Source organism: Sorangium sp. KYC3313, from assembly GCF_052075895.1.
GTDB lineage: Bacteria > Myxococcota_A > Polyangia > Polyangiales > Polyangiaceae > Sorangium > Sorangium cellulosum_B.
The window spans coordinates 286,500-344,170 of record NZ_CP197255.1; the positions used below are offsets into that span (position 1 = coordinate 286,500).

44 protein-coding genes (2 of these 44 cut by a window edge) are annotated in these 57,671 nt (G+C 71.7%); 30 read left to right on the forward strand and 14 right to left on the reverse strand.

Going from position 1 to position 57,671, the window contains the following annotated elements; translation table 11 throughout:
- Positions 1–1,702 carry the 3' portion of a UvrD-helicase domain-containing protein gene (locus ACSRUE_RS01145; RefSeq protein ID WP_441289409.1) on the forward strand. The gene continues 2,060 nt to the left of window position 1, outside the view, so 1,702 of the gene's 3,762 nt are visible here — the last part of the coding sequence; the start codon falls outside the window, past its left edge; its stop codon occupies positions 1,700–1,702.
- A gap of 76 nt (positions 1,703–1,778) precedes the next feature.
- The gene (locus ACSRUE_RS01150) at positions 1,779–2,405 is read left to right on the forward strand and encodes a Uma2 family endonuclease (RefSeq protein WP_441289410.1); all 627 of its coding nucleotides are present in this window, start codon (positions 1,779–1,781) and stop codon (positions 2,403–2,405) included.
- Between the two features lie 10 nt (positions 2,406–2,415).
- Here ACSRUE_RS01150 and ACSRUE_RS01155 read toward each other — a convergent pair whose 3' ends face one another.
- From ACSRUE_RS01155 to ACSRUE_RS01165, 3 genes are all read right to left on the reverse strand, one after another.
- Complete coding sequence (locus tag ACSRUE_RS01155; RefSeq protein WP_441289411.1) at positions 2,416–3,102, reverse strand: hypothetical protein; 687 nt, start codon at positions 3,100–3,102, stop codon at positions 2,416–2,418.
- Between the two features lie 648 nt (positions 3,103–3,750).
- Positions 3,751–4,278, reverse strand: coding sequence for a hypothetical protein (locus tag ACSRUE_RS01160; protein WP_441289412.1), 528 nt, complete (start codon positions 4,276–4,278; stop codon positions 3,751–3,753).
- A gap of 185 nt (positions 4,279–4,463) precedes the next feature.
- Positions 4,464–4,775, reverse strand: coding sequence for a hypothetical protein (locus ACSRUE_RS01165; protein WP_012232709.1), 312 nt, complete (start codon positions 4,773–4,775; stop codon positions 4,464–4,466).
- A 488-nt stretch (positions 4,776–5,263) separates the two neighbouring features.
- On the opposite strand from ACSRUE_RS01165, the gene ACSRUE_RS01170 reads away from it, so the two are divergent.
- Together ACSRUE_RS01170 and ACSRUE_RS01175 are read left to right on the forward strand one after the other, a co-directional pair.
- The gene (locus ACSRUE_RS01170; protein WP_437743586.1) at positions 5,264–6,265 is read left to right on the forward strand and encodes an N-acetylornithine carbamoyltransferase; all 1,002 of its coding nucleotides are present in this window, start codon (positions 5,264–5,266) and stop codon (positions 6,263–6,265) included.
- A 5-nt stretch (positions 6,266–6,270) separates the two neighbouring features.
- Entirely contained in the window at positions 6,271–7,605 is a 1,335-nt protein-coding gene (locus ACSRUE_RS01175; RefSeq protein WP_437762258.1) for an acetylglutamate kinase, read from the forward strand.
- 46 nt (positions 7,606–7,651) lie between these two features.
- Here ACSRUE_RS01175 and ACSRUE_RS01180 read toward each other — a convergent pair whose 3' ends face one another.
- Positions 7,652–8,479 carry a GNAT family N-acetyltransferase gene (locus ACSRUE_RS01180; protein ID WP_441289413.1) on the reverse strand — a complete coding sequence of 276 codons (828 nt, stop codon included), beginning with the start codon at positions 8,477–8,479 and terminating at the stop codon, positions 7,652–7,654.
- Positions 8,480–8,648: 169 nt separating this feature from the next.
- A complete protein-coding gene (locus tag ACSRUE_RS01185; protein ID WP_441289414.1) occupies positions 8,649–9,260 on the reverse strand; it encodes a superoxide dismutase in 612 nt (203 codons plus the stop codon).
- A 366-nt stretch (positions 9,261–9,626) separates the two neighbouring features.
- On the opposite strand from ACSRUE_RS01185, the gene ACSRUE_RS01190 reads away from it, so the two are divergent.
- The 3 genes from ACSRUE_RS01190 to ACSRUE_RS01200 all read left to right on the forward strand — a co-directional run bounded on the left by ACSRUE_RS01190 (position 9,627) and on the right by ACSRUE_RS01200 (position 16,783).
- Positions 9,627–11,453, forward strand: a complete 1,827-nt coding sequence (locus ACSRUE_RS01190; RefSeq protein ID WP_441289415.1) for an OmpA family protein — start codon at positions 9,627–9,629, stop codon at positions 11,451–11,453.
- 13 nt (positions 11,454–11,466) lie between these two features.
- Positions 11,467–15,726: a hypothetical protein gene (locus ACSRUE_RS01195; RefSeq protein ID WP_441289416.1), complete on the forward strand. Its 4,260-nt coding sequence runs from the start codon at positions 11,467–11,469 to the stop codon at positions 15,724–15,726.
- A 190-nt stretch (positions 15,727–15,916) separates the two neighbouring features.
- Positions 15,917–16,783, forward strand: a complete 867-nt coding sequence (locus tag ACSRUE_RS01200; protein WP_441289417.1) for an Hsp33 family molecular chaperone HslO — start codon at positions 15,917–15,919, stop codon at positions 16,781–16,783.
- A 50-nt stretch (positions 16,784–16,833) separates the two neighbouring features.
- On the opposite strand, the gene ACSRUE_RS01205 is transcribed toward ACSRUE_RS01200, so the two are convergent.
- Positions 16,834–17,469, reverse strand: a complete 636-nt coding sequence (locus ACSRUE_RS01205) for a TetR/AcrR family transcriptional regulator (protein ID WP_441289418.1) — start codon at positions 17,467–17,469, stop codon at positions 16,834–16,836.
- Between the two features lie 68 nt (positions 17,470–17,537).
- Positions 17,538–19,172 carry an FAD-dependent monooxygenase gene (locus tag ACSRUE_RS01210; protein ID WP_441289419.1) on the reverse strand — a complete coding sequence of 545 codons (1,635 nt, stop codon included), beginning with the start codon at positions 19,170–19,172 and terminating at the stop codon, positions 17,538–17,540.
- A gap of 460 nt (positions 19,173–19,632) precedes the next feature.
- Between ACSRUE_RS01210 and ACSRUE_RS01215 the strand changes: the two genes are divergently transcribed.
- On the forward strand, positions 19,633–20,097 hold the full coding sequence (locus ACSRUE_RS01215; RefSeq protein ID WP_049876125.1) for an SRPBCC family protein: 465 nt from the start codon (positions 19,633–19,635) through the stop codon (positions 20,095–20,097).
- Positions 20,098–20,393: 296 nt separating this feature from the next.
- Here the strand turns inward: ACSRUE_RS01215 and ACSRUE_RS01220 are convergent, their stop codons facing one another.
- Positions 20,394–20,648, reverse strand: coding sequence for a hypothetical protein (locus tag ACSRUE_RS01220; RefSeq protein ID WP_441289420.1), 255 nt, complete (start codon positions 20,646–20,648; stop codon positions 20,394–20,396).
- Positions 20,649–20,676: 28 nt separating this feature from the next.
- Between ACSRUE_RS01220 and ACSRUE_RS01225 the strand changes: the two genes are divergently transcribed.
- Positions 20,677–21,072, forward strand: coding sequence for a cellulose binding domain-containing protein (locus tag ACSRUE_RS01225; RefSeq protein WP_441289421.1), 396 nt, complete (start codon positions 20,677–20,679; stop codon positions 21,070–21,072).
- A gap of 474 nt (positions 21,073–21,546) precedes the next feature.
- Positions 21,547–22,683 (forward strand): PLP-dependent aminotransferase family protein, encoded by a 1,137-nt coding sequence (locus ACSRUE_RS01230; RefSeq protein ID WP_441289422.1) that lies wholly within the window; start codon positions 21,547–21,549, stop codon positions 22,681–22,683.
- A 168-nt stretch (positions 22,684–22,851) separates the two neighbouring features.
- Here the strand turns inward: ACSRUE_RS01230 and ACSRUE_RS01235 are convergent, their stop codons facing one another.
- A complete protein-coding gene (locus tag ACSRUE_RS01235) occupies positions 22,852–23,592 on the reverse strand; it encodes a hypothetical protein (RefSeq protein ID WP_441289423.1) in 741 nt (246 codons plus the stop codon).
- A gap of 217 nt (positions 23,593–23,809) precedes the next feature.
- Between ACSRUE_RS01235 and ACSRUE_RS01240 the strand changes: the two genes are divergently transcribed.
- From ACSRUE_RS01240 to ACSRUE_RS01265, 6 genes are all read left to right on the forward strand, one after another.
- Positions 23,810–24,484 carry a dienelactone hydrolase family protein gene (locus tag ACSRUE_RS01240; RefSeq protein ID WP_437859109.1) on the forward strand — a complete coding sequence of 225 codons (675 nt, stop codon included), beginning with the start codon at positions 23,810–23,812 and terminating at the stop codon, positions 24,482–24,484.
- Positions 24,485–24,584: 100 nt separating this feature from the next.
- Positions 24,585–25,940, forward strand: a complete 1,356-nt coding sequence (locus ACSRUE_RS01245; RefSeq protein WP_441289424.1) for a cyclic nucleotide-binding domain-containing protein — start codon at positions 24,585–24,587, stop codon at positions 25,938–25,940.
- A 275-nt stretch (positions 25,941–26,215) separates the two neighbouring features.
- The gene (locus ACSRUE_RS01250) at positions 26,216–27,733 is read left to right on the forward strand and encodes a protein kinase domain-containing protein (RefSeq protein WP_441289425.1); all 1,518 of its coding nucleotides are present in this window, start codon (positions 26,216–26,218) and stop codon (positions 27,731–27,733) included.
- A gap of 8 nt (positions 27,734–27,741) precedes the next feature.
- On the forward strand, positions 27,742–28,740 hold the full coding sequence (locus tag ACSRUE_RS01255) for a tetratricopeptide repeat protein (RefSeq protein WP_441289426.1): 999 nt from the start codon (positions 27,742–27,744) through the stop codon (positions 28,738–28,740).
- Positions 28,740–30,407: an SBBP repeat-containing protein gene (locus ACSRUE_RS01260; RefSeq protein ID WP_441289427.1), complete on the forward strand. Its 1,668-nt coding sequence runs from the start codon at positions 28,740–28,742 to the stop codon at positions 30,405–30,407. The genes ACSRUE_RS01255 and ACSRUE_RS01260 overlap by 1 nt, the downstream gene beginning before the upstream one ends.
- Before the next feature lie 484 nt (positions 30,408–30,891).
- Positions 30,892–31,518, forward strand: a complete 627-nt coding sequence (locus ACSRUE_RS01265) for a hypothetical protein (RefSeq protein ID WP_441289428.1) — start codon at positions 30,892–30,894, stop codon at positions 31,516–31,518.
- Between the two features lie 147 nt (positions 31,519–31,665).
- On the opposite strand, the gene ACSRUE_RS01270 is transcribed toward ACSRUE_RS01265, so the two are convergent.
- Positions 31,666–34,986, reverse strand: a complete 3,321-nt coding sequence (locus ACSRUE_RS01270; RefSeq protein ID WP_441289429.1) for a DUF4215 domain-containing protein — start codon at positions 34,984–34,986, stop codon at positions 31,666–31,668.
- 37 nt (positions 34,987–35,023) lie between these two features.
- Entirely contained in the window at positions 35,024–36,274 is a 1,251-nt protein-coding gene (locus ACSRUE_RS01275; protein ID WP_441289430.1) for a hypothetical protein, read from the reverse strand.
- A gap of 155 nt (positions 36,275–36,429) precedes the next feature.
- On the opposite strand from ACSRUE_RS01275, the gene ACSRUE_RS01280 reads away from it, so the two are divergent.
- From ACSRUE_RS01280 to ACSRUE_RS01295, 4 genes are all read left to right on the forward strand, one after another.
- Positions 36,430–38,127 carry a hypothetical protein gene (locus ACSRUE_RS01280; RefSeq protein WP_441289431.1) on the forward strand — a complete coding sequence of 566 codons (1,698 nt, stop codon included), beginning with the start codon at positions 36,430–36,432 and terminating at the stop codon, positions 38,125–38,127.
- A gap of 83 nt (positions 38,128–38,210) precedes the next feature.
- Positions 38,211–39,020 carry a hypothetical protein gene (locus ACSRUE_RS01285; RefSeq protein WP_441289432.1) on the forward strand — a complete coding sequence of 270 codons (810 nt, stop codon included), beginning with the start codon at positions 38,211–38,213 and terminating at the stop codon, positions 39,018–39,020.
- 200 nt (positions 39,021–39,220) lie between these two features.
- Positions 39,221–39,958 carry a hypothetical protein gene (locus ACSRUE_RS01290; protein ID WP_441289433.1) on the forward strand — a complete coding sequence of 246 codons (738 nt, stop codon included), beginning with the start codon at positions 39,221–39,223 and terminating at the stop codon, positions 39,956–39,958.
- Between the two features lie 146 nt (positions 39,959–40,104).
- Complete coding sequence (locus ACSRUE_RS01295; RefSeq protein ID WP_441289434.1) at positions 40,105–42,051, forward strand: CBS domain-containing protein; 1,947 nt, start codon at positions 40,105–40,107, stop codon at positions 42,049–42,051.
- 237 nt (positions 42,052–42,288) lie between these two features.
- On the opposite strand, the gene ACSRUE_RS01300 is transcribed toward ACSRUE_RS01295, so the two are convergent.
- On the reverse strand, positions 42,289–42,495 hold the full coding sequence (locus ACSRUE_RS01300) for a hypothetical protein (protein WP_437762282.1): 207 nt from the start codon (positions 42,493–42,495) through the stop codon (positions 42,289–42,291).
- Positions 42,492–42,704, reverse strand: a complete 213-nt coding sequence (locus tag ACSRUE_RS01305) for a hypothetical protein (RefSeq protein WP_437530776.1) — start codon at positions 42,702–42,704, stop codon at positions 42,492–42,494. Before ACSRUE_RS01305 ends, ACSRUE_RS01300 begins: the two co-directional genes overlap by 4 nt.
- A gap of 260 nt (positions 42,705–42,964) precedes the next feature.
- On the opposite strand from ACSRUE_RS01305, the gene fadI reads away from it, so the two are divergent.
- The 10 genes from fadI to ACSRUE_RS01355 all read left to right on the forward strand — a co-directional run bounded on the left by fadI (position 42,965) and on the right by ACSRUE_RS01355 (position 54,733).
- On the forward strand, positions 42,965–44,275 hold the full coding sequence (gene fadI, locus ACSRUE_RS01310; RefSeq protein ID WP_437762283.1) for an acetyl-CoA C-acyltransferase FadI: 1,311 nt from the start codon (positions 42,965–42,967) through the stop codon (positions 44,273–44,275).
- Positions 44,272–46,491, forward strand: a complete 2,220-nt coding sequence (fadJ, locus tag ACSRUE_RS01315) for a fatty acid oxidation complex subunit alpha FadJ (RefSeq protein WP_441289435.1) — start codon at positions 44,272–44,274, stop codon at positions 46,489–46,491. Before fadI ends, fadJ begins: the two co-directional genes overlap by 4 nt.
- Positions 46,492–46,770: 279 nt before the next feature.
- A complete protein-coding gene (locus ACSRUE_RS01320; protein ID WP_441289436.1) occupies positions 46,771–47,751 on the forward strand; it encodes an SDR family oxidoreductase in 981 nt (326 codons plus the stop codon).
- A gap of 214 nt (positions 47,752–47,965) precedes the next feature.
- On the forward strand, positions 47,966–48,475 hold the full coding sequence (locus ACSRUE_RS01325) for a GNAT family N-acetyltransferase (protein WP_441289437.1): 510 nt from the start codon (positions 47,966–47,968) through the stop codon (positions 48,473–48,475).
- A 12-nt stretch (positions 48,476–48,487) separates the two neighbouring features.
- The gene (locus ACSRUE_RS01330; RefSeq protein ID WP_441289438.1) at positions 48,488–49,267 is read left to right on the forward strand and encodes a lysophospholipid acyltransferase family protein; all 780 of its coding nucleotides are present in this window, start codon (positions 48,488–48,490) and stop codon (positions 49,265–49,267) included.
- Positions 49,268–49,275: 8 nt separating this feature from the next.
- Positions 49,276–50,262, forward strand: a complete 987-nt coding sequence (gene speB, locus ACSRUE_RS01335; protein WP_441289439.1) for an agmatinase — start codon at positions 49,276–49,278, stop codon at positions 50,260–50,262.
- Positions 50,263–50,364: 102 nt separating this feature from the next.
- Positions 50,365–51,357, forward strand: a complete 993-nt coding sequence (locus ACSRUE_RS01340) for a M14 family metallopeptidase (protein ID WP_441289440.1) — start codon at positions 50,365–50,367, stop codon at positions 51,355–51,357.
- A 126-nt stretch (positions 51,358–51,483) separates the two neighbouring features.
- Positions 51,484–52,902, forward strand: coding sequence for a serine/threonine-protein kinase (locus ACSRUE_RS01345; RefSeq protein ID WP_441289441.1), 1,419 nt, complete (start codon positions 51,484–51,486; stop codon positions 52,900–52,902).
- On the forward strand, positions 52,889–53,896 hold the full coding sequence (locus ACSRUE_RS01350; RefSeq protein ID WP_441289442.1) for a tetratricopeptide repeat protein: 1,008 nt from the start codon (positions 52,889–52,891) through the stop codon (positions 53,894–53,896). Before ACSRUE_RS01345 ends, ACSRUE_RS01350 begins: the two co-directional genes overlap by 14 nt.
- Before the next feature lie 129 nt (positions 53,897–54,025).
- Positions 54,026–54,733: a hypothetical protein gene (locus tag ACSRUE_RS01355; protein ID WP_441289443.1), complete on the forward strand. Its 708-nt coding sequence runs from the start codon at positions 54,026–54,028 to the stop codon at positions 54,731–54,733.
- A 199-nt stretch (positions 54,734–54,932) separates the two neighbouring features.
- On the opposite strand, the gene ACSRUE_RS01360 is transcribed toward ACSRUE_RS01355, so the two are convergent.
- Positions 54,933–57,671: the 3' portion of a PBP1A family penicillin-binding protein gene (locus ACSRUE_RS01360; RefSeq protein ID WP_441289444.1), read on the reverse strand. Its footprint extends 168 nt past the window's final position; 2,739 of the gene's 2,907 nt are visible here — the last part of the coding sequence; its start codon lies beyond the right edge, outside the window — the gene reads right to left on this strand; the stop codon is at positions 54,933–54,935.

Consider the following 57,671-nt stretch of genomic DNA (forward strand, 5'->3'; position numbering starts at 1 on the left):
GGTGGAGGGCGGGGCGCGGCCGCTCCGGGAGGTCGCGGAGGCGCTCGCGGTGCTCGGCAGGCTGCACCGCGAGCGCAACCGGCGGCCGATCGCGGACACCCTCGGCGGGCTCCTCGACGAGACGCGCGCGCACGCGGGCATCGCGATCTGGCCGACGGGGGAGCAAGCGCTCGCGAACGTGCTGCGGGTGATGGATCTCGGGCGGCGCTTCGAGGCGGCCGGCGCGACGTCGTTCCGCGCGTTCGTGGAGCGGCTCGAGCTCGACGCCGAGCGGGGTGAGGTCGCGGAAGCGCCGGTCGTCGAGGAGGGGACGGAGGGCGTGCGGATCATGACGGTGCACCGGGCCAAGGGGCTCGAGTTCCCGGTGGTGATCCTGGCGGATCCGGCGTCGCCGGCGGTGCACCAGCTCCCGTCGCGGCACGTGGATCCGGAGCTCGGCCTGTGGGCGGAGCCGATCGCCGGCTGCGTGCCCGCGGAGCTCGTCGAGCGCCGCGACGAGGTGCTGCGCCGCGATCGCGAGGAGGCGGTGCGGCTCGCGTACGTGGCGGCGACGCGCGCGCGCGAGCTCCTGGTGGTGCCCGCGGTGGGCGACGCGCGCCCGGGCGACGGCACGAGCGACGGCTGGCTCGACGTGCTGCACCCCGTACTCTACCCGGCGCCGCGCGAGCGGCGGAGCCCTCGGCGCTGCGACGATCTCGGCTGCCCTCCGTTCGGGACCGACACGGTGCTGGAGCGCCCGGCGCGGTGCGAGGCCGACGAGCGGGACGCGGTCGCGCCGGGGGAGCACGCGCCGATGGCGGGCTCGCACCGCGTCGTGTGGTGGGATCCTGGCGCGCTCGACCTGGATCGCGAGCCGGAGGCGGGGCTGCGGCAGCAGCGGATCCTGCAGGCGGACGCGAGCGGCGCCGGGGCGGGCGTGGCGGCGGTGAGCGCCGGACCAGCGGGCGCCGGGGTCCTCGGGAGCAGCGGGGCGACCGCGAGCGCCGTGCTGGCAGGAGAGCTCGGGCAGCGCGGGCACGAGGCATGGCAGGAGGCGCGGCGGCGGGCGATCGTGGACGGCTCGATGGCGGCGGTCCGCGTGAAGACGGCGACGGAGATCAGCCACGAGGCGGCGGAAGCGGTAGCGGCGGCGGCCGGAGCGGGGGCGGCTGCCGCGCAGCGGAGCGGCGGCGGGGCGGCGCGCGGGGAGAGGGCGGACGCGCTGCCGGTGATCTCGTTCGAGCAGACGGAGATCGCGCGCGAGGGCCGGCCCTACGGCAAGCGGTTCGGGACGCTGGTGCACGCGGTGCTGGCCGAGGTGGATCTCCGTGCGGGCGAGGACGAGGTGAGGACGGTGGCGGCGGCGCAGGCGCGGATGCTCGGGGCACCCGCCGAGGAGGTCGACGCGGCGGTCGCGGCGGCGGTCGCGGCGCTCGATCACCCGCTGCTCCGGCGCGCGGCGGTGAGCGCCGCGTGCGGGGCGTGCGAGCGGGAGACGCCGCTGCTCCTGCGGCTCGAGGACGGGACGATCGCCGAGGGCATCGTCGACCTCTCGTTCCGCGAGAGCGTCGGCGACGTGGGCGTCTGGACCGTGGTCGACTTCAAGACCGGCTCCGACGCGGGCACGGCGCACGCGGCGCAGGAGGCGCAGGTGCGCCTCTACGTGCAGGCGATCGCGGAGGCGACGGGCGAGAGGGCGAGAGGCGTGGTGCTCCGGGTGTGAGGGGCGCCGCCGGACGCGGAGGGAGGCCCGTGGGTGGCGCGTCGCAGGAAGCCCGTGCGGTGGTACGATGGGTGCCATGGGTTCGACAGCGACAGCGGAGATCCTCCGACCTGAGCTGATGACGCTGGAGCAGTGGGCCGACCTGGAGGAGGACCAGCCGGGTGAGCTCCTGGACGGTCGTCTCGTGGAGGAAGAGGCGCCGACGACGCTGCACGAAGCGGTGGTCAGCTGGCTGATCGAGGTGCTGCGCGGATGGGCCCGACCGCGGGGCGGCTGGGTGTTCGGCTCGGAGTACAAGCTCGGCATGTCGGCGCGGCGCGGGCGAAAGGCCGACGTGTGCATGTACGCCCCGGGCGCGCCTCTCCGCGGCCGCGATGCGCTCTCCCGGATCCCCCCGACCGTGGTGGTCGAGGTGCTCTCGCAACGGCCGCGCGACGTGCGGCGCGACCGGATGGAGAAGACCCTCGAGTACGCCCGCTTCGGGGTGCGCTGGTACTGGCTCGTGGATCCGGACGCGCAGCTCTTCGAGCTGTACGAGCTCGGCCCCGACGGGTACTACGTGCAGCGCTTGCCCGCCTCGGAAGGGAAGGTGCGCGTACCGGGGCTGGACGGGCTGGAGCTCGATCTGGATGCGCTGTGGGCCGAGGTGGCGCCGCTCCTGGACGACGACGCGCCGAAGCGGGACGAGAGCGGCGACAGGTGAGCCGGGGGCCTCAGGCCGGCGCTGCCGCGGGCGCCTCGGCCGGCTTCGCCCTGGAGCGCCGCTTCTTCGGCGCCTGGACGGCTCCGAGCGGCGCGAACACGGCCTTGTAGGTGCCTTCGTCCTCGTCCCAGGCGGCCGCGGCGTGCTTCCTCAGCTTCCGGAGCGCCTTGGACCACTCGGGCAGGAGGGCGTCCCGCTCCGCGAGCGCCTTCGCGAAGGCGGCCTGCGGCTTGGTGAGCTTGGCGAGCGCGGCCTCGAGCGCCGCGGCGTCCTTCAAGAGCTTCGCGGCCGCCCTCGCCACGTCGCTCGGCGGTTTCCGCTTGAGGAGCGCGGCGACGAGCTCGCGGCCCGCCCTGGGCTCGTCGGCGTAGGGCAGCGACGTGAGCTGGCTGGGGGAGTGCTTCGAGTAGCCGGCGAACGGGTTCTGGCGTTTGCCCAGCCCGGCGCCGACCGTCTTGTCCGCGAGGGTGCTCACGCTCTCGTCGAACGCGTCGTCGGCGTCCCCTACGGCGTCGAGCGCAGCGTCGCGCCGCTCGCGCGCGGCGTCGGCGCGCGCCGCGGCCGCCTCGTACCCGGCGTGCGCCTGCTTGAAGGCGGCGGCGTGCGGTTTGACGGCGGCAGGGACGGTCACGTCGCCAAGCCGTTCGAGAATGGCTGCGCCGTAGCTTCGGTTCTCTGCGATGTTGGTCTTGCTCATGCGAGTGCTCCTTCGCGAGAGGGTTGGTCGGATGACGGATCGCGGAATCGTCGCGCGGCGGCGGCATGCGCCGCAAGCGCCTCGGCAAAATCCCGACGCGCCGACGGGGACTCTCCGGCGGGTGGCGCGGCTCGGCGGCGAGGGATGAGGCAATCGCCTCGGGGGAGCCGTGTCGGGCGGCGGGACACCGCGAAACCGGAGCCGGGGGACGGCTATCGGCGGCGCAGGACGGCCAAACCCGCCCAGGTTTCGGCGTTCGGGGGAGCGGAACGGCGAAACCTGGGCGACGTCGCGGCGTTCGGGGCATGGCTAGACGCGAGCACGGTGCTGACGCACACCCTGCTGGTCCCGCGCGACGGGCTGAGCGGCATCAACGACCTATGGACGCTGACTCGCTGGCATCGACGGCCCCAGTCGGCGAGTCACAGTTGTAGCCACCGAGGTAGGTCGTCACTGGAGCGACAGTAGCGCACGTAGCCTCGCTGTACGCCTGCTCCACCTCGGCGACGTCCTCGTCGACCGGATCGACCCCGTCGACCTAGAAGCCGGAGCGCTGCCCGCGCGAGCAGCCGCAAGGCCGTGACATGTCACGCAGCAGGCCGTGACATGTCACGCAGCGGGCCGTGGGCGCCGGGGTCCGACGGGCGCTCACCGCCGGCCGGGGGTCCGCACGAACCGCTCGTCGTCCACGGTGGTGGGGAAATCGTCGGCGTCGATGTGCTTGTACAGGTCGCCGTCGCGGATCTCGTAGCGCATGTACACGACGGGCTCCTCGATGGACTCCTCGACTCCATCCTGCAGGATGCGGGTGTACTCGAGCGCGATGTGGCCACGCTCGGTGTTGTACGAGGTGACGCGCGCGTAGAGGTCACGCGAAGCGCCCATGTACGGAAAGCGGTGGTGGAAGCTCGTCGCGCTCAGCTCGATGAGCGAGCCGTCGTCCTCGCTGACCCACGTGCCCACGAAGGGCAGGCGCTGTGTCTCGTCCCTCCGGGACTCCGGCTCATCCGCCGCGAGCGTGGGCTCGGGCGCGCCAGGGCGCGAGGGCGGAAGGACGAGCTCGACCGGGGCGGCGGCCCCAGACGACAGCTGAGCTGGCGAGGGACCGCAGCCGATGGAGTGGAGCGTCGCGAGCACAAGGGCGGCGCAGGTCGCCCCAAAGCCACGTCGGTGCATCGGACGAGTCTACACGGACCGGCGGAGCGGGAGGCCGCCGCGGCCGTGCTCCCGGCCGGACAGGCGGCCGCGTGGCACGGGTCGGGCGCCGGCGCATCGCCACCGCGTGCATCGCCGAACCGCCCGCGCAAGCGGAGAGCGGCAGCGTCCTCGCGACGTGATGCAGCGCCACACCGCGGCGCCGGTCAGACAGGGGCGACGTGGTAGTCCGGTCCCTCTTCCCCGCGCAGGATCTCGGTATGAACGACCGACGCGCCCCGCAGGTGCGCCACCTCCCCGAGCTCGGCGTCGCCGCGATATGCCGAGAAGGCTTGTTCATCCGGAAACGTGACGAGGTGGATCTCCTTCAGGGTGAGCCCAGCGCCGTCGGGCGCGGTCACCACCGTCCGCTCGATCGCGCCGCCGTACCGCGCCATCACGGCCGCGGCCTTCCTCTCGTACGCGCGGAACGCGTCGAGCGCCTCGCAGCGCACCGTGAGGATCACGACCAGCGTCACCGGAACCCCCGCCCCTTCACGCCACCCCACCACCAAAGCACAAAAAAAGAGCGCCCATTCGACGGTGGGGGGGGAAACCGTCACGGGCGCTCTGCCCTACCTGTTTAGCAGGATGCAGGCCAAGGGTTGCACCCCCGATTTCCGCGAGTCTTTCCCTAGGGGACCTGCGTACTCCTTTCGTTCCTGAAATCAGCACCTGCAATCCTGGTATCCCCGGCACTGCCGAGGAGCCCGTCCAGCGGGTGGTGGGGCCGGCACGAGACCCTGCCCGCCACCGGCGTCGGTCCCCGCTCCCGACATCTCCTCGAAGCGAACCACGCTCACGGGCTTCTCGTCGCGTCGCGCGGCGGTCCCCGCTCGCCGGAGGCGAAGGGCCGCCCCCTTGAATCGCCCGCGCGCGCCGCGCGGCGCGCGCAGCGTTGACATCACGGCCAGGCTTGCTCCAATGCGAGTGCCCGCTCCGCGCCGTTCAAACGAGGAGGCATCCGATGCGGCACTTCCTGACCACGATGGACTACACCCGCGCAGAGATCGAGGGCCTCCTCGAGCGCGCGCAGCGCTTCAAGCGGCGGCCGATCGAGCCGCGCCTCAAGGACCGCACCATCGCGCTCGTCTTCTTCAACCCATCGCTGCGGACGCGCACCTCCTTCGACGTCGGCATCCGGGAGCTCGGCGGCCACGCCGTCGTGCTCGAGCCTGGCCGGAGCGCCTGGCCCATCGAGTTCGAGGAAGGCATCGCGATGGATGGCGAGCCGGAGGAGCACATCCAGGAGGTCGCTCGCGTGCTCTCCCGCTACGCCGACCTCATCGGCGTGCGCGCGTTCCCCAAGTTCCAGCGCTGGGAGGACGATCGCCAGGACAAGGTGCTCCAGGGCTTCGCCCGCCACGCCACCGTGCCGGTCGTCAACCTGGAGACCATCACCCACCCCTGCCAGGAGCTCGCGCTCGCGCTCGCCATGAAAGAGCGCCTCGGCCGCCTCGACGGCAAGAAGTTCGTCCTCACCTGGACGTATCACCCGCGCCCGCTCAACACCGCGGTCGCCAACTCGGCCGTTCTCATCGCGTCCAAGCTCGGCATGGACGTCACCCTCCTCTGCCCCAGCGAGGAGTACCACCTCGACGAGCGCTACCTCGACGCCGCCAGGAAGAGCGCCGAAGGCAACGGGCAGAAGCTCTCGATCACCTACGACATCAAGTCCGCCTACGAGGGCGCCCACGTCGTGTACGCGAAGAGCTGGGGCGCGATTCCCTACTTCGGGCGCTGGGAGCAGGAGAAGCCCATCCGCGACAAGAACAAGCACTTCATCGTCGATGAGCAGAAGATGGCGCTCACCGCGGGGGGGCTCTTCTCCCACTGCCTGCCGGTCCGGCGCAACGTGAAGGTCACGGACGCGGTGATCGACTCGCCAGCATCGATGGTCATCGACGAGGCAGAGAATCGGCTGCATGTTCAGAAGGCCGTGATGGACGTGCTGGCCAACGGGTGGTGACCACGATGGGTTCGACGCAAGACGTCATCGTCCGCCTGCTCAGGAACCTCGGCAGCCGCAAGGAGGTCGAGCAGTACCTGAAGCAGTACGCGGCCGTCGATCAGCAGAAGTTTGCGATCATCAAGGTCGGCGGCGCCATCCTCGACGAGGACCTCGAGGCGCTCGCGACCTCGCTCGTGTTCCTCAACCAGGTCGGGCTGTATCCCGTCGTCATCCATGGCGCCGGGCCGCAGCTCGATCGGGCGCTCGCCCAGGCGGGCATCCCGACGGAGCGGGTCAACGGCCTGCGCGTCACGACGCCCCGCATCCTGGAGATCGCCCGCCGCGTCTTCCTCCGCGAGAACCTGCGGCTCGTCGAGGCGCTCGAGGAGATGGGCACGCGCACGCGGCCGATCACGGCGGGCGTCTTCGAGGCGTCGCTGCTCGACGAGCCGCGCCTCGGGCTGGTGGGCAAGGTGGAGCGCGTCCATGTCGACGCCGTGAGGTCCAGCCTCCGCGCCGGGCACCTGCCGATCCTGGCCTGCCTCGGGGAGACGCCGGGCGGGCAGATCCTCAACATCAACGCCGACGTCGCCGCGCGCGAGCTCGCGCTCGCGACGCAGCCGTTCAAGATGATCTTCCTCACGAGCACGGGCGGCCTCCTCGACGAGCACGGGCGCATCATCTCGGCCATCAACCTCGAGGAGGATTTCGCGGGCCTCATGGCCCAGCCCTCGCTGAACGGCGGCATGCGCCTCAAGCTGCAGGAGATCAAGCTCCTGCTCGACGGGCTGCCGGCGACCTCCTCGGTCTCGATCACGTCGCCGGATCACCTGGCGAAGGAGCTCTTCACGCACACGGGCTCTGGCACGCTCGTCCGCCGCGGCGAGCGGATCCTCCGGCACGACACGCTGGACGGCATCGACCGCGACCGGCTTCGCGATCTGCTCGAGGCGTGCTTCCTGCGGAAGCTCGACGAGCACTACTTCGACAAGAAGCCTTTCTATCGCATCTACCTGTCCGACTCCTACCGGGCGACGGCGATCCTCACGCTCGACCCGGACGGGAGGGCCCCGCTCACTCCGTACCTCGACAAGTTCGCGGTGACCTCGGAGGCGCAGGGCGTGGGGATCGGCGGCTCGCTCTGGACGCGGATGAAGAACGAGAACCCGAAGCTGTTCTGGCGCGCCCGGAACGGCAACGAGATCAACCCCTGGTATTTCCAGCAGGCCGAGGGCAGCTACCGCAACGAGAACTGGACGGTGTTCTGGTACGGCCTGTCGAGCTTCGACGACATCCGCGCCTGCATCGATCACGCACTGTCCTTGCCGGCGACCCTGCGCCATCACGGCACGGTCTGACCCCGCCCTCACCCGCCGTGGCGAGGGCGCCTCGTCGCGCTCGGGCTCACGGCGGGTCGCCGCCGCCGTCGTTCTTCGCCTCTTCGAGCGGATCGATCGCCTCGTCCGTCGCGGGGCCCGGCGGGCGCGACGCCGGCAGCGAGCGCGACGCCGGCAGCGGGCGCGACGCCGGCAGCGGGCGCGACGCCGGCGGCGGGGCGCTCGACCTCTTCTCGCCGCCGCGCGCCTTCAGCGTCCGCCGCGGCGCTCGCTTCGGCTTCGCGGGCGCGCCGAGCGCCTCCGGGTTGCGGGGCTTCTTGAGCGCCCGAGGCGGCAGGAGCTCCGCGTCGACAGCGACCTTCTTCGCCATGAAGATCGCGGCGTCGAGCCGGTAGAAGCTGCGCTTCCGGTAGAACTTGAGGGCGCCGTCGTTGTTCTCGGCCACCTCCAGCACGAGGTGGGTGCAGCCGTGGATGCGCGCGAGGTGCTCGAGCTGCTCGAGCATGAAGGCGCCGACGCCGCGGCCCTGGTACTCGGGGTGGACCGCGAGCTCCTCGACGAAGAGCGGGCGCATGTCGTGCTTCGTGAAGTAGCGCTCGTTCATCCAGTTATCGGTCCCGGTGATCTCGAAGGCGCACTCCGCGTAGCCGACGATCTCCTGACCGTGCGCCGCCCGGACCTCGAAGAGGAGCTGCTCGACCCCTTCTTCCTCGTAGACCTCGAGGAACCGCTTCTTCGAGCGAGGCCGCTGGTATTCGACCGTCTCCCGGTTGACGTCGCGGAACACCTTCTTGAGGAATTCCCAGACCCGGTTCAGGTCGCGCCGGTGGATCCGGCGCACGTAGATGAGGCTCTCTTCCCCGGCGCCGCGGGTGCTCGACTCGGCCTTGCTCATCGCCGCGCCCAGTCTACAGGACGAACGCGGACGGGGCACATGGGGCGAGGCATGATCTGGAAAGCCGCGTCTCCGGGCAGTCCGGTCCGAGGGGAAGGTGGTCGTCGCGTGGCGTGGGAGCGCCGAACCCGCCGGCGGGAGCGCGGGCCCCCGCCGGGTCACGACGGAATCACCCCTGCTGAGCGTGCGGCCCGATCTGCGCGAGGCGCGCGTTGATCACGTCCCAGTTCAGGCCCGAGAGCACGTTGGCCACATAGTCCGCCTTCTTGGTCTGGTAGTCCGCAAAGTACGCGTGCTCCCAGGCGTCGATGGCGACCATGATATGCGTGTTCGCGAACAGGCCGACATCGTGCTCGGTCCGGATGAGGTTATTGAAGAGCTTCTGCTCCTGGTAGTCGTACACGAGCACCGTCCAGCCGTGCGCGCTCAGGAGCGCCGCCTTCGCGTCGGCCAGCCAGGCGTCGAAGCTGCCGAACGACGCCTCGATGAGCTTCTTCGACTGGGCGCTCGGCTGCGTCGAGCCGTTGCCGATGTTCTCGAAGTACAGCTCGTGGAGCACCGTGCCGTTGAAGGCGACCGGCTCGCGACGCTTGAGCTCGCTGTACGCGTTGTACGAGTAGTTCGGCGCGCTGCGGTCAGCCTTGCCAAGCAGCTCCCAGATCTCGTTGAGCTTCTTCACGTAGCCCTGGTACAGCGTGAAGTGAGCCTTCAGCTGCAGGTCGCTCAGTCCCTTGGCGTTGCCGCCGAGGAGGTTGTCGAAACTCTTGGGTTCGCGGGACATGGTGCCTCCTAAACGAGTACCGCAGGCAGTGCGTGCCGCGGGGTCACGGCGCCGCTTTACCGCCGCCGTTCTCCAGTAGCAACCCTGCCGTGCGACGTGACACACCGCCGACTCACGACGCCATCGGGCCTGACCCTCCGCGCAGGAAACTCCGGACGCCGGCTGGATTTGCGCCGTGATCCCGCGCAGGGACGCCACGACCCCCGCGCGCCGCAGCGCGCCGCAGCGCGCCGCAGCGCGCTGCGCCCGAGCTGGCCCGATCGGCCGGCGCGCCCCAAAAACCTCGTGAAACATTGAACGCCGCCGCCGTTTCGGTCGATACTCCTGGTGCTTGCTGTTCCTTCGCGCAAGGAGGCGACCTCGTTCATGCCGGCTCGTACACAGGGGACCCATCCGACGGCCGCGCTCGCGGCGGCGCTGTGCCTGCTCGGCGCAGCGGCTCACGCCGAGGCGCAGGAACCCGCGAGACCTGAAGGTTTCGCGCTCGACAGGTTCCAGCCTGCGCCCGCCGGCGACAGGATGTTCGGAGTCCAGTCCGCCTACACGGCAGGAAACGCCGCACCCCACATCATGCTCCTCGGCGATTACGCCCAGGATCCGCTCGTGTTGCGGCGGTTGTCGGGGAACGAGGAGTCCGGCGACGGCAAGGTCGTCGGCAGCCAGCTCCTGCTCCACCTGAGCGCCTCGCTCTCTCTGTGGGAGCGCCTCACGGTGAACATCGATCTGCCCATCGCGCTCCAGTCGGGCGACGGCGGAGCCGCCTCCGGCGCCTTGCTGCCGCCGCCGACCAGCAGCGCCCTCGGGGATCTCCGGCTCGGCGCGCGCGCGACGCTCCTGGGCGGCTACTTCGATCCGTTCCAGATCGCCCTCGGCGGCTACGTGTGGCTGCCGACCGGCGACCCCGAGGCGTATTCGGGCGACGGCAGCGTGCGCGGCGGTCCGCAGCTCGTCCTCGGCGGCCACCTGGATCGCGCGGTGTGGTCGCTCGCCGCGGGGCCGGAGTTCCGGTCCACGAAGCAGTTCGCCAACGTCGAGCAGGGGATGACGGTGCACTGGGGCGCCGGCGTCGGGCTGCTGCTCGACGACGAGCGACGCCTGCAGATCGGCCCTGAGATCACCGGCGCGATCACGGTCACCGACGTCCAGCAGCGCACGACCAACCTGGAAGCCCTGCTCGGCGGGCGCTACCGCTTCGCGGACGACTTCGAGGCCGGGCTCGGCGTGGGCCCTGGCCTCACCCCCGGCGTCGGCACGCCCTCGTTCCGCGCGGTGGCCATGGTCGCCTACTCGCCCGAGGTGAAGCCGCCCGTGCAGGACCAGGACGCCGACGGCATCGCCGACGCGGACGACGCGTGCCCGCACACCGCGGGCGTCCGCAGCCCGGATCGCACGAAGAACGGCTGTCCGCCGCCCAAGGACGCGGACCACGACGGCATCCTCGACGAGGTCGACGCCTGCCCCGCCGTGGCCGGCGTCGCCTCGCCGGACCCGAAGAAGAACGGCTGCCCGCCGCCAGGGGACCGCGACAAGGACGGCATCACGGACGACGTCGACGCCTGCCCGGAGCAGGCCGGCCCGGCGAACGACGACCCGAAGCAGCACGGGTGCCCGCCGCCGCCCGATCGCGATGGGGACAAGGTGCCCGACGCGTCGGACGCCTGCCCGGATCTGCCCGGCCTCGTCACGACCGACCCGGCGACGAACGGCTGCCCGGGCGACACCGACGGCGACGGCATCCGCGACGACAAGGACGCCTGCCCGAACGAGAAGGGCAAGCCGAACGAAGATCCGGCGCAGAACGGGTGCCCGGTCGCGGTCCGGGTGACCGAGACCGAGATCGTCATCCTGCAGCAGGTGCAGTTCGACACCGGCAAGGCGACCATCCGTCCGGTGAGCAACGAGCTGCTCGACGAGGTCGCCGGCGTGCTCAAGGACCACCCGGAGATCCTCAAGATCGAGGTCCAGGGCCACACGGACGACCGCGGCACGCGCCAGTTCAACACGAAGCTGAGCCAGGCCCGCGCGGAGTCGGTGCTGAAGGCGCTCGTCGAGCGCGGCATCGCGGCCCAGCGCCTGCAGGCGAAGGGCTACGGCCCCGACGTCCCGATCGCGGAGAACAAGACCGAGGCGGGTCGCCAGAAGAACCGGCGCGTCCAGTTCAACATCATCGAGAAGGAAACGAAGCAGCCCTAGGCTGGAGGCGTCGATGGCAAAGCGATTGGCATTCACGGGGCTCACCAGCGCCGCGCTGCTCGGGGCGCTCTCCGGGACCGCGAGCGCGGCTCCAGTGCGCCGGGTCCAGGTGGCGCAGCGGGGTGATTTCGTCCTCATCGGCAACACGCTCGCGCACGACTGCGCGTCGTCCACGCCCCCGCCGCTGGTGGGCACGGTCGGGACGTGCGGCACGACCGCGACGCTGGGGGACTCCGCCCCCGATGTCTACTGGCGTGGCGACAGCCCCCTCGCCGGCCAGGCCGAGGCGAACAACACCATCGATCCCGCGGCCGCCCGCAGCACCGCGGTCCTCAGCCTCCCCGCGGGCGCTCGGGTGACCCACGCGTACCTCTACTGGACGGTGAGCCGCGACAGCGGCACCTCGGCCGATCTCACCGTGACCCTGGATCGGCCTGGCGCCTTCTCTTCCAGCGTGACGGGTACGATCTCGGGCCAGACGGAGCTCTTGGGCCTCGCCCACGCCCAGACGGTCGCCAACGTCACGTCGATCGTGCAGACGCGCGGCGCGGGGGCGTATCGCCTGAGCGGGATCTCCAACGGGACCGATCTGGACGGCGTGAGCCAGCAGATCGCGTTCGCCGGCTGGTGGATGGTCGTGCTCTACGAGCAGACGACCGCGCCCGCGCGGAACCTCGCCGTCTTCGACGGGCTGGATCAGGTGATCGACGGCGCGACGGTGCGGTGGAAGGTCTCGGGGTTCGTCGTCCCCTCGGGCGCCGGCCAGGCGAAGCTCGGCGTCGTCGGGTACGACGGCGACAGCTCCACCGGCGACGCGCTCGAGTGGAACGGGACCGCGCTGTTCGACGCGCAGAACCCGGTGGACAACTTCTTCAACAGCTCCCGTTCGTTCCTCGGCGCGCCGATGTCCTCGGTGGGCGATCTGCCGAGGCTCACCGGCGGGCCGCTGAGCATGAGCGGCATCGACATCGACGTGACGCAGGTGCCGGCCAACCTGCTCGTGGCCGGCGACACGGAGGCCGAGGTCGGAGCGGCCGTCAACGGCGCCGACAGCTACCTGCTCGGCGGCCTCATCACGTCGGTGCCGACGCGCCTCCCGGATCTCTCCACGTCAACCAAGTCGGTCCTCGATCTCAACGGCGGCGGTGTCACGCCTGGCGACACGCTCGAATACACGATCATCGTCGCCAACACCGGGGATGACAACGCCGCGACGATCGTGCTGAACGACCCGCTGCCCGCCGGGGTCACCTACGTGCCGGGCTCGCTCGAGATCGCCTCGGGCCCGAACATGGGCGGCGTGACCGACGCGCCCGGCGATGACGAGGGCGAGTACGTCGCCGGATCGAGGACGGTCCGCGTCCGGCTCGGCGACGGCGCCGACGCGGCCCAGGGCGGGTCGCTCGGCGTCAACGAGACCACGACGGTGCGGTTCCGCGTGACCATCGATCCGGGCACGGGCGGCGAGATCGCGAACCAGGCCATCATCACCGGGCGGAGCCCCGAGGGAGGCGCTGCCCAGGATTACCCGACGGACGGCAACGGCGCGGAGCCGGGCACGCCGCCCACGGAGATCCTCGTCGACAGCGACGGCGACGGGCTGAGCGACGGCGACGAGAAACGCGCCGGCACGGACCCGAACGACGCCGACACCGACGACGACGGCATCAGCGACGGCGACGAGGAGCTCTGGAATCGCGACACCGACGGCGACGGGCTCATCAACGCGCGGGACGTCGACAGCGACAACGACGGCCTCCTCGACGGGACCGAGATCGGGCTGGCGGACTGCAACGGCCCGGGGACGGACCCGCGGAAGGGGCACTGCGTGCCCGACGGCGACGCCGGGGCGACGACCACCGATCCGCTGGACGCGGACACCGACAACGGCGGCGTGCCGGACGGCTCCGAGGACACGAACCTGAACGGCGTGCTCGACCCTGACGAGACGGATCCGACGACCGGCCACGGGGCCGACGACACCCAGAACACCGACAGCGACGGCGACGGGCTGAGCGACAAGCTCGAGGAGCACCTCGGCACGGACCTGAACGACGCCGACTCCGACGACGACGGCGTGCAGGACGGGCGCGAGCCGAACCCGACGGACGACCACGACGGCGACGGGCTCATCAACGCGCTCGACGCCGACAGCGACAACGACGGCCTCTTCGACGGCACCGAGCTCGGCCTCGGCTGCGGCGGTCCGGGCACCGACGCCGCGGCGGGCAGCTGCAGGGCCGACGGCGACAGCGGGGCCACCAGGACCTCGCCGATCGACCCGGACACCGACCGCGGCGGCGCGACCGACGGGTCGGAGGACGTCAACCTCAACGGCGTCATCGACGCGGGCGAGACCGACCCGACGTTGAACCACGGGGCGGATGACGCGCAGAACACCGACAGCGACGGCGACGGGCTGAGCGACAACCTCGAGGCGACGCTGGGCACGGATCCGAACGACGCGGACTCCGACGACGACGGCGTGCTGGACGGGCGCGAGCCGAACCCGGCCGTAGACACGGACGGCGACGGGCTCATCAACGCGCTCGACGTCGACAGCGATAACGACGGGCTCTACGACGGCACCGAGCTCGGCCTCGATTGCAGCGATCCCGACACCGACGTGTCGGCCGGACGCTGCATCGCTGACGGCGACGCCGGCGCCACGAGGACATCGCCGATCGATGCGGACAGCGACGACGGCGGCGTGAGCGACGGCTCCGAGGACGCCAACCTGAACGGCGTCGCGGACAACGGCGAGACCGACCCGACCCGCGGGCACGCCGCCGACGATGGCGAGAACAACGACCGGGATGACGATGGGCTGAGCGACGACCTCGAGGCGACGCTGGGCACGGATCCGGACGACGCGGACTCCGATGACGACGGCGTGCTGGACGGGCGCGAGCCGAACCCGGCCGACGACGCGGACGGCGACGGGCTCATCAACGCGCTCGACGTCGACAGCGACGACGACGGCCTCTATGACGGCACCGAGATGGGCCTCGGCTGCGACGGCCCGGGCACCGACGCGGACGGCGGCCACTGCGTGGCGGACGCTGACGGCGGGGCCACGACGACATCGCCTGTCCACCGCGACACGGACCGGGGCGGCGCGACCGACGGCTCCGAGGACAGCAACCTGAACGGCGCGATCGAGGCCGGCGAGACCGACCCGACCGCCGGCCACGGCGACGACGACAGCCAGAACGTCGACGGCGACGGCGACGGGCTGAGCGACGATCTCGAGGTGTTCCTCGGCTCGGATCCGGAGGACCGCGACTCCGACGACGACGGCCTGCTCGACGGCGACGAGCCGAACCCGAGCGATGACGCCGACGGCGACGGGCTGCCGAACGTGCGCGACGCGGACAGCGACGGCGACGGGCTCTCCGACGGCACCGAGGCGGGGAAGGACTGCGCGGACGCGGACACCGATGCCGGCGCCGCGAGCTGCACGCCGGACGCCGACGGGGGTGCGACGAAGACGAGCGTGGTGAACCCGGACACCGACCGCGGCGGCGTGAGCGACGGCGAGGAGGACGCGAACCACAACGGCATGCTCGATGAGGGCGAGACCGATCCGAACAACCCCGCGGACGACCCCGGCGATCGGGACGGCGATGGGCTCTCGAACAGCGAGGAAGCAAGCCTCGGGACCGACCCGAACGACGCCGACAGCGACGACGACGGCGTGATCGACGGCGAGGAGATCGAGCCGGGCGCCGACAGCGACGATGACGGAAAGATCAACGCCCTCGACCCCGACAGCGACAACGACGGGCTCTTCGACGGCACCGAGCTCGGCAAGGATTGCTCGCACCCGGACACCGACGCCGCCGCGGAGAGCTGCATCCCCGACGCGGACGCAGGGGCCACGACGACCGACCCGATCAAGGCCGACACCGACGGCGGCGGCGTGATCGACGGCGAGGAGGACGCGGACCACGACGGGGTGGTCGACGAGGGCGAGCGCGATCCGAACAACCCGGCGGACGATCAGCCTGCGGAGTGCGAGCAGGACAGCGCTTGCGGCGCCGGGATGGTGTGCGACGAGGCCACGCAGGAGTGCGTCCCGGGCTGCCGCAACCCCGACAACACGATCGGCCCGTGCACCACACCGCTCCCCGGTGAGGGCGTCGTGGTGGAAGGCGGCGGCTGCGCCTGCACGGTGGGCGCGGACGGCGACGGCGGCCGCTCGGCGCCGTGGGCCTTGCTCGCGGCCGGCGCCTGCGCCGCCGCGCTGCACCGGCGCCGCCGGCGCAGCTGAGCTCTCCCCCCGGGCGACGCCCCCCGCGCCGCGCGGCAGGGGGCGCCTGTGCTACAACCCAACGGAACAACTATGCTTTTATGCGAGGCGCGCCCGCCTGCGGGGCGCCTCCGCCTGCGGCGACCGATGCGCCGCGGGTTGCCATCGGCCGTCCGTGGCCTAACGATGTTTTCCCACGGGAGAGTGCATCTTGCCCCGACCTTCTGATTCCGTCGTCCGCGCCATCACGATGGATGGCGCTTTTCGCGTCATCACGGCGCTGACCACCGAGACCGTGCGGGGGGCCATCGCGGTGCAATCTGCGATCGGCGCGACCGCGCAGCGGCTGGGAGAGCTGATCACCGGCGCCATCCTCGTGCGCGAGGCGATGGCGCCGAACCTGCGGGTCCAGGCGATCGTCAAGGGCGCGGCCGGTCACGGGTCCCTGGTGGCCGACTCGCACCCGGACGGCACGAGCCGCGGCCTCGTCAACCTGGGCAAGGGGGCCACGGCGGAGAGCGCGGTGGAGATCGGCGGAGGGTCGCTGCTGCAGGTCATGCGCACGCTGCCGAGCGGCATGCTCCACCAGGGGGTCGTCGAGATCCCGGCCGAGGGCGGCATCTCCGCGGGCCTGATGACGTACATGCAGGAATCGGAGCAGGTCGTCTCGATGATCGCGGTGGCGACGCTGATCGGCGCGGACGGCGTCGGCGCTTCCGGCGGCTACCTCGTGCAGCTGCTCCCGGAGGTCGAGCGCGGTCCGCTCATGGTGATGACCGAGCGGCTCAAGGACTTCGAGCGCCTCGACGACGTGCTCGCGCACGAGGGAGCCTCGGCGGACGTGCTGCTCGGGGAGCTGCTGTACGGCATGCCGTTCTCACGGCTCGAGGACTCGCCGCTCAGCTTCAGCTGTCGCTGCAGCGAGCTCCGGGTGATGGCCACGCTGGCGAGCCTGCCGCGGAGCGACATCGAGGAGATGGTCACGGACGGGAAGGTCCTCGACATCCGCTGCGATTATTGCGGCAAGGACTACCAGGTGTCGCCGTCGCAGCTCCGCTCGCTGCTGACGACGAGCTGAGCCGCCGCGCGCCTGCGCGCGGCCGGCGGGCTACACGCCCACGCACGGGGTCACGCGGGCTCGCGGGGCGAGAGGCCGCGGATCACGAAGGCGATGACCCGCTCCATTTCCGCCTCGTCGTCCCACGCCGCGTCGGGAGCGATGTACACGCGGTGGACGATGTACCCCACGAACGTCGAGGCGACGCAGCGGATGACGAGGGGCGGCGGCCACCCGACGATGTGCCCTTCGCGCTGGAAGTGCTCGATCAAGGTGATCCCCTTCTCGAGGAGCGGCCCGAAGACCCTGCCGGCGATGCCGAGCCGCAGCTCGGCGTCGAACGGCAGCTCCTGCGCGAGGATGCGCACCAGCTGCGGGTGCGCGCGCACGAAGGCGATGCGCTCGGCGAGGAGCGCCCGCAAGAACGCCTCGAAGGTCGGGTACGTCGCGTCGAAGAGCGGGTCCATGGAGCGCGCCAGCGCGGGCCCGACGAGCCGTTCGACGGCGGGACCGATGACGCCCAGGAGGAGGTCCCGCTTGCTCGGGAAGTACTTGAAGATCGTCGCCTCGGCGACCCCTGCGCGCCGCGCGATCTCCTTGGTCGCGGTCCCGTGGAAGCCCTGCTCGGCGAAGGCGGCCACCGCAGCGTCGACGATCTTCTTCTGCGCCTCGGTCAACGTGTCGTTCGGGCGCGGGCGTCGGCTCATCAGCGTCCTCTCTCCTCGACTTCTAGCAGCGCCGCGCGGCGGCTCGGGCGCGCTGCGGGCGGCGTGCGTTACGCGGCCTCGGCCCCGCGGGTGAAGAGCCGGTCGAGCGCCTGCCTGAGCTCGCGCTCGTCGAGCGGATCGCAGCGCACGCCGACGTAGCCGTCCGGCCGGACGAGGACGGCGGCTGCCGCCTCGGCGCCGTACGCCGCGTGGGCGCGCCCGTCCGGATCTGCGTACCGTCCGGCCTCGGGCGCGCCGATGACCAGCACCTTGAGATCCGGCCGGCTGAGCTCCGCGGCGAGCCGCCGGACGTGCCCGTACGCCTCGGTGTTCGCGCTGCCCTGGGGTGGACCGGCGAAGAGCAGCAGCGTGGATTCGACGCCGCGCATCAGCTCGAACAGGTGGACCTGCTGTCCCGCCGCGGTGCGCAGCAAGGCGTCCGGCGCGCGATCTCCGGCGCGGGGCCCGCGCTCCGGCGGGCGCCCGATCTGGATGGACAGCGGGCTCTTCCTGTATCGGATCTTGAGCTGCGAGACGAACCCCAGGATCCGGCGTTGCACGGCGGCGACGCCGATGGCGCGGATCATCAGGCGCGGCGCGACGATGCGCAGCGCCCGGCCCATGAGACCGTGTCCGGCCATGAGCCCGAAGAGGCGGTCTGTGAAGTCGATCAGCCGGCGCGCGACGGGCAGCCGCTCCATCTCGTAGGTGTCGAGCAGCCACGCTGGCATCCTGCCCTGCTCGACGACCGCGAGCTTCCACGCCAGGTTGTACGCGTCCTGGATTCCGGTGTTCATCCCCTGCCCTCCGGCCGGGCTGTGGATGTGCGCCGCGTCGCCGGCGAGGAACACGCGCCCCTTGCGCAGCCGCGTGGCGACGCGGTGGTGCAGCCGGTAGCGCGAGAGGACGTTCGCTCTCTGTATCTTGAACGGCGTGGGGATCATCGAGCGCATCACGCCTTCGAACTCCTCGAGCGAGAGCGACGCGCCGTGCGCCGGCGACGCTTCGGGCAGGATAAGGACGATCCGGAACCGGTGGCTTCCGGGCACGGGGAAGGCCGCTGCGAGGCCCCGGCGCGAAGGGCTGATATAGATGTCGCCGTCCGGCAGCGGCCAGTCGATGACGAGGTCGCCGAGCATGCAGTGATCGTCGTAGGTGTCGCCCTCGAAGGCGATGTCTGCGCCCTGGCGGACGGCGCTGCGCGCGCCGTCGCAACCGAGGAGCCACTTCGCGCGCACCACCTCGTTGTTCCCGTCGCCCGTGCGGAGCGTGCATGTGACGCCGGCGCTGTCCTGGGTATAGGAAGCGAGCTCGACGCCGCGCTCGACCGTCACGCCCAGCTCCGGGAGCCGCGACCCGAGGACGCGCTCGGTGTCGAACTGCTGGATGACGAAGATGCCTGGAACGGGCGTGGAGAGCTCCGGGAAGTCGAAGATCGGCAAGCGTGCGCGCTGGCCGTTCGAGAGGAGGACGTTGAGCCCTCCGACGCGCGTGGCGTGCGCCAGCGCGGCGTCTGCGATCCCCATGCTGGTGAAGATCTCCATCGTCCGCGTCTGCACCACGAGCGCTCGCGAGTGATCGGGCGGAGGTTCCAATGCCTTGTCCACGATCCGCACGGTGAGCCCGCGCCGAGCAAGCTCTTCGGCCATCGTCAAGCCCGTCGGACCTCCACCGACGACCAGCGCATCCACAGCTTCTGTCATAGGCCGCCTCCAGATTGGTGAGTGAGTATTCACTCACTTTATGTGTGTACCCCCTTCGGTTGGCAAGGCATCAAGGCAAGGCATGTCTCACATTGACACACATTTGCACGGTCAACCGAACCGGGGTTGAGCTCGCCCAGCTGCGTCGACCGGTGTCGACCGCACCGGGGTTGAGCCGCCGACCGGGGTTGAGCCGCCGACCGGGGTTGAGCCGCCGACCGAGGTTGAGCAGCGCGCCGACCGAGGTTGAGCCGCCGCCGACCGAGGTTGAGCCGCCGACCAGGAGCCGCCGACCGAGGTTGAGCCGCCGCCGACCGAGGTTGAGCAGCGCTACGCCGCCACATTCAACAGGAACGGATCTTGAAGCCCACCAGCGAACTCCCCGCTCACCCGCCCCGCCCTCGCTCGGCAGACCGTGCCGCGTGCTCGCTCGGCGAGGTCTTCGTGCGATGGTCGCCGCATGCAAGAGGTCCACGTCAACGTCTACATCCACGCCCCGGTCGAGCGGGTCTTCGACGCGGTGGCTGACCACGAACGCTTCCTACGCTCCGGGGACGGCACCCACACGAAGGTCGTCCGGCCAGGGCTCACCGAGCACAACGGCCTCGGCGCCCTCCGTGAGGTGCGCGTCGGGAAGCGGATCCGCTACGTCGAGGAGATCACGGCCTTCGAGCGGCCGTCGTCGTTCGACTACCAGATCGTCGAGAGCACGCAGCCGCTCCGGCACCAGGGCTCGCGTCTCCGCTTCACTCCGCGCGGCGAGGGCACGGAGATCGACTGGACATCGCGCTTCGACATCCCGCTGCCGCTCGTCGGCAAGCCGCTCGGATCGCTCGCCAGGCGCATGTTCATCGCGGCGTTCACCGAGCTGCTGCTCGCTGAAAAGGCGCGGCTCGAGGCCTCGCAGCCCGCGCGCGCCACGTGACCCCCTCGCGCGCTCACCGACAGGCAGCGCCTGGTCTTCATGACCCCCTTCCCCTGGACGTGAACGACGGCTGAGCGGACCGATTAAGTTGCTGGCCTCAACTTCCTTCCGTTCGGCCTTCGGACTTGGTCGAGCGGTCGCAGGGGTGTTCAAGATGCGACCGAAGGCAAGGTGTGCGTCGCTGCTCGGCCCGATGACCGCGGGAGCAGCTCGTATCCGGGATTCCAGGGGGAAGGTGTCGACGAGGGCAGGAGCGCCGCCGCAGCTGGGCAGCCGCGGCAATCGAGTCGAACGAGTCAACAGATCGAGCTCCTGGCGCGAAGGGAACCACCGCGCTCTGTGCCATCTCGCTCCTGACGCTCGTGGCATGTGCCCAAGGCTCCAGCCTGGACGGCGAGAACCCAGGAGCCGGCGAGCAGCTCGGCCAGCTCCACGGCGAGCAGCACGACAGGCACCGGCGGCGGCAGCGCCACGAGCTCCACCACCGCGAGCTCCACCACCGGCGGTGTGACCACACCGGCGCTCGAGCTGCAATATGCTGCGAGGGACACCACCGTCGAGTCTCAGCATCTGTCGTTCATGGTACAGGTCAAGAACACGGACGATGCGAGCATCGCGCTCAGCGATCTGACGATTCGCTACTGGTTCACGGCCGACGTCGCGAAGGTGGATCTCAAGAATGAGTGCGACTTTTCGTCGATCATCGGCGGATGCGCCAGCGTCACCAGGACGTTCGGCGTGGCATCGGGCACGAAGGCCGATCACTATCTCGAGCTCGGTTTCCTCGCCGCCGCAGGTAGCATCGCCCCGAACGTCACGTCCGGAAATGTGCAGATCCGCATCTACAACGGCGACAATTACGACCGCATGACGCAGACCGACGACTACTCCTTCGGCACCAACACCGCCTTCATGCCTTTTGAGCGGGTCACCGTGTACCACGACGGCGTGCTCGCCTGGGGAACAGCGCCTTGACTGGCCACGAGAACGAGCTCCACCTCCTGCGGGAGCGAGCTCCACATCGATAGCCGCCCCGGGCGAGCGCTCGCCGGACCTCGGCGTACCGTCAGCCCGGAGATCGATCTCAGGACGGATCCCCCGCCGACCAGACCCCGACCAGACCAGCCTGACCTGGCTCCCAGGGCCTGCCGCCCTGTGCGGACGCGCGCCCCGCCACGCCCTTCGATGCCCTGTGGCGGCCTGACTCGCCGCGCGCGCACGCCACACCCCGCAACATGCCGTTACACGCCCTGGCCCGTCCCAGGTTGCCGCGATGTAACCAATTTTCCATGGAATTCCGTCCCGTCATGGGACGCGAGCGCTCCCGCTCCGTCTGGAGACGGGCAGCCCGGGCGGCACCATCCTTGAATGGGTCTCGCTCGGACCCTGAACTCTATGGATGCCACCGCGCGCGCAACGCCTCCTCCCCCGTCGTCCCACACCCGGCCTGTGCAGGCCCCGATCTCGCGTGATGCGCCGCGGAGCGGACCGCGGCTCGGACACGGCCTCGAGCCGTTCGACCCCCTGAAGCGGCGCGCCGCGGACACACCTGGCCTCATCAGCTTCGCGGGCGGGCTGCCCGCCCCGGGCGAGTTCCCGCGCTCGAAGCTCGCGGCCTCGTTCGTTCGCGCTCTTCAGAACCCAGGCTGCCCGGCGCTCCAGCGTGCTTGGCCCGAGGGCGACGAGGACCTCCGCGCCTGGATCGCCGGGCAGCTGCGCCGGCGCGGCGCCCAGGTGGCTCGCGACGACGTCATCGTGACCAGCGGCGCACAGCAGGCCGTGTCCCTCGCCGCGCAGCTGGTCCGCGGATCGCGCGCCAGGATCGGCGTCGACCGCGAGAGCTCCCCCGGCGCGCTCGATCGGTTCCAGGAGCTCGGCGCGACGGTCGTCGACGGCGGCAGCAACGTCGACGCCTATTACCTCATGCCCGCCGTCTCCAACCCGCGTGGACGCACGCTGTCACGCAGCGATCGAGCCAGGGTCCTCTCGACCCTCCGGCCCATCATCGAGGACGACGCTTACGCGGATCTGTCCTTTGACGGCGCCGCCCCGCGGCCGCTCCTGGCCGAGGCGCCCGATCGCGTGTTCCACGTCGGGACGTTCTCGAAGACGATCTGCCCCGGCCTCCGCGTCGGCTGGCTCGTGCCCCCGCGCTCGCTCCGGGCCGAGGTCCTCCAGCTGAAGCAGTCCGCCGATCAGCAGGCGGCCAGCCTGCCGCAGGCCATCCTGGAAGACTACCTCCGCACAGAGGACTTCGATCAGCGGCTCGTGCGCCTGCGGGAGTTCTACGGTCGCCGCGCCGCCCGCATGGAGCGGGCGCTCCGAAAGCACCTGCCCGGCTGGCGGTTCGACCCGCCCGCCGGCGGCTTCGCGATCTGGGTCGAGCCCGACGCCGAGCCGAACGAGGCCTTCTTCCTGGCCGCCGCCGTCGAGCACGGCGTCGCCTTCGACCCGGGCTCGCTGTTCCGGGCTCACGGCGCCGTGCGCCCGTTCGCCCTCCGGCTCTGCTTCTCCTCGGTGGCGTGCGACGAGGACCTGGACGAAGGCGTGCGCCGCCTCGCGCGGTGCTGGGCCGAGGTCGCGTAGCCTCGCCAGCGGGCGCCGATTCACGAAGGCGCCCTGCACGACCTCTCTCCCTCTCTCCTTCAACTCCCTCTCTCCTTCACTCGCTCCCTGCTCTCTTCTCCTCCTCTCCGAGGGCAGCACCGCGGCGGCGGCCTGCGCACGCCGCGCGACCCCGCGCAGGGCGCGGCCTCACTGCGCCAGCGGGCCGCCTGGCTTGTGCGGGACGGGCGGACGGCGATCGAGCAGCTCCCGCGCCGCGGCCCGGACGACCGCGGGCACGTCCGCCGCCGCCGCGAGCCGCAGCAGCTCGGGCCGCAGGAGGAGGCGCACCATGGGCACCGCGATCTCCTGCGGCGCGCCCGGGTTCTGCACGATCGCCATGCGCACCCGCGCGCGCTGCGGCCACTCGGGGTGCTTCGCGATCTCCGTCAGGACCTCCGCGTTCGCCGGGCGGCGCGCCGCGAGGCGGACGACGTCATCCTCGGTCAAGCGCGGGTTGGCGAGCAGGTTGCGGATGACCAGCGGGTGCGGGTCCCGGAGCAAGGCGTCGAAGGCCGCGCGGGTCGGCCGCCGGGCCAGCGCGCGCCGCTCGCCGAGCGTGAGCGCGCGACCGGCGCTCGACGTGGCGAGGAGCCGCTCGTCCGGCGCCGGCGAGGCCGGCTGCGCCTCGGGCCGCCGCGCCTTGCGGCGCAGGAGGCGCGAGAGCGGCAGCAGGGCATGGGAGGACGCGAGCTCGCGGAGCTGCTCGACGCGCTCCGAAAGCGCAGGATCCACGAGGACCGGCACGACGGCGCCCAGCACGTCGCGCGCGAGGGGGTTGGCCTGCTCGGCGTCGCGGCAGAGGTCGTCGAGCGCGCGGGCGACGGAGGGGAGATCGGCGCGCAGCACCTCGCTCCGCAGGTACGCGACCCGCAGCCGGAGCTCCTTCAAGGACGAGACAGCTCGCCTCCATCGTCCCGCCAGCGCATCCACGCCGTCAATCTACATCGCCGGCGTCCCGGCGTGGAGCGCGTGCCAGGCAGTTTGCGCTACGCAACGTGCGCGGGGCGGTTATCCTGCGCCGCGCCATGAGGGAACGGCGGAAGCCGATCCCCGATTGCTGACGGGGACGGCGCACCCCATCCCCGTCCCGAAAGGGAGGAGTCGCATGTCCGAAAAGGTTTCGTTCCCCGCGAAGGACGGGTCCTCGGCGACCGGCGAGATCGTCTGGCCGAAGCAGGGGGACAAGTCGCCCGCCGTCGTCCTGATCCAGGAGTGGTGGGGCGTGAACGACCACATCCGCTCTCTGCTCGACCGGCTCGCCGCCGCCGGGTTCATCGCCCTCGCGCCCGACCTCTACCACGGCAAGACCACCAAGGACGCCACCGAGGCCAACCGGCTGATGACCGAGCTCGACAAGCCGCGCGCCCTCGAGGAGATCGCCGGCGCCGCCCGCTTCCTGTCGGCGCACGAGCGGTCGACCGGCAAGGTCGGCGTCATCGGGTTCTGCATGGGCGGCGCGCTGAGCTTCGCCGCCGCCGCGACGATCCCCGAGCTCGCGGCCGCGGTGCCCTTCTACGGCGTCCCGAGCCCCGCCCCCGACTACACGCGCGTCAAGGCGCCGATCCTCGCCCACTTCGCCGCGCGCGACGGCTGGGCGACGCCGGCCGCCGCCGAGGCGATCCAGAAGGAGCTCGCCGCCCGTGGCCAGTCCATGGAGCTCCACGTCTATGACGCCGACCACGCGTTCGCGAACGACACGCGCCCCGAGGTCTACGCCCCCGAGGCCGCGAAGCTCGCGTGGGAACGGAGCATCGCGTTCCTGAAGCAGCACCTCGCCTGAGCGCGACGCCTCGGTCCTCCCCGGGATCCGCGGTGCGCGCGGGGCGTCAACCGGGCGCGTTCTTTGCCGCCGCGCAATGAACCCTGATATACACGCTTACATGGCCCTCCCCCCGGTACTGCCGGGCTCGATCCAGCAGGCGGAGTCGCCGATCGACCGCGCGCTCTCGCTGGCGCTCGCGGGAGAGCGGGACGCCGCGCTGCGCTGGGCCGCTGCGCTGGTCCGGCACGACCCGACGATGCCGTCGGCGCTCTGCCTCTGCGGGCGCCTCCTCGGCGAGCTGAACCGGCAGGAGGCCGCGCGCGAGGCGTGCGCTACCGCGATCGCCCGCGCGATCGACCTCGAGAACCTGCCGCTCGCCGTGGCGGCCGCGCGCGAGAGCGAGCGCTTCGGCGGCGATGCCGGGCCCGGGCTCGACCTGATCGCCGAGGCGTTCTGCCGGGACTCGCCGCGGCTCGGCGAGGGCGCGCCGCCACCGCCGCCCCTGCCGGCCGCCGAGGCGTTCCAGCCGCTCGCCTCCGTGCTCACCGGCGCGCTCCTGCTCAACAAGGCGACGGAGATCCTCCACGACGCCACACGCAGGCTGGCCGCCCAGGCCGATCACCCCGGGATCGCGCCCCAGCCGGTCTTCTCGTCCGTCGGGCGCGACGCGCTCCGCGCCCTGTGCGCCGCCTTCACGCCCGTCTGGGTGGCGGCGGGGACGACCGTGATCGAGCAGGGCGCCGCGCGCAGCGAGGCCTACTTCGTCGCGCGCGGGGAGCTCGAGGCGCGGCGCCGGCGCGGGGACGAGGAGATCCTCCTCGCCCGGCTCACGAACGGCGCCATGTTCGGCGAGATGGCGCTGCTCTCCCGGGCCCCGCGCACCGGGAGCGTCGTCGCCACGCGGCCCTCCATCGTGCTCGAGGTGAAGCGCGACGCGCTCGACGACATCGCGCAGCGCGAGCCCGAGGTGGGCCTGGAGCTCGCGGCCTACTGCCGGGACCGCATGGTCGAGAACCTCGTCCGGATGAGCGACGTGCTCCGCGGCGTGCCCGAGGCCAACAGGCCCGCGCTCGTGAAGCGGTTCCGCACGCGCACCTTCGAGAAGAACGAGCGGCTGCTCGTCCAGGACGAGCGGCCCCCCGGCCTGTTCCTCATCGCCTCCGGAGAGGTCGCCGTCGTCCGGCGCGACGCGGCGGACGACGCCCGCGTCGAGCCGCTCGTGCTCTCGACGCTCGGCCCCGGCGACGTCGCCGGCGAGATCGCGATGGTCCTCCGCCGCGCGGCGAACGCCGATGTGATCGCCGTTCACCCCACCGTGACGCTGTACCTACCGGCCACCGAGTTCATGGGTCTGGTCGAGGATCACCCGGCCGTGCTGGCGCAACTCTACAAGCTCGCCGTCCAGCGCGACGACGAGACCACGAGCATCATGGCCGAGGAGGTCTCCGTGGCCGAGGACTTCGTGTTGATCTAGGGTACCGATCCGATCGAAAAATTGACGAAACGAACCACGGATGCGCGGAGGTTTTGTTGTTGTCGCTTCTGTGTCTCTGTGGTTCAAACTCTCTCTCGCGCGGCGTTTCAACCTGTTCGGTGCTCTAGCGACGTCCTGCGAGCACGCGGCGGGTGCACCGATTGACGCTCCGCGCCACGCCCCGTAGACTTTCGGTCTACCCGTTGTTGTCGTTGACCAGCACTGAACAACCACCAGCGTAGGGAAGGCCACGCGCGCACACAGGTCCTGCGACAATGACGACGAACGCGTTCGGGCTGGAGGGACAGGTGCTGGTCGGCCGGTATCGGCTGCTCCGCCCTCTCAGCTCGGGCAGCATGGGGACCGTCTGGCGCGCGGACGATCTCACGCTGGGCTCGCCGGTCGCGATCAAGATGCTCGGGCCTCTCTATGCGAAGGACGAGACGGTCCGCGCGCGCTTCTACCAGGAGGCGCAGGCGGCGGCGGCGCTCCGCAGCCCGAACGTCGTGCAGATCCTCGATCACGGCGTCGAGAACGACGTCCCCTTCATCGCGATGGAGCTCCTCGAGGGCGAGGACCTCGCGCACCGGCTCGAGCGTGTCGGCGCGCTCGAGCCGGCCGATACGGCGCGCATCTTCGCCGACGTCGCGCGCGCCGTGCGCAAGGCCCACGACGCCGGCATCGTCCACCGCGACCTCAAGCCCGACAACATCTTCCTCGCCCGCGACGACGACCGGGAGGTGGCCAAGGTCCTCGATTTCGGCGTCGCCAAGACGCGCCTGTCCGGCAAAGAGGGCATCGGGACGCAGGCGGGCGTGCTGATCGGGACGCTGCCGTACATGAGCCCTGAGCAGGCGCAGGGCGCGACCGTCGATTACCGGTCGGACCTCTGGGCGCTCGGGGTGATCGCGTTCGAGTGCGTGTGCGGCCGGGCGGCGATCACCGCCGAGGCGCCTGGCGCGATGATCCTCGAGATATGCAGTGATCCGCTGCCTGTCCCCTCGAAGGTGGCGTCTGTGCCCGTGCCGCCGGCGTTCGACGAGTGGTTCATGCAGGCGTGCAGCCGTGACCCGAACGGGCGGTTCGCGTCGGCGACGGCGATGGTCGACGCGCTGCGCGACGCGCTCCTGCCGCCCGGCGACGCGCAGGAGGGCGGGCGGGCCTCGGTGAGCTCGATCCCCGCGGGCGCGGGCGCCGCGTCGCCCTCCGTCCCGCCGATCTCCGCTGCGCCGCTCTCCGCCGCGCCGCTCTCCGGTCCGCCGACCTCCACCTCCCCGCTCTCCGTCTCGCCGGATGGGAGCGTCGCCTCGTCGCCGGGCCTCCACGACGAGGCCGGGGCCGACTCGAGACCTCGCCGCAGGATGCCGGTCCCGGCCGTCGCGCTCGGCCTCGCGGCCTCGGTCCTCTGCGGGGTGCTCTTCATCGGCTGGCGCGCGCTCGAGGACGACCCGATCCCGCGCGCCCCGCCGTCCGGCGCGGCCTCGCCGCCGGGGACGCTCGAGACAGTCGCCGCCCCGGCGAACAATCCGCCGGCGGAAGCGAATTCGCCGAGGGGGGCGCCCGAGCTCGCGCCTCCCCAGGACACGACGCCCGCGGCGACCTCGACGCCTGCGCCCCGCGCCGGCTCCGCGCTGGCGGCCAGCGCTCCGGACGAGGCCGCCTCCTCCGCCCAGACGGCGCCCGCTCGCCCGGGCAGGGCCGCGTCCTCCTCGCCGCGGCCCAGGCCCTCGTCGGCGGCCCCGCCCGCGGCCTCCAGCGCGACGCGCTCCAGGTCCGACCGCCTCGGCTTCTGAGGAGACGAATGCGCGCGCGATCGAGGGTCTCGGGCACCGCCACCATCGCGCTCGCGCTCGCGCTCGCGCTCGCGCTCGCGACCACCGCGCGGGCGGCCGACGTCGACCCCGCCACCATGAACGCCGCCCGGGCCCTCGCCGAAGAGGGCCTCGACCTCTTCGACAGGGGCCAGTATGCGGCGGCGCTCGACAGGTTCGGGCGCGCGGACCAGCTGATCCAGGCGCCGACGATCGACCTCTATGCCGCGCGGTGCCTCGAGCAGCTCGGGCGCCTCATCGAGGCCTCCGAGCGCTACCTGCAAGTGAGCCGCACCTCGCTCGATGCCTCGGCCAGCGACGTCTTCAAGGCCGCGGTCGCCGACGCCGGGAAAGCGTACGACGATCTCAAGCCACGGATCCCCAGGCTCTCTGTGGGGGTGCGCGGCGCCCCGGAGCGCGAGGTGCGGATCACCATCGACGGCAAGCCGATGCCACCCGCGCTGGTGGGGGTCAGCCAGCCTGTCGATCCTGGCGAGCACGTCGTCGAGGCCGCGTGGGCGGGGCGTGTCGTCCGGCGGGAGGTCGCGCTGCAGGAGCGGCAGGAGGCGGCGCTCGCGCTCGAGTTCCCCGTCGGTGTCCGCCCCCCTATCGTCCTCCCCCCGCCCGCCGGCCCGGCGCCGGGCACCACGCAGCGCGTGCTCGGCTGGACCGCCGTTGGCACGGGCGCCGCGGCGCTCGTCGTCGGCGGGATCACGTTCGGCATCACGAGCGCGCGGCGCAGCGAGCTGATCGACCTCGGGTGCACCGAGGACGTCGTGTGCCCGGACACGCCGACGACGCGCGACAAGCTGGGCTCGTACAACGACCTGCGCCTCGTCCCTGCGCCGGCGTTCATCGTGGGCGGGGCGCTCGCCGCGGGCGGCGTCGCGCTGCTCCTCACCGCGCCGTCCTCGGCGGCGAGGCCCAGGGGCGCAGCGGTCCGTCCGTGGATATCGCCGTGGGGTGCCGGGATCGCGGGGGTGTTTTGATGAAACGCAACGGCTTCATGGTCCTTTGCGGCGCGCTCGGCGTGGCCGGCGCGCTGGGCGGGTGCTTCGATCAAGGCGTGCTCGTGCCGGGCGCCATCAGCGGCGGCGGCGCCGCGCAAGGGGGGATGGGCGGCGCGGGCGCCGCGGGAGGCGCGGGCGGCACGGGCGGCGTGGGAGGCGCGGGCGCTGCGGGAGGTGCGGGCGGCGCGGGCGGCGCAGGCGGCAACGAGCCCTGCGATCCTTGTTATACAGGCCCCGAGTCGACCAGGAGAGTCGGCGAGTGCAAGGACGGCTGCCTGCGCGGCGGCTCCTGCGTCGACGAGGTGCTGCCCAGGGCCGAGGCCTGTACGACGAAAGCGAATGACGAGAACTGCGATCGGGTGGCGGAGTGCACCGGAGCGCACGAGTGGAGCACCCAGCTCGGAGCGAACGGCGAGCAGATCGGGTATGACGTCATCTTCGACAGGGAAGGGAACCTCCTGATCGCGGGAGCCTTCAGCATCAGCCTGGATTCCGTCGGCAGTCAGGGAGCGTCCGACGGCTTCGTCGTCAAGCTCGCTCCTGACGGCGCGAAGGAATGGTCGAAGGCGTTCGGGGGGAACGGCTCGGATGTTTGCAATCGCGTGGCGCTCGACAAGAACGGCGGCGTGATCCTGGCCGGGACCTTCGAAAACACACTTAACTTCGACGGGACGCCGCTCACGAGCAGGGGCAGCTCGGACGTGTTCGTGGCGAAGCTCGACGCAGAGGGCGCCCTGGACTGGATCAAGACCATCGCCGGTCCGAGCGTCGATAGAGTTTACGGGCTCGCGGTGGATCCGGACGACAACATCGTCGTCGCTGGCAGCTTCACCGACTGGGCCGACGTGCTGGGCGGGGAGCGCCTGACGGGAGGTGGAGAGGACATCTTCGTCGCGAAGATCGACCCCCTCGGAAACCTCGCCTGGAGCAAGAGCTTCGGCGATACGACCGCTGAGGTCGCGAACGACGCTGCCATCACGCCCGACGGAGGCGTGGTCCTGGTCGGCCGCATCGCGGGCAAGGTGTACTTCGGGACGACGCTCCTCAATGCTCAGGGCGACGACGCCTTCATTGCGAAGCTCGACGGGGGCGGGGCGCCGCTCTGGGCCAAGATCTTCGGCGACACCATGAGCCAGGAATTTGAGGCGGTCGCGGTGGACGCGAACGGGGACATCGTCGTCGCAGGGAGCACGGGGGGAACGATCAACTTCGACGGAGCGCCGCGGAGATACGCCGGAGGAAAGGACGCGGTCGTCGCCGCCTTCACCGCGGAGGGCAAGCACCTCTGGAACCGTCTGTACGGCGATGCGGACGATCAGAAGGCGCTCGGGGTGGCGGCCGACCAGGCGGGCAACGTCATCGTGGTCGGAGAGTTCAAGGGCTCCATCGACTTCGGCGCCCCGAGCCCGAGGCTCCAGGCCCTCGGCGGCAACGACGCCTTCTTCGCGAAGCTCGCTCCGAACGGCGATACGGCCTGGGCCAAATCGTTCGGCGACGCGGCGGAGCAGCGCGCCCGGGCCGTCGCCGTGGACGAGCTGGGAACCATCGCGCTGACGGGCAGCTTCAGCGGCAGGATCGATCTCGGGGGGGACCCGATGATGAGCTCCGAGGGCTCCGACGCCTTCGTCGCCAAGCTGAAGCCCTGACGGCCACCTCGCGACGAGGCGCGCTCGCCCTCGGCCCCCGCGGAGACGCGGCGGTGGCCGGACTACGGCCGCAAGTGGCCGGAATCGTTGGCTCGATCGGGGCGCTTCCGCTCGCTGCCCGGAGGCGGCCCTCGCTCCGCGCCGACAGCACCCGTGTTGCCGGCGCGTGGTGCAGGACCTCCGTTGGACCAGGGGACGCGTCGAGGTCCAGTGAGCGATCCATGCACCAGAACAAGTGATCCACCCGGATCTCGCGCGACTCGCCTCTGGAGCGCCTCGCGGGTCCTCGTTTTGCGGTGAGAGTCCTCGTTTTGCGGTGTGAGCCACCGCTTTGCGGTGTGAGTCCTCGCTTTGCACCGCTGTTTGCTTCACGAACGATGCACACGGTGCCAGGTCGGGGCGCGCTCACCTGGCATCACACTTGCTTAGAGGCCCCCCACTTGCTTAGAGGAGGAATCGCTCACGCAGGAGGAGGTCGCGCGCGATGATGAACACGCAACAAAGCCCGGGAGTGCTCTACCAGGGGACGAGAGGGCCCACCAGCATCGCGCCGGTCGCTGCCAGCGTGCCGCCCATGTCGGGCTCGGGGGACCTTGAACGCGAGCTCGAGGCGATCGCCCAGGGCGTGCGGCAGAAGCGGCGGGGTCGGTTCGTGTTCGGGATGGGGCTGGTCGTGGCGGCCGTGGCCACGGTCGCGGTGACCACCTTCGCCGGCAAGGTGAAGGAAGCCGAGGCGGCTCAGGCCGAGGCGGTGGCCGCCCGCGTGGCCGAGCAGGACAGGATCGCGCAGCTCAACCTCCAGCTCGACGAGCGCAACCGGAAGATCACCGAGCTTACCCTCGCGCTCGACGCCGCCAAGAGCGACGCGGAGAAGGCGCGGAAGGCGTTCGCCGATTACACGGCGACGGAGGCGACCAAGGCGCTGGCGCAGGGCGACGACGTGGCCGACGCAAAGACGTCGAGCATCAAGGGAACCGCGACCCTCCGCGGCCGAGCGGCGACGTCCGGCAAGGCGGCGCGGGGCGCCAGCGCGGCGGCGCCGGCCAAGAAGGGCGCAAAGGGCGGAAAGTGCGTGTGCAAGGCGGGCGATCCGCTCTGCGGCTGCCTGTGAGCCCCCGCTCGCGGCTCATTCCTCGTTGATTCTCTTCACTCTCTCCGGACACAGCCGACAGGACGAAGACACCGGCGCGCGCGGCGCCGGGCGAACCGCGGGCCGTCGAGGTGCCCTGCGCCGAGGAGCGCAGCGTCTCGGCCGGGCTCACGGCACGTTCGCCGCACCAGGGGTGATCGTCGCGCAGAGCGCCCAGTCGGCGGCGGCCTGGTTCGTGTCCGTCCCGTCGGGCAGGCGGCAGAGCGAGCCAGCCGCCATGCCACCGTCCGCCACCGTGGCCGGCAACGCGCCGCCTTCGACGAGGCTCACGCTGGCGCCCCCGATCGTGACGGCGGTGATGCTCCCCTCGTAGGAGAGCGCGTCGAGCACGGCCCCTGAGTTGGTGTTTATCAGCGCGATCCCGTCGGGAGCCCCGTTCTGCACCCGATCGGCCTGCGCGCCCGGGAAGGCGATCGTCACCGCACCTTCCGCCACGACGCCTGGCATGGTGTCGGTGCCGACCACCGCCGTGCTGCCGACGACGAGGTACTGGCCAGCCGCGAGCGTACCGGCGGAGCTCAGATCGAGCGTTCTGTAGGCGGAGGGCGCGCTGCTGGATCCATCGACCAGCACGAGCGCATGGCCCACGAGATCCACGGGCGCGCCCGCGCCATTGTAGATCTCGATGAACTCGGCTCCATCTCCGCCCGGCTGATCGTAATCCACCTCGTTGATCACGAGCCCCGCCGTCGCGGCCGCCGCCACGAGGTCCTCGACGCCGCGCGGCTCGACCTTCGAGTCCTGGTTACGGTGGACGAGGATGCCGCGGATGCTCGCGAAATGATCCCCCTTCGCCGGGAAGGGGTTGGCCCGGTACAGGAGGTCGTCCACGCGCAGATCGCCTGTGACGATGAATTCATGAACCGTCGTGTCGAGCCCGATCACCGTGACGCCCCCCATTTCGACGAGGGCCCCCTCGAGCTCGGCGGCGCGCGCGCCGCCCGTCGCGATGTCGACCAGCGCGACGGGCTCCGGCGCCGGCGCCGCCTCGCCGAGCGACGCGATCACCTCGACCACGGCGGACCCGAGCTGGATCTGCCCGAAGTAATTCGAGATCACCGCGCTCGTGATCCGCACGCGATCGCCGACGAGCACCGTGTTCTGCGGGCTGTACACGTAGACGCCGGAGTACGCCGGCCCCGCGTACCCCGGGTCGCCCGGCTTCGCCTGGACGAAGAAGCCGCTCGCGTGCTTCCCGGTCACGAGCGCGTTCTCCAGGGCCACCGTCTCGCCCTCCGCGCGCGTGCCGTCCTTGATATCGTAGATCGCCACCGCGCAGCCCAGGGCCCCGGGGTTCGCCTGGTCCGGGCACAGGTCGCACGGGTCGCCCTTGCCGTCGCCGTCCGCGTCGGCCTGATCGTGGTTCTGGAGGCTCGGGCAGTTGTCCGCGCCGTTCTCGATGCCGTCGTTGTCGGCGTCGTTCGGGTCCGGCGGCGAGCAGAGCGTGCTGCCCGCGTCGAGCGGGCACGCGTCGCAGGCGTCACCGTCGCCGTCGCCGTCGAAGTCCGCCTGGCCCCCGTCGTCGAGCGGCCGGATCGGGTTGAAGACGCTCGGGCAATCGTCCGCGCCGTTCTCGATGCCGTCGCCGTCGAGATCCGCGTCCGTCGGCTGCCCGGTGTAGACGGTCGAGCCGTTCACCGAGGCGTTCAGGGGCGCGCTCTCCGCGCGCGACGGGGTGCAGAGCGGCTCGCCCTCGGGCTCGCCGCAGAAGAAGGCCGGGTAGATCTCGCCCGCCTGCTGCTCAAGATCCGCCAGCGTCATCCCGATCTCGTCCTGCAGACAGACCTGCTTCGACACGCCGCACACGTCGACCGCGTCGCACGCGCCCGCGCCCCGGACCGCGGACACCACGGCCGCGTCGCCATACAGGACCTTTCCGCCGCGCATCACGAGGACGACGTCCTCGGGATCGGCGGCGACGACCGCGCGGTGGCCTTCGCGCTCTCTGCCGTCGAAGATCGCGATGTCGGCGACCTTCCCCGTGGAGAGCGCGCCGATCACGTCGTCCGTCGCGGTGACCGCGGCGGCGCTTCCGGTGACCATCCTCCACAGCTCCTCATCGGTGAAGAAGCCGTCGTAATACGTCTCGTTGAGCGCCGCCGCGCACCGGAGCTCGCGCAGGAGGTTCATCGATCCGGTCGCGATCCAGTCGGTGCCGAGCGCGATCTGCACCCCGAGGCGGGCGGCGGCGGTGACCACCGCGGTGTCGCCGTAAAGCGTGATGTTGGAGCGGGGAGACCAGATGAGCGCCGTGCCCTCCGCCGCCATCGCCGCGTAGTCGGGCGCGGTCAGGCCGATCCCGTGGATGAACGCGCTCTGCGGCTCGAGCACGTCGTTCGGCTCCGCCTTCAGGCAGACGAACTCGTTGCGCGCCGACGCATCGATCCCCTCGGCGACGTGAGGGCAATAGGCGTCCTCTCCCTCGACGTCCTTCCCTGTCACCATGTCGGCCGAGTAGCCGCAACCGCTCACGAGCTCGCGGCCGCCCGTGTCGTCGAGCGGGAACGTGTCGAGATGGACCGCGCTCTGGCCCAGGCCCTCCTGGTCGGCCCGGTCCAGGTTCCGGAGGAGGCCTGGCGCGCTCCCCGAGCCCACGATCGAGGTCGCGCCGCCCATCAGGCAGCGGAGCTCGCCCCAGCGGATCTGCGCCTGGCTGGCCATGCCGGGCGTGTCGATCCTCGTGTGCTTGTTGTTGCCGGTGCGCCAGTCGTGCCGGTGCTCATAGCGCTCCTCGGTCGGGGTATACGGGCTGTTCTGCGTGTACGTGAGGTGATCATGCGTGTTGATCAGCGCCGGGGAGACGACGCCGGTCGGGCACATGATCTCCGTCGCGCCCGCCGCCTCGCAATCGCAGCCGACGCACGCGATCGCGCCCCGCTCGTCCACGAGCACCCGCCCGCCCCGGTACACCCTGCCCGGGGCCAGCACGACGCCCCGGATCAGCGTCGCGCCCGCGCCGGCGACCACCTCGCAGGTCCCCTGCGCGAGCGGCAAAAGCTCCTCGCAGGCGGTCTCCTCGGCCGGCGTCTTCCTGCAATCGACCTCGCAGCCGTCGCCCGTCGCGACGTCCCCGTCGTCGCACTGCTCCCCCGGATCGATGGCGCCGTCGCCGCAGCGCGGGGGCACCTCGATCTCGCACGCCGCCGAGCAGCCGTCCCTGGCCGCCGTGTTGCCATCGTCGCACGCCTCGCCCGCGTCGAGCGCGCCGTCACCGCAGCGGGGCGCCGCTGGCTCCTCGCGCTGGCACGTCGGCGAGCAGCCGTCGCCCTCCGCGGTATTGCCGTCGTCGCACGCCTCGCGCTCGTCGACCACGCCGTCGCCGCAGACGCCGAAGCCGTCGCCCGCGCCGTCGTGCCCGCAACCATTGAAGAACAAAAATCCGACGTGCACGGCCATCCGCCGCGCGACGCGCGCCGAGCTGTGAGGCATGCCTCCCCTGTCGGCGACGAGGGCGCTCGAGTTGCCTTCAAACGACGCGGCGGCGGCGCACCGTCGCGATCGCGCCGAGCGCGAACAACGCGAGCCACCCCACAGCTGGCCGCGTTCCGCCTCCGCTGGTCGCGCCCGCGGCATAACTGCAGGAGCTCGCGCGCCGCTTTCCGTCGATCGGCCGCCCGATCTGCCCGCTGCTGCCGGGCGGCGAGCCGGCTGCGACGCCGCCGCCGCTCGATCCGCTCCCCCCGCCGCCGCTCCCCGACCCCCCGCCATCCGCCGTCGGCTCGCACTTGTCGGCCGAGTTGCTGAACGCGGCGAGCGCGAGCTTTTCCACGCCGGCCTCGTCGACGAGGCCGAAGGGCTGCTCGTCGAGCGGCGCGTCCTGGAAGCTGGCCCAGACCACGCCGGCGACGTCGTCGCGCTCCGCGAGGAGCTCGAACGACGTTGTCAGGTTCGCCGCCTGGAGCTCCTCGCCGGCGAGCGCGCTCGACCACGCCATCCCGGTCACGGCGAAGGGGCTCTCGTCCCCCTCCTCGTCGGCGACGTCGCGCAGCGCGTCGAGATAATCGTTGAGCGTCACCGGATCGACCTCGGTGCTCTGATGGAAGAACAGCTGTTGACCGAGGCGAGACCACGGCGTCCGCTGGCCGAAGCGCGCCTCGAGCTCGTCCCACACCGGCTGCGCGTAGAGCTCGCGCAGGTAATCGACGCCCGAGAACGGCGCGGCCGGGTCGTCCGAGGCGAGCAGGCCACCCGTGGTCAGCGACAGCTCGTCGACGTTGAAGAGCGCCTCGTTGCGGATGCGGATCTCGGCGAGGATCCGCGCGAGCACCCGGGGCAGGACGAAGGTGCAGCCGGCGTGCTGCGGCTCGAGCGCGGGGTCGGGGAGCTCGGAGCAGTTCGGCTGACTCCAGATCTCCCACTGGACGACGTCCCCGGCGTACCTCGTCATGAGCGCCTCTGCCGTCGCGGCGAACGCCTCCACATAGGGGTTGTTGCCGTCCCGATCCCGATCGTCGTTCCAGACGTCCTGTTCTTCTCCGAGCGTGCGGTGAGAGAGGAGCCCGACCGGCTCGAGGCCCGCGGCGCGCGCCGCGTCGATGATGTCGTCGTACTGCTCGAGCTTGTCGTCGTCCCACGCCTCGGCGTCATCGAGCAGGAACTCGACGCGCACGGCGCCGGCGCCCGCCCGCGCGAGCCGCTTCGCGTGATCGTCGTCGAAGATCACCTCCCCTGCGTCGACGGGCGCCCCTGGATCGATGCCATAGAAGCCGCACGGCACGCCTCGAGCACCGAGGGCCGGGGGCGCGACGAAAAGGGCGGAGGAGGCGGCAAGAGCGACAATGGTTGCACGCATGTCGCGAGGATAGCTGGGATGAGCGCCTCGACCAAGAAACGACCCCGACATGAACCATCCATGGTAGGGAGAGGCTTCACATGGCTTTCCTGGAACCGGAAGAAGCAGAGCACGGGCAGCTCGGGGTCGCCCCTCCGAGCGGCGAGGGCGACGGCGACATGGAAGCCGCGGGCGACGGCGCCGTCGAAGGCGCGCCCCCGGCCCGACGCCTGCGCGACTGGCTGCGAGGCGCGCCGCTCTCCGAGCGCCTGCACCTCGCGTTCGGCCTCGTGTTGCCGGCGTTCCTGCTCATCGTGAACATGGTGCGCGTGCGCTCGTTCACGATCGACGACGCGTACATCTCGTACCGGTACGCGCGCAACTTCGCCCGGGGCCTCGGGCTCGTCTACAACGCCGGCGAGCGCATCGAGGGGTACACGAACTTCCTCTGGACGGTGCTGCTCGCGGGCGGCATCAAGCTCGGCCTCGACCCCGACGTCGTCGCCAAGGTGCTCGGCGGGCTCGCCGCCTGCGGCTCGCTCGGCGCGCTCTACCTCCTCTCGGCCCGGCTCCGCCCGCACGGCGCGGTCCCTTGCATCGCCACGTGGCTGTTCGCGAGCTCGATCGTGCAGAGCGGATATGCCGTCTTCGGCCTGGAGACGCCGCTGTTCGTCCTGCTCGTCCTCGCGGGCACCGAGATGATGTTCCGCGAGCGCGACCGGGGGACCGGCTTCCCGTATTCGGGCCTCGTCTTCGGGCTCGCTGGCCTGACGCGCCCGGAAGCGCCGATGTTCATCGGCATACCGATGCTCTTCCTCGGCCTGCGCTTCTTCGGGCGGCAGAACCTCCTCCGCGGCGTCGTCTTCGCCGCGCCCATCGCGTGCCACATGCTCTGGCGGCACAGCTACTACGGCACGTGGCTGCCGAACACGCTGAGCGCCAAGACCGGCAGCCTCGCGGAGCAGCTGGCCGGCGGGCAGCGCTACCTCGCGGAGTACGCGGAGCACACGTGGCCGGCGCTGCTGCTCGCGCTCTTCGGCCTCTGCGTGGCGATCGTCGCGCGCCACCGCGACGCGCTCTGCGTCGCGGCCCTCGCGCTCGCGGTGGGCGGCTACGTGCTCCTCGTGGGCGGGGACTGGATGCCGTACTACCGCTTCATGAGCCCGTTCGAGCCGTTCTGCTTCCTCCTCGCGGGCCTCGGCGCGCGCGCGCTGCTCGAGCCGCTGCTCGCCCAGCTCTCGGCCCGCGCCGCGGACGCGCCCGAGGGCGGGGCGATCGCCCTCGCCGCGGGGGCCGGCGTGCTCGCGCTCGGCTGTCTCATCGCGCTGGGCGTCTTCCGGGCGCAGCGGATCGAGCGCGCCCAGCACCGGATCCTCGACGACGAGAAGCGGTTCTGGGACAGCGCCGCGGGCGGCGTGGCCAACTGGTTCGTGGAGCACGGCAAGCCCGGCGAGGTCGCCGTGGGCGACATCGGGTACATCGGGTATGTGACCGACTACCCGGTGCTCGATCTCCTCGGCCTCGTCGATCCCGTGATCTCCAAGCTCCCGGGCGGCTACACGCGCAAGACGGGCCCCGGCTACGTGCAGCACGTCTTCGACAAGATGCCGCGCTACTTCGTGTTCGTCGGCGGCGCCGACACCTGCGACAAGCTCCCGTTCCCGGCGCAGGAGAAGCTCCGCAGGGACCGGCGTTTCCGGGGCGTGTACGAGGTGGCCGGGATGGTGCGCCACAGCAAGAACGGCTACTGGTGCGTCTTCGAGCGGCCGGACGACGCCGCTCCGGCCCCCGCGCCCTGAACCTCGCCGCCTCGCGCCGAGGCTCGCCGCGGGCGCGCGCGACCCCACCGCAGCTCCGCGAGGTTTGCTAGCATCGCCGCCCCATGCCCTGGCTCTGGTACGTAGGTCCCCTTGCGTTGCTCGTCGTCTGGTTCCTGACCGGCTTTCGCGGTCGGCACGAGGCGCGGCGCGACCGCGAGCTCGCGCGCTGGCGCGCGCTGATGACCCCCGAGGCGGCCCCGGGCCGTTCCGGCGCGAAGCCCGGCGGCCGAAAGGCCGGCGACGGCGGCGACGGCCCTCGTCCGGTGCGCTCGTTGCCGTCCAGCCTCCAGCACACGCTGCAGGAGACGGGCGGCGGCGCGGTCCTCGCCCGCTACGAGCTCGTCCCGAAGCTCGCCTACGTCGCGGTCGTGGGCCCGGACGCGAAGAACGGCAGCGAGTACCAGGTGGTCCTCACCAAGCTGGCCAAGGCCGCGCCGCGGCTCACCGTGTGCCCGCTGCCCATCGTCGATGGCAGGCGTGCCCCCAACACCGGCGTCCAGTTCAAGAAGGACCCGGAGTTCATGGAGCAGTTCCTTGTCGAGGGGCCCGAAGCGAAGGCCATCGGCCGGTGGCTCTCGAAGAGCATCCGCGACGCCCTGCTCGACTTCCCCGACGCGTGGCTGTTCGTGCAGGATCGCACCATGGCGCTCGCCGTGTACGGCCCCGTCGACGCCGACCGCATGGAGGAGCTCGTGATCGCCGCCGACGCGATCTTCGCGGAGCACGGCAACGAGGACGCCCCCTCCCTGCTGTTCGACGGCGACGCTGAAGCTGACGAGGACGAGGAGGACGACGAGGAGGACGACGCTGAAGCTGACGAGGACGGGGACGACGACGAGGACGCCGCGGGCGCCGAGGGCGCCGTTCGATAACCACGGCCGAGCCGAGCCATGGTACTCCTCGCAGGTGGGCCTGATTGAACGCGAGATCGCTGCTCTCCTCCGCTCTCCTGCTCTCGCTCTGGCTCACGGCGCCGCCTGCCGCTCCGGCAGAAAAGAACAGCTGGGCTAAATCCCAGGGATCGCGTGCGGAGCTTGAGCTCGACGTCCTGAGCAAGTCGGCCTCATGGGCCATGGACGATGTCACCTCCGAGGTGAGCACGTTCGGGCTGACCTTCGATCTCCGAGGTCAGCTCGAATGGTTCGGCCGTCTCCACCTCGACGTGGATCTCCCGCTCGCTTATGGCGACGTCTCCGCCTCGTTTCGGTCCACCCGGCTCGGCGTCGACGAGAGCAGCAGCGCCGGCAGCCTCTTCTTCGGCAACCCCACGATCGGCGCCCACCATGCGCGCGCCCTCTCGCGCAAGCTCACCGTCTTCGGCGGCGGCGCGCTCTCGATCCCCGTCCTCAGCGCCCCCGACGCCGACGCCCGCGCCACGCTGCAGGCGACCGCCCCCGCGCGCGCCTCCTTCGACCTGCACCGGCTCACCGTCGGGCACCTGCCCCTGAGGGCCCACGGCGGCGTCGAGGCGGAGCTCGCCGCGCGGCTCGTCTACCGCGCGGACACCGCGGTGATGCTCGCCCTCCCGACCAGCAGGGCCGGCGTCGAGCTCGTGGTCGAGCAGGGCGACGAGCTCGAGCTGCGCGGCCGAGGCCCCTACGGCGGCGGGCTCCGCCTCCAGGCCGCGCTGACGCTGACCCGCGACGACAGGGTGCAGCTCGCGATGGAGCCGTTCTTCACCTACACGGTGAAGCAGCCTGGCTTCTACGCCCGGGCGGGGCTGCTCGTGGCGCTCGACGCGCCGCTCGGGTTCGGCCTCGCCGAGGACAAGGTCGCCACCCTGCGGCTCGCGGCCGGCCGCAGCTTCTGACCGCGCCGCCCACCTTCGCCCGCCGCCCGCGCCGCCCGCGCCGAGCCAGACGCCCGCCGTCCCGCCGGGGGATCCCCCGCGCCCCCTGCCGCTCGCCGTCGTAGGCTTCCCTGGCGCGAGGGCGAGCGAAAGGCGGGGAGATCACCATGGGCGAGCAGCACGTCTCCGAGCAGGCGAGCGAGCAGCAGCACAAGGCGTTCATGCGGGCGCTGCTCGACGACGTGGAGGCGCTCGAGCGCCTCCTCCTGGAGGATCGCATCGAGTCCGGCGTGCACCGCATCGGCGCCGAGCAGGAGATGTTCCTCGTCGACCGCGCGCTCCGGCCCGCCCCGCTCGCGCTGGAGGTGCTCGAGCGGGCCGCCGATGCTCGGCTCACGACCGAGCTCGCCCGCTTCAACCTGGAGGCGAACCTCACCCCGCTCCCGTTCGGCGGCGACTGCCTGCGGCGGCTCGAGGCCGAGCTCTCGGAGGTCATCGGGCGGGCGGCCGAGGCCGCGCGCGCCGCCGGCGCCGACGTCCTGCTCACGGGCATCCTCCCCACCCTGCGCGCCGGCGACCTCCGCCTCGAGAACCTCACGCCGGCGCCTCGCTACCACGAGCTCAACCGCGCGCTCTTGCGGCTGCGCCAGGGCGACTTCCGCGTCTCGATCCACGGGCTCGACGAGCTCGAGCTGACCCACGACAACATCCTGCTCGAGTCGTGCAACACGAGCTTCCAGGTCCACCTCCAGGTCGGGGCGCGGGAGTTCGCGTCGCTCTACAACCTCGCCCAGGCGGTGACCGCGCCCGTCCTCGCCGCCGCGGTCAACTCGCCGCTGCTCCTCGGGCAGCGGCTCTGGCACGAGACCCGGATCGCCCTCTTCGAGACCTCGGTCGACACCCGCCCGAGCGCGCTCGAGGGCCGGCAGCACAGGCCCCGCGTCCACTTCGGCGACGGCTGGGTGCAGGGCGGCGTGCTCGAGCTCTTCCGCGAGGACATCGCGCGGTTCCGCGTGATCATGACCGCCGACACCGGCGAGCGCCCCGCGGCCGTGCTCGCGCGCGGGGAGGTGCCGGACCTCAAGGCCCTGCGGGTCCACAACGGCACTGTCTACCGCTGGAACCGCCCCTGTTACGGGGCCCTGGCCGGGGTCGCGCACCTGCGCATCGAGAGCCGCGCGCTGCCCTCGGGGCCCACGGTCCTCGACGAGGTCGCGAACGCCGCATTCTTCTTCGGCCTCATGTCCGGCCTCGCCGACGAGCACCCGCGCATCGACCTCGAGATGCCGTTCGAGGACGCCAAGGCGAACTTCTTCGCGGCGGCCCGCCACGGCCTCAAGGCGCAGCTCACGTGGCTCGGCGGCCGGAGCCTTCCTGCCCCGGAGCTCATCCTCTCGCACCTCCTCCCCGCCGCCCGGGCGGGCCTCCTGGCCGCGGGCATCGACGCCGCCGACGTCGACCGGTACCTCGGCGTCGTCGAGGAGCGGGTCCGCCGCGGCCAGACGGGCGCGCAGTGGGCGCTCGGCTCGCTCGCGTCCATGGCCGGGCGGGGCACCCCGGAGCTGCGAAGCCGCGCCCTCTGCGCCGCGATGCTCGCCCGCCAGCGGGAGGAGGCCCGGGGCGGCGGGGCCGGGCGCCCGGTGCACGCGTGGGAGCCCGCCGCGCTCGAGGACGACCTGGACCTCGTGCGCGACAGCTACCGGACCGTGGGCCAGTTCATGTCGACCGATCTCTTCACGGTGCGTCCCACCGACATCGTCGACTTCGCCGCGAGCGTCATGGACTGGCGGCACGTGCGCCACGTCCCGGTCGAGGACGAGCAGGGCCGGCTCGTCGGCGTCATCTCCCACCGCGCGCTGCTCCGGCTCGTCGCCCGCGGCGCCGCGGCGACGCCGAGCGGATCCGCGCCGCCCACGGTCGCGTCGATCATGCGGCCCGACCCCGTGACCGTCGCGCCGGACACGCCGACGCTGGAGGCGATGCGGATCATGCGCGAGCACCGCGTCGGCTGCCTGCCCGTCGTCGCGGGCGAGCGGCTCGTGGGCATCGTGACCGAGCGCGATCTCCTCGACGTCTCGGCGGCGCTGCTCGAGGCCTTCCTGCGCGAGGCGTGAGAGGCCGCCCGCTGCCGGCGGCGCGCGCACCGGAGCCGCAGAGAGAGAATGAAACGCAAAGACGCAAAGACGCAAGAAGAAGCGAGAAAAAAATTCTTCTCGACGCCTTTTTTGCGTCTTTGCGTCTTTACGTCTTTACGTCTTTGCGTCTTTGCGTCTTTGCGCCTTTGCGTTTTTTATTCTTCGACCGGCCGGCGATCTAGAGACCCTGCGAGGAGCAGCGCTCCCGCGCGGAGCTCACAGATCGCTGATCTCGACGCACGTCATCGCGTCGCCCTTGGCCTGGCAGTCGAACACGGTGCCGTACGCGTTGAGGAAGCCCTGCTTCGTGCGCGTGACGTGGTACCGCGTCCCGTCGATCTGCCGGATGCTCGTGTAGCTCCCCTGACAGCCGATCGCGCCGAAGCTCGCGAGCAAGAGCCCGAAAATCAAAGAACGCTTCATTCGGCTGCCTCCGTCGTTACCTCGACCTCGGTGCACTCCGCCTTGCCCGGCGCGTCAGGGCACATCCACATCGCAGGCTGGTTGTTCTTGTGACCGGCCACATACACATAACCCGGCGCCGCCGGCGCCGAGTCGCTTGCAAACGTCGCACACCCCGCGAGCGCCGGAGCGCCGCAGAGCAACGCACTGCATAGAATGAGTTTCCGCATGGCCAACCACGCTATCGGCAAGCTCATGCGTGGGCCAAATTAGCGCCCAGGCTGCCCCAACCCTTCTTTCTCGCTCGTCGCTTTCTCGTGGAGCGCCTCGCCGCCTGCGACGCCCTGGCCGCCCACGGTTGACACGACGCGTTAGCGCGCCTAAGGGAATACCCCCGACCGGTGTGCGCTGGCACGCCGGGATCCGGGGGGGCTGCGCGGGGCGCGCGGGGCGGGCTCGCGATGGGCTCTCCGGCAGCAGAGGAGTCGACATGGCTTCAGGCAAGAATGGGAAGGGCGGCAAGGACCGGGTGGCGGTCGTTGCCGGGCTGCGCACGCCGTTCACCAAGGCGGGGACGGCGCTCAAGGCGCTGCGCACGGTCGATCTCGCGGCCACGGTGGTCAAGGAGCTCCTCCAGAGGAGCGAGGTGACCCCGCGCGACGTCACGCTGGTCGTCTACGGCCAGGTGGTGCCGACGCTCGACTGGCTCAACATCGCGCGCGAGGTCGTGCTGCGCACCGGCCTGCCCAAGGACACCGACGCCTACAGCGTCTCGCGCGCGTGTGCCACGTCGCTCCAGGCCATGACGAGCGCCGCCGAGGCGATGCTCGCCGGCCAGCACCACGTCGCCCTCGTCGGCGGCGCCGACAGCATGAGCGACGTGCCGCTCGGCGTCTCCCGGAAGCTCGCCTCCGCGCTGACCGACTTCCAGAAGGCCAGGACGCTCGGCGCCCGGCTGGAGATCCTCTCCCGCCTCTCGCTGAAGGACCTCGTGCCCCCGATCCCGGGCTTCTCGCGCGAGCCGACCACGGGCGAGCAGATGGGCGAGGCCGCCGAGAAGATGGCGAAGCAGAACGGCATCTCGCGCGCCGAGCAGGACGCGATCGCCCACCGCTCGCACACGAACGCCGCGCGCGCCTGGCGCGACGGCACCTACGCGGCCGAGGTCATGCACGTGATCCCCCCGCCTTACGACAAGCCGGTCGAGCGCGACAACGTGGTCCGGGACGACTCGACCCTCGACGCCTACGCGAAGCTGTCGCCGGCCTTCGATCGGCGGCACGGCACGATCACCGCGGGCAACGCGTCGCCGCTGACCGACGGGGCGAGCGCCCTGCTCCTGATGCGCGAGGGCAAGGCCAAGGCGCTCGGCTACCAGCCGCTCGGGTACGTCAAATCGTGGTCCTACGCGGCGGTCGACCCTGGCTGGCAGCTCCTGATGGCCCCGGTGTTCGCCGTGCCGCGGGCGCTCGAGCGCGCCGGCCTCTCGCTCGCCGACATGGACCTCGTCGACATGCACGAGGCCTTCGCCGCCCAGGTCGCGTCCAACCTGAAGGCGCTCGCGTCGCCGTCGTTCGCCGCGGAGAAGCTCGGCCGGTCCACGCCCGTCGGCGAGATCGACCCGGAGAAGCTCAACGTCAACGGCGGCTCGATCGCGCTCGGCCACCCCTTCGCGGCGACGGGGGGGCGCATGGTCCTCTCCACGCTCCGCGAGCTCAAGAAGCGCGGCGGGCAGCACGCGCTCCTCACCGTCTGCGCGGCGGGCGGCCTCGGCGCCGCCGTCGTCCTGGAGGCCGCATGACCACGACATCCGCCGCCACGCCGGCCCCCGCGGCCGCGAGCCCGCTCTCCCTCGAGGTGCGCCCCGACGGCGTGGCCGTCGTCACCTACGATGTCCCGGGCGAGGCGGTCAACACGCTGAAGCCCACGTTCACCGGCGATCTCGAGCGGATCGCGGGCCAGATCGCGAGCAACCCGCTCATCAAGGCGGCGATCCTCGTGTCCGGCAAGGCCGACACCTGGATCGCGGGCGCGGACATCGAGATGCTGAAGGGCGTCGCCACGGCGGCCCAGGCCGAGGCGATGTGCCGTGCCGGCCACGAGGCGATCCTGCGGATCGTGCGCTCGCCGAAGCCGATCGTCGCGGCGATCCACGGCGCCGCGCTCGGCGGCGGCCTCGAGGTGGCGCTCGCCTGCCACGCCCGGGTGCTGAGCGACGACCGGAAGACGGTGCTCGGCCTGCCCGAGGTGCAGCTCGGCCTGCTCCCCGGGATCAACGGGCTCCAGCGGCTCGCGGAGCGCGCCGGCCTGAAGGCGGCGCTCGATCACGGCCTCACCGGCAAGAACATGCGCCCCTCGAAGGCGCGGCAGCTCGGCGTCGCCGACGACGTCGTCCCCGCGGCCATCCTGAGGGAGACGGCCGCGGCGCTCGCGCTCAAGCTCGCTGCGGCCGGCCCGCCGTTCCAGCCCAAGCGGGCGAGCGCGCCGAAGCTCGACTCCGCCGCGCTCACCCGCGCGGCCCTGGAGCGGAACCCGATCGGCCGTGCCCTGCTCTTCCAGCAGGCAGCGCGGCAGACGCGCAAGAAGACCGGCGGGCACTACCCGGCGCCCGAGCGGATCATCGACGTGCTGAGGACCTATGCGGAGAAGGGCTTCGAGGCGTCGAAGGAGGTCGAGGCGCGCGCGTTCGGCGAGCTCGTCGCGTCGAGCACGGCGCATCGGCTGATGGAGCTCTTCTTCGCGACGAACGCGATGAAGAAGGACACCGGCGTGGACGACCCCGCCGTGCAGCCGAGGAAGGTCGAGAAGATCGCGATGATCGGCGCCGGCCTGATGGGGGCCGGCATCGCGTATGTCAGCCTGAACGCCGGCATCTCCGTGCGGCTCCGGGATCGCGACGACGCGTCGATCGGCCGCGGGCTCAAGTACGTGGCCGACCTCCTCGGCGAGCGGGTGAAGAAGAAGCAGCTCACGCCGCTCGATCGCGACGAGAAGCTCGCGCTGCTCACCGCGACGACGGACGGCTCGGGCCTCCGGAGCGCCGATCTCGTGATCGAGGCGGTGTTCGAGGATCTCGCGGTGAAGCACGCGGTCCTGCGGGACGTCGAGGAGCACGGCAAGGACGGGGTGATCTTCGCGTCGAACACGTCGTCGATCCCGATCTCCCGAATCGCGGCCGCGTCGAGGCGGCCGGAGAACGTGGTCGGGATGCACTACTTCAGCCCGGTGCACAAGATGCCGTTGCTCGAGGTCATCCGGACCGAGGCGACGTCCCCCGAGGTGGTCGCGACGGCGGTGGCGGTCGGCAAGCGCCAGGGCAAGACGGTCATCGTCGTGAACGATGGGGTCGGCTTCTACACGAGCCGGATCCTCGGGCCGTACATGAACGAGGCGAGCTGGCTGCTCGCCGAGGGGGTCGCGATCGAGCAGGTCGACGCGGCGCTCGTCGCGTGGGGCTGGCCGGTCGGTCCGCTCGCGCTGCTCGACGAGGTGGGCATCGACGTGGCGGCCCACGTCGGCCCGATCATGCTCGAGGCGTTCGGCGACCGCCTCGCGCCGCCTCCCACGATGGCCAGGCTGGTGTCCGACGACCGGAGGGGCCGCAAGAACGAGCGCGGGATGTACCTGTACGGCGCGGCGGCGAAGAAGAAGGGCAAGGGCAAGCACGCCGACGAGAGCGTCTATGGCGTGCTCGGGCTGCCGGTGCCGAGGGCGAAGGACAGCCCGCCGGTGCCGGTCGAGGAGATCCAGCTGCGCTGCTCGCTCCAGCTCGTGAACGAGGCGCTGCACTGCCTCGGCGAAGGGATCCTCCGGAGCCCGCGCGACGGCGACATCGGCGCGATCTTCGGCCTGGGTTTCCCGCCGTTCCGCGGCGGGCCGTTCCGCTACGTCGACAGCCTCGGCGCCGCGGAGGTGCTCCGCCGCATCGAGATCTACGAGCGCCGCTTCGGCAAGCGCTGGACGCCCGCCCCGGCGCTCGTCGAGGCGGCGAGGACCGGGAAGCCCTTCTACGGCTGAAGAGAGAGAAGAAAAAAACGCAAAGGCGCAAAGACGCAAAGGCGCAAGGGAGAGAGAAAGATTTGTTTCTTCTCCTCCTTGTGTCTTTGCGACTTTGCGTCTTTGCGTCTTTGCGTCTTTGCGTCCTTGCGTCCTTGCGTCCTTGCGTTTTAAATTCTTCATCCATTCACCACGCTCGCCGTTTCAATCGAGCTCCGCGGCCCATCCGCTCCGCGCCCTGATGGCCCGCGCCTTGCTCTCCTCTCGGCGAGGGAAAGACCGCGCGGGAGGGGGCCAGTCATGCGGAAGTGCATTCGCGACGCGGTGGTCGTTATCACCGGGGCATCTTCGGGCATTGGCAGGGCGGCGGCGCTCGCGTTCGCGAGGCGCGGCGCGCGGGTCGTCATCGCCGCTCGGAACGAGGCGGCCATCGAGGAGGTCGCCGCCGAATGCGCCAGCGTCGGCGCGCGGGCGCTCGCCGTCCCGACGGACGTGAGGGACGAGCAAGCCGTCCGAGCGCTCGCCCACGCCGCCGTCGAGGTGTTCGGCAGGATCGACGTCTGGGTGAACAACGCCGCCGTGTTCCTCTACACGCGAGCGGACGAGGCGCCCTACGAGGCCTACCGCCAGGTCATCGAGACGAACCTGCTCGGCTATGTGCACGGGGCGCGGGCGGTGCTGCCCTGTTTCCGCGCGCAGGGCGCCGGGGTGCTCATCAACAACGTCTCCGTTCTTGGCAAGTTCGGCGCGCCGACGATGAGCGCCTACGTGATCTCCAAGTTCGGGATCATGGGCCTCTCGTCCTGCTTGAGACAGGAGCTCTCCAGCACCCCGGACATCCACGTTTGCACGCTCCTGCCCGCGACGGTCGACACCCCCATCTACCAGCACGCCGGCAACACGACCGGCCGCGCCGTCCAGCCGATGCGGCCGATCGTCGACCCCGAGCGGGTCGCGGCGGCGATGGTCTCGCTCGCCGAGCGGCCGCGGCGCAGCGTGTATGTCGGCGCCGCGGGACGCATCGCCGCCGCGGCGTTCGTCGCCTTCCCGGGCCTCATGGAGCGGTTATTCGCGGCCTACGCGATCCGCGCGACCTTCCTGGATCGCGCGGCGCCGTACACCGACGGCAACATCTTCGTGCCCATGAAGCACTGGACCGGCGTGACCGGCGGATGGCGCTCGACCTCGGGCCTCGCCGCGCTCCTCGACACCGCCCGGGCCTTCGCCGGCCTCGCGCTCACACTCCCGTCCACAGCGGCAGAGCGCCTCAGGCCACGATGACATAGCCGTCCTGGCACCCTCCGTACGCGATTCCCCAGCCATCTTGACGCGCCATCGCCCCCGACGTGTCTCTCAACCTCGGGGGTCCTGTGACGTGTTCTCCACGGAGTCCCGGCATGCTGCGCCCACAACGACGATTCAATTAGAATAAGGAGGCGCAACGATGAGCCGTTATGTGGCGCGCACGCTCCGAAGCGATGACTTTTCGACTCTGATGGAACTGGAGACGACCCTCTTCGGCAACGCGGGCGAAGGGGAGCTCGGGCGGTATTACATCCGTCTTTGCTGCGACTTCTTCAAGGACTCTTGCTTCATGGTCGAGGCCGCGGGGAAGCCCGCGGGCTACCTGCTCTCCTTCACGCGCGGCAAGGAGGTCTACTGCACGACCCTCGCCGTCCTGCCCGAGTATCAGGGCTCCCGCGCGACGCACACGCTCCTCCGCGCGTTCGTCGGGTCGATCCTCGGATGGGCGGAGTCGTGCTGGTTCACCGTCGAGGAGGACAACTACGCCGCGCGGGCGCTGCACGCCATGCTCGGCGCCAAGGAGATCGAGGTCCGCCCCGATTTCTATGGGACCGGACACCCGCGCATCATCTCGCGCATCGATCGCGACGCGTTCATGGCCCTCCGGGCTCGCTTCGAGAAGGTGGGGCTCGTCGATCGCCAGGCCGACGCGAAGGAGCCGCGCGCGGCGGAGAGCAGCGGCATCGCCGCGGTGGCCTGAGGCCGACAGACCATGACGACCACCGCGCCGCTCGACCACGACCGCCGCGCGCCGGCGGCGGCCGACCGGCCCTGGACCGAGGCGCTCTCCATCGCCAGCCGGCTCTCCGGCGTGATGGGGCTCGCGCTCGACACCATGTTCCGGACCAGCCTGCTGCCCACGCTGCCCGCCTCGCGCCACCGCGAGAGGGCGCGCCTCCTTCACGGGATCGCCCGGGACCTGTGCGCGCAGCACTCCCTGCACGTCCGCGTGACCGGCGCGCTCCCCGCGTCGCCGTTCGTGATCGTGGCCAACCACGTCAGCTACCTCGATCCGATCCTCCTCGCGTCGCTCACCCCCTGCACCGCCATCGCGAAGCAGGAGATCGGCAGCTGGCCGATCATCGGCGATCGCGCGCGCGATCTCGGCGTGATGCTCGTCGATCGGCGGCGCCCGGCGAGCGGGGCGCGCGTGCTCCGGTGCGCGCTCCGGGCGCTTCGCCATGGCGTCCCGGTGCTGAATTTCCCGGAGGGCTCGACCACCCGCGGAGAGAAGGTCCTCCCCTTCCGGAAAGGCATCTTCGGCGTCGCCCGGATCGCGGGTGTCCCCATCGTGCCCGCGGCCATCACCTACGATGATCCCGAGCTCTGCTGGGCGGGCGACGACACCTTCCTCCCCCATTTCCTCCGCTTCTCCAGCCGCCGAGAGGCGAGCGCCCGCATCGCCTTCGGCCCGCCGCTCGGCGATCACGGCGGCGCGGCCGATCTCGCGGGCCGCGCCCGCGCCGTGATCCTGGACCTCTTGAGCCTGTAGGAGATCTCATGTCTCAACAACGAGCAGCCGCGTACCTGCGGCACGGGCAGACTCCGTTCTTTCGCCTCCCGACCGCGGGCTTCCACGAGGCCGGCGCGTCCGCCTATTCCGGCACCGACGCCGTGCTCCTCGGCGTCCCGTGGGACGGGAGCGTCACATACCGCCCCGGCGCTCGGTTCGCCCCCTACGAGCTGCGCCGCGTGAGCGCGCTCGTGCAGTCGTACCACCCCGGCCACGGCGTCGACGTGTTCCGCGCGATCGACGTGCTCGACGGGGGCAATGTGCCCTTTCCCCCGTTTCACGCGGACTCCGTGCGCGAGCTGATCCAGGCTTCGGTCGACGAGGTGCTCGCGGCCGGCGCGGTCCCGTTCGTCGTCGGCGGCGACCACTCCATCGCGCTCCCGGTGCTCCGCGCGCTGTCGCGGCGCCACGGCCCCGTCACGGTCGTCCACGTCGACGCGCACCTCGACACGAGCACCTCGGAGGTGTGGGGCGAGCCGTTCCACCACGGCACGCCGTTCCGCAACGCGATCGAAGAGGGGCTGATCGCGCGGAGCGCGCTCCACCAGATCGGCATCCGCGCCACGTGGGGCCACCCGGAGGAGGGCGCCTTCGCGGCGCACGCCGGGGCGACCCTCTACGGCATGGATCGGATCGACCGCGACGGCGCTCACGCGGTCGCCGCCGCCATCAGGGCAGCCGCGGGCGAGTCGCCCGTCTACATCTCCTTCGATATCGACGGCATCGACCCGGCCTATGCCCCGGGCACCGGCACGCCCGTGCCCGGCGGGCTCACCTCACGCGAGGCGTTCCAGCTGCTCCGCGGCCTCGCGGGGATCAACCTGGTGGGCATGGATCTCGTCGAGGTATGCCCCGCCCTGGACCACGCCGACATCACCCTCCACCTCGGCGCGCACCTCCTGTTCGAGGGCCTGGCCCTCCTCGCGACGCGCAAGGGCGACAAGCGCGACCAGCGCGACCAGCCGCACGAATGACGCGGATGACGCGAATGACGCGAATCATGGAATCGCGCCACGTGAATCCGCTCAATCCGCTGGCGTCCGCCGCCATTCCGGTGTCACATAAGAGACACTGGGATGACACGCTCGCCCGATCTTTGTGGCCGCTACGCGGATCTCCCGCAGCTCGATGACGCCTGGGCACGCCTGGCGCACACCTACGGCGGACGGGAAATAACGATCGGGACGTCCGCAAACGGAAGGCCATTGCGGCGCTACGACTTCGGCAATCCGCTCGGTCCGACGTTCCTGCTGACGTCGCTCATGCACGGGGTCGAGGTGATCGGCGGGCTCGCGCTGCTCGATGCGGTCCGGTCGATCCTGGCGAGCGGGCGCGTGGGCGCGGCGGCGCGGGCGCGGCTCGTCGTGGTGCCGGTCGTCAACCCCGACGCGTTCGCCGACAACCTGGAGCGCCTCCGCGGCGAGCGGCGGGCGTCGCAGCGCTGCAACGCCCGCGGCGTGGATCTGAACCGGAATTTCGCGCCGCTGTCCTCGTCGCGGCCGCTGCACCCGTTCGCGGGCTCGCGGCTCCGGTGGTCGCCGCACTACACGGGGCCTCACGCCTTCTCGGAGCCCGAGTCGCGCGCCCTGCGCGACGTCGCGCTGGAGACGCGGCCTGCGCTCGCGATCGGCTTTCACAGCTGCGGCAACTTCCTGCTCTACCCGTGGGCGCACACCGACGTGCCCAACCCGCGCGAGCCGCTCTACCGGGCGCTCGGCGACGCCTTCTGCCAGGCTCTGCCGCGCGAGCGGTACGAGGTACGCCAGGCGGCGCACTGGTACCCCACGGTCGGCGACATGGACGACTGGCTCGACGCCAACCTGGGAACGCTCGCCTTCACGGTGGAGGTCAGCCGTCCTGCACGCTCCTTCCGCGATATCCGCCGCCTGCTGAACCCGTTCTGGTGGTTGAACCCGCGCGAGGCCGACGAGGCGATCGCCAACGTCGTCCCCGGCGTCGGCGCGCTCCTCTGCGACGCCCTCGACCGCGGCGTGGGCGGCGCGCCCTCGCGTGCGGCCCCGCCGATCGACGCGTCGCCTGTGGAGCTCTTCGCCGACGCCGCCGAGTGAAATGGCCGCGCACGCGGCGTGCGCGCCGATGTCGGCGGCCGCCATCCCGCGCTGGCCAGAGGGCGACGGCGGCGAGGGCTGTCGAAAAGTGCCAGTCCCGCGCGCAGCATCCACTATCCTTCGGGCGTGGACGCCGCCACGCCCCGCATACCGCCGACCGTGCGGATCAGCCCGAGCGCGGCGGCTCGTCAGGCCGGCGCCGACGAGTCGGACATCTGGCAGCACACCTCCGACGAGGTCGTCGACGGCAAATACCGGCTGGTCCAACCGCTCGGGCGCGGGGGCATGGCCGAGGTCTGGCTCGCCGTGCACGTCACGCTCAAGACCGAGCTCGCCGTGAAGTTCCTCAGCGCCTCGCTGACCGGCGACGCGGAGCGGAGCCGCACCGTCCTGGAGAGGTTCCGGTTCGAGGCCCAGATCTCGGCCCGCCTGAGCGCGCGCACGCGGCACATCGTCGCGGTCCACGACGCAGGGGTCCACGACGACATCCCTTACCTGGTGATGGAGTACATCCCGGGGCGAACGCTGTTCGCCGAGGTGCGCCAGAAGGGGCCGATCGATCCGGCGCGCTTCGGGCACATCCTTGATCAGATCGGGGACGCGCTCACCGTGGCGCACGACATGGGCATCGTGCACCGCGACCTGAAGCCTTCGAACGTGATGCTCGTCGACACGCCCGGCGCGGAGCTGACGGTGAAGGTCGCGGATTTCGGCATCGCCAAGGCGCTGCACGGCGATCTGGGCCTGGATCGACCGCAGGAGACGGAGGCCGACGTCATGCTGGGCTCGCCGAACTACATGAGCCCCGAGCAGCTCGCCTCGCCGCTCGCGGTCGACGCGCGGGCCGATGTCTGGGCGCTCGGCGTGCTGGCCTACGAGGTGCTGACGGACTGGACGCCTTTTCAAGGCAACAGCATCGCGGAGATCATCGTGGCGGTCAGCACCCGCGATTTCGAGCCTGCCACGGAGGTCCGGCGATCGCTCCCCCAGGGGCTCGACGCCTGGTTCTCGCGCGCCCTCGCGAAGGGGCCGGCGCAGCGGTTCGCCTCGATCCGCGAGATGGTCGGGGCCTACCACGCCGCGCTCTCGGCGCCGCCGCCCGAGCGGCCCGCGGAGGTCGCGGCGCCGCGGCGGCCACGGCGGGTGGCGCCCGCCGTGGCGCTGGCCTGCCTGACCGCGCTCGGGGGGACCGCCGCGCTGGCGGCGCGCCTGCTCGATCGGCCGCGCCTGGAGCAGCCGGCGCGGCTCATGGCCCCCGGCGTGCGGGGCGCGCTCCAGGCGGTCGCGCTGCGCTCACCGCCCCCGCCGCAGCAGCCAGCCGCGGAGGAGCCGCCGGCCACGGCCGAGCCGCCGGCCTCCGCGGCGGCGCCCGAGCCGCCGGCCTCCGCGGCGGCGCCCGAGCCGCCGGCCTCCGCAGCGCCTGCGCAGCCGCGCTCGTCCCAGCGCCGCCCCGGGGCTGACAAGGCCGCCCCGCGCGCGACGGCGACCGCCGCGCCCACGGTGCCCCGGCGCCGCAAGGAGATCGACAAAAGTGAGACCTTTTGAGCGACGGCTCATCACGCTCTGCAGCGTCGCCATGCTCGCGGCGGCGCCGGCGCGCGCGCTCGCCATCGGGGCCGAGGAGGACGCGAAGACGCTGTTCGCCCGGGGCCGCGAGCTGCGGAGCACCGGACAGTGCGACCAGGCGGTCATCGCCTTCCGGAGCGCGCTGGAGATCTACCCCGAGGGGCTCGGCGCGCTCCGGAACATCGCCGAGTGCGAGGAGGAGCTCGGCCGCTATGCCTCGGCGAGGCGAGACTGGTGGGATCTCCGGCGCGCCGCGCTCCAGTCCAACGAGGCGAAGTACGCCGGGTGGAGCGATGACGCCGAGGCCCGCTACCGGGCGCTCGGCAGCAAGGTCGGGACGCTGGCCGTCCGGCTGAAAGGCGCCGAGGGGCGGCCGCCGGTCCGGGTGGTGCTGGACGGCAAGCCCCTCGACCCGAGGCTCCTCGGCGTCGAGCTCGAGCGCGATCTCGGCGCCCACACGGTCGAGCTGTTCTACGGCGGCGCCGCGCCGATCGCGGAGCGCGTCGAGCTCACGCCTGGCGCCCATCAGGTCGTGACGCTGGCCGTGCCCGCGCCGCTCCCGGCGCGCGACGCGCTCTCCGCGCCGAGCGCCTCCGACACGCCGGCCAGCGGCGTTCGCGTGGGCGGCTACGTCGCGCTCGGCGTCGGCGGCGCCGGCGCGATCGCGACCGTCGTGGCGCTGGCGGTGCGCGCCGGCGCGCTGTCCGCGGTCGAGGAGGGCTGCTCCCCCGCCGGCGGAGGCGCCTACGAGTGCCCGCCGTCGCTCCAGGACGACTACGACACGGGCAAGACCGCCTCGACGCTCGCCGGCGTCTTCGCCGGCGTCGGCCTCGTCGGGATCGGCGCCGGCGTCACGCTGCTCCTGCTGAGCCCTTCCGAGCCCACGGCGCCGGCCGCTGGCAAGCCGGCGGCGGAGCTCGTCCTCACGCCAGCCCCGGGCGGCCTCGGCTCGCGCCTGCTCGTGAGGTTCTGAGGTCCGGCGATCGGGCGCGGCCGGCGCCGCGACACGGCGGCGTGGGAGCGCGGGCCGCTGAGCTTGTCTTTCCGCACGCGGGCGCTACCCCATGATCGAGGCGAGGGCGCGCGAGGCGGGGAGGTCGAGATGAGCTCACAGCGAAACAAGATCCTTGGTTCGATTGCAGGGAGCGGCGCCGTCGCCGTCCGCGGGGCGGCGGAGGCGCTGTTCTCCGCGGCGGGCAAGGGGCTCCTCGACGAGGGCACGCGGGAGGGCCTGAAGCGCGTGATGGTCGAGAACACCACGGCGGTCGTGGACGCGCTCGCGCCCGGGCTCTCGCTGGGCACGCAGACGACGGCGAAGCTCATCGCGGATCAGGGCGGAACGCAGGCCGCCGCGATCGTCGCGCAGGCGGCGGGGCGGCACGCGGGCCAGGCGGCGCTCACCGACGGCGTCTCGACCGCGGTCGCGAAGGGGCTGGCCCGCGAGGCGATGAGGGCCGCGGGCCGGGAGGTCCTGAAGGGCGCGGGCAAGGCGGCCGGTATCGGGTTCGTGATCGAGGGCGCCTTCGGTGCCTACGAGGGCATCACGGCCTACCAGCGAGGCGAGATGACGAGGAACGAAGCGCTCGCGCACGCGGCGCAGGAGGCCTCGACAGGCGCGGTGGCGACCGGCGCCGGCGTGCTGCTCGCGGCGGGCCTCGTCGCGGTGACCGGCGGCGCCGCGGCGCCTCTCGTCTTCGCGGTGGGCGCTGGCGGCGCGATCGGCGCGAAGCAGGCCCTGCGGCGGCTCGTCGACCGGGTGTCCTCGAAGGTCCTGGCCCGTAACGTCGCTGGCGAAGGCCAGGTGGGATGACGCCACGAAGGTGGCGTGTGTCCCGGCCAGCCCGAGATCGGCGCCGGCGCCACGATCCGAGCGGGCATGTCGGCGCCTGGCACCGGGCAGGGCGGCGGCCGGTCCGAGCGCTTCGAGCGCCGGGCGGAGTGGACGCTCTCCTTCCGCACCGGCCTCCGCGCCCCTCTCGCCGATCGGTGCGCCCGTGCGCCCGCGCCGCTCAGAACGGCGGCGGCGCCGTCTCACCGGTCGGCAGCGGGCCCGGCTCCGGCGCGTGCTCCGACTCGACCGGCGCTGGCGCGGCCCCCGGCTCCACCGGCCGCGGCCCCTCACCTGGCGCCGGCGGGGTGCCCTCCTGCTCGGCTGGCGCCCCGCCGTCCGCCGGCTCCGCGCCCGCGTCCGCCTCGGGGACCTGCGCCACCTCGGTCGGCTCCGTCCCGGCGACGAACACCTCCTCGATGGCGTCTTCCTGCCCCTCGCGCGCGAGGAGGCCCGTCAGCGGATCGATCTTCACGCGCACGACGCCGCTCGGCACCGGGAAATCGGCGGCCGGGCGCTTCGCATGCGCCTGCTTCATGAAATCCACGAACGCCGGCAGCGCCGCCATCGCGCCCGTCTCGCCGCTGCCGAGCGGCGCCGCGTCGTCGTAGCCGGTCCACACGGCGCACGCGATGTCGGTCGAGTAGCCCACGAACCAGGTGTCCTTCGACTGGTTCGTCGTCCCCGTCTTGCCGGCGATCGGGCGCCCCAGCGAGCGCGCCTGCCTGGCGGTCCCGCTCTGCACGACCGACGTCAGCACGCTCGTGAGCACGTAGGCCTCCTCCTCCTCCATCACGCGGTGCCCCGGAGGGCGTGGCGGCAGCGGGATCTCCACCCCGCCGGGGCCGACGATCTTCGTGATCAGGACCGGCTGCTCGTGGACGCCGCCCGCAGCGATGCTCGCGTACGCGGTGGCCATCTCGCGCGGCGTGACCTCGTAGGCGCCGAGGGCGAGCGACAGATCTGCGCCGAGCTTCGACTGGACGCCGAGCGCGCCGGCGAAGGCGACCACGTTCGAGGCGCCGACGCGCGACAGCGCCGTCACCGCGGCCACGTTCACGCTGTGCGCCGCCGCCTCCCGGAGCCGCGCCGGCGACTTCCCCTCGCTCTCGTCGTAGTTCTGCGGCTTGTACCCGGCGATGGCCAGCGGATCGGTGTCGAGGATCGTCGCCGGCGTCAGCGTGCGCGCGTGGATGCCGTAGCCGTAGACGAGCGCCTTGAACGTCGACCCTGGCTGCCGCCGCGCGAACGTCGCCCGGTCGAGCCCGCCGCGCATCGCCTCGTAGCCGCCGACGAGGGCGACGATCTCGCGCGTCCGCACGTCGATCGCGACGAGCGCCCCCTCGGGTCCGAGCTCGAGCCGCAGCGGCACGGGGGCCGCGGGCTTCCCCGGCTTGCCCGCGGGCGGGGCGCGCCCAGCCTCTCCGGCGGCGTCCTCGTCCTCTTCCTGGCCGGCGGCGGCCGCTTCGACGACCGGCTCCGGCGCGGGGCCGATCAGGCTGACGCGCACCACCTTGTCGACGTCGGCGAACTTGCTCGGCGGGAGCCCGTTCGGGTTGTACCGCTGCGCGCCGCGGAGCGTGACCGTGCCTTCCAGCGTGCCCACGCGCACCGAGAGCGTGCCTCGGGCGTCGTCGGCGCCCGTCACGACCCCCCGGAAGACCTTGTGGCCGGCGGGCGTCCCCTCGAAGGCCAGCGGCTCTTTCTTGCTCCGCGCGAGCGGGCCGAGCAGCTTGTGCCGCTTCGCGTAGGCGTCGAGGTTCTTGCGGACGGACGCGCGCGCCGCCGCCTGCATCGCCGGATCGATCGTGGTCGTGATCGTGTAGCCGCCTTGCTGCGCGGCGGGCCCGACGAGCTCGCGCAGCACGCGCTGCGCCTCCGCGACCACCTCGGGCGCGAGCTCGGCGAGCGATTCGGTCTCGATGGCGAGCACGACCGGCTCCTGCTTCGCTTGCGCCACCTGGATCTCGTCGGCGAAGGCCTTGCGCTGCATCTGATCGAGCACGAAGTCCCGCCGCGCCGCGGCGCGCTCGAGGTTCACCCGCGGCGAGTACACCGAAGGCCCCTTCACGACGGCGACGAGCAGCGCGGCCTCGGCAAGCGTCACGTCGCGCACGCTCTTCCCGAAGTAGTAGCGGCTCGCCTCCTCGACCCCGTAGCGGCCGTGGCCGAAGTAGATCTTGTTGAGGTAGAGCTCCAGGATCTCGTCCTTGGTGAGCTCCTGCTCGATCTTGCGGGCGAGGATGATCTCGCGCGCCTTGCGGTTGAAGGTCCGGTCCGGCGTGAGCAGGACGTTCTTCACGACCTGCTGCGTGATGGTGCTCGCGCCCTGCCGGGCCCGGGTCGAGCGGAGGTTCACCGCGAGGGCGCGGAGCATGCCGAGGTAGTTCAGCCCTGCGTGCTCGTAGAAGCCTGCGTCCTCGGCGGCGAGCGCGGCCAGCTTCACCTGGCTCGGGATCTCGCCGATCCGCACCACGGTGCGCCGCTCGGTGAAGACCTCACCGAGGCGCGTCCCGTCGCGCGCGAGGATGCGCGTCACCTGCGGGGGCCGGTAGTCCTTGAGCTCGTGGGTCGAGGGGAGATCCGCCTCGTAGTGCCGGATGACGAGCGCGATCGTGGCGGCGGCGAGGACGAGCAGCGCCGCGAGCGCGATCCCGATGCGCTTCGCCCACGTCGCGATCGTGGGGCCTCTCTCCTGCGGGGGCGCCCCGTCCGGCTGGCTGGGCGGGCGCTGCGCGCCCTCGAGGTGCGGCGCGCTCGCCGGCCGCGTTGCCCCGCTGATCCGCTCCGGCGGCTCGCTCCCTCGCCCCGGCGGCCCCGACCGCCGCGCCGGCGGCTCCGACGCCTGACGCAGCGGATCCGATGCCTGACGCAGCGGATCCGACGCCTGACGCAGCGGATCCGACGCCTGACGCAGCGG

Bases quoted from the DNA above. Each gene is read 5' to 3' on its own strand.
- ACSRUE_RS01150 (WP_441289410.1), top strand. From the start codon at position 1,779: ATGGGTTCGACAGCGACAGCGGAGATCCTCCGACCTGAGCTGATGACG.
- ACSRUE_RS01155 (WP_441289411.1), bottom strand. From the start codon at position 3,102: ATGAGCAAGACCAACATCGCAGAGAACCGAAGCTACGGCGCAGCCATT.
- ACSRUE_RS01160 (WP_441289412.1), bottom strand. From the start codon at position 4,278: ATGCACCGACGTGGCTTTGGGGCGACCTGCGCCGCCCTTGTGCTCGCG.
- ACSRUE_RS01170 (WP_437743586.1), top strand. From the start codon at position 5,264: ATGCGGCACTTCCTGACCACGATGGACTACACCCGCGCAGAGATCGAG.
- ACSRUE_RS01175 (WP_437762258.1), top strand. From the start codon at position 6,271: ATGGGTTCGACGCAAGACGTCATCGTCCGCCTGCTCAGGAACCTCGGC.
- ACSRUE_RS01180 (WP_441289413.1), bottom strand. From the start codon at position 8,479: ATGAGCAAGGCCGAGTCGAGCACCCGCGGCGCCGGGGAAGAGAGCCTC.
- ACSRUE_RS01185 (WP_441289414.1), bottom strand. From the start codon at position 9,260: ATGTCCCGCGAACCCAAGAGTTTCGACAACCTCCTCGGCGGCAACGCC.
- ACSRUE_RS01190 (WP_441289415.1), top strand. From the start codon at position 9,627: ATGCCGGCTCGTACACAGGGGACCCATCCGACGGCCGCGCTCGCGGCG.
- ACSRUE_RS01195 (WP_441289416.1), top strand. From the start codon at position 11,467: ATGGCAAAGCGATTGGCATTCACGGGGCTCACCAGCGCCGCGCTGCTC.
- ACSRUE_RS01205 (WP_441289418.1), bottom strand. From the start codon at position 17,469: ATGAGCCGACGCCCGCGCCCGAACGACACGTTGACCGAGGCGCAGAAG.
- ACSRUE_RS01210 (WP_441289419.1), bottom strand. From the start codon at position 19,172: ATGACAGAAGCTGTGGATGCGCTGGTCGTCGGTGGAGGTCCGACGGGC.
- ACSRUE_RS01215 (WP_049876125.1), top strand. From the start codon at position 19,633: ATGCAAGAGGTCCACGTCAACGTCTACATCCACGCCCCGGTCGAGCGG.
- ACSRUE_RS01225 (WP_441289421.1), top strand. From the start codon at position 20,677: ATGGTACAGGTCAAGAACACGGACGATGCGAGCATCGCGCTCAGCGAT.
- ACSRUE_RS01240 (WP_437859109.1), top strand. From the start codon at position 23,810: ATGTCCGAAAAGGTTTCGTTCCCCGCGAAGGACGGGTCCTCGGCGACC.
- ACSRUE_RS01245 (WP_441289424.1), top strand. From the start codon at position 24,585: ATGGCCCTCCCCCCGGTACTGCCGGGCTCGATCCAGCAGGCGGAGTCG.
- ACSRUE_RS01250 (WP_441289425.1), top strand. From the start codon at position 26,216: ATGACGACGAACGCGTTCGGGCTGGAGGGACAGGTGCTGGTCGGCCGG.
- ACSRUE_RS01255 (WP_441289426.1), top strand. From the start codon at position 27,742: ATGCGCGCGCGATCGAGGGTCTCGGGCACCGCCACCATCGCGCTCGCG.
- ACSRUE_RS01260 (WP_441289427.1), top strand. From the start codon at position 28,740: ATGAAACGCAACGGCTTCATGGTCCTTTGCGGCGCGCTCGGCGTGGCC.
- ACSRUE_RS01265 (WP_441289428.1), top strand. From the start codon at position 30,892: ATGATGAACACGCAACAAAGCCCGGGAGTGCTCTACCAGGGGACGAGA.
- ACSRUE_RS01270 (WP_441289429.1), bottom strand. From the start codon at position 34,986: ATGCCTCACAGCTCGGCGCGCGTCGCGCGGCGGATGGCCGTGCACGTC.
- ACSRUE_RS01280 (WP_441289431.1), top strand. From the start codon at position 36,430: ATGGCTTTCCTGGAACCGGAAGAAGCAGAGCACGGGCAGCTCGGGGTC.
- ACSRUE_RS01285 (WP_441289432.1), top strand. From the start codon at position 38,211: ATGCCCTGGCTCTGGTACGTAGGTCCCCTTGCGTTGCTCGTCGTCTGG.
- ACSRUE_RS01290 (WP_441289433.1), top strand. From the start codon at position 39,221: ATGGACGATGTCACCTCCGAGGTGAGCACGTTCGGGCTGACCTTCGAT.
- ACSRUE_RS01295 (WP_441289434.1), top strand. From the start codon at position 40,105: ATGGGCGAGCAGCACGTCTCCGAGCAGGCGAGCGAGCAGCAGCACAAG.
- ACSRUE_RS01300 (WP_437762282.1), bottom strand. From the start codon at position 42,495: ATGAAGCGTTCTTTGATTTTCGGGCTCTTGCTCGCGAGCTTCGGCGCG.
- ACSRUE_RS01305 (WP_437530776.1), bottom strand. From the start codon at position 42,704: ATGCGGAAACTCATTCTATGCAGTGCGTTGCTCTGCGGCGCTCCGGCG.
- fadI (WP_437762283.1), top strand. From the start codon at position 42,965: ATGGCTTCAGGCAAGAATGGGAAGGGCGGCAAGGACCGGGTGGCGGTC.
- fadJ (WP_441289435.1), top strand. From the start codon at position 44,272: ATGACCACGACATCCGCCGCCACGCCGGCCCCCGCGGCCGCGAGCCCG.
- ACSRUE_RS01320 (WP_441289436.1), top strand. From the start codon at position 46,771: ATGCGGAAGTGCATTCGCGACGCGGTGGTCGTTATCACCGGGGCATCT.
- ACSRUE_RS01325 (WP_441289437.1), top strand. From the start codon at position 47,966: ATGGAACTGGAGACGACCCTCTTCGGCAACGCGGGCGAAGGGGAGCTC.
- ACSRUE_RS01330 (WP_441289438.1), top strand. From the start codon at position 48,488: ATGACGACCACCGCGCCGCTCGACCACGACCGCCGCGCGCCGGCGGCG.
- speB (WP_441289439.1), top strand. From the start codon at position 49,276: ATGTCTCAACAACGAGCAGCCGCGTACCTGCGGCACGGGCAGACTCCG.
- ACSRUE_RS01340 (WP_441289440.1), top strand. From the start codon at position 50,365: ATGACACGCTCGCCCGATCTTTGTGGCCGCTACGCGGATCTCCCGCAG.
- ACSRUE_RS01355 (WP_441289443.1), top strand. From the start codon at position 54,026: ATGAGCTCACAGCGAAACAAGATCCTTGGTTCGATTGCAGGGAGCGGC.